Origin of the sequence: Enterobacter cloacae complex sp. P18RS, assembly GCF_014982105.1 — a bacterium.
In the GTDB taxonomy this organism is placed as follows: Bacteria; Pseudomonadota; Gammaproteobacteria; order Enterobacterales; family Enterobacteriaceae; genus Enterobacter; species Enterobacter hormaechei_C.
On sequence record NZ_JADCKV010000006.1, the window covers coordinates 114,304 to 171,574 of the forward strand.

A 57,271-nucleotide genomic window follows, 5' to 3' on the forward strand; every position below is an offset into this window, starting at 1 on the left:
TCCGCCGCACCAAAGCTGCCGCCAAATACCATCAACCCAAGGGCAAACATCAGCGGCGAGGCGAACCACAGCGCCACGCTCAGACCGAGCATTCCCACCACGGCGCAGCACATGGTGGTGCGGATCACCGCGCGCGTGCCAAAGCGCTTCACCAGCCAGGCCGAGCAGAGGATGCCGCTCATCGAGCCAATCGACAGGCCAAACAGCACGATCCCCATCTCCGCCGTCGAAACGGATAGCGTATCGCGGATTGCCGGGGTGCGCGTTGCCCAGGAAGCCATCAGCAGCCCGGGGATGAAGAAGAACATAAACAGCGCCCACATGCGCAGATGCAGGGCTTTGCGAGGAGAAGTTAGCGTCATTGGGATCAGCACCAGAAGTACAACAATAGCGACAACACTAGCAACTTTGTGTACATTTGTACATAAACCGGATGAGGATTTTATGAGCAGACCACCGAACGACCCTAACCGCCGCGAGAAGATACTCCAGGCGACGCTGGACACCATTGCTGAGCACGGTATTCATGCCGTCACGCACCGCAAAATTGCCACCTGCGCAGGCGTGCCGCTGGGGTCGATGACCTACTATTTCGACGGGATGGAGTCGCTTCTGGAGGAGGCATTCACGTGGTTTACGCAGCAGATGTCTCAGCAGTACCGGGATTTCTTCGCGGGGGTTACGGGGCGCGAGAGGGCGTGCGAGGCGATTACCACGCTGATCCACAGTTCAGCCGTGACCACGCCACACAATATGGCGCTGATGTATCAGCTGTACGCGTTTATGCACCGCAGCGCCGCGCTGAAAACGGTGATGCAGGACTGGATGAAGATGAGCCAGGCTACGCTGGAGCAGTGGTTTGATCCGGCCACCGCCCGCGCGCTGGATGCGTTTATCGAGGGGATGACGCTGCATTTTGTGACCGATCGGTCGCCGTTAACTCGGGAGGAGATCCGGGTGATGGTGGGGCGGATTGCCCGTGAGCAGATGCCACGCGATTAGCAGAAGGGCACCATGATGTTACCGGCCCAGAACTTTTGCCTGGAGTCGATTCGACTACCCTACTTGCCGGGTGACGGCTTCGCCTTACACGGCCTACAATCCTGAATCTTAAATTTGTATTTCTTCAGGCAACAAAAAACCCATCAACCTTGAACCAAAACGGCGGGGTTGATGGGCTCCACAAATTGGGGACATCAAAGAAAAGCAGTGGCACTAGTTATGACTGCACCCTGCGTAAAAAGTTCTGCGCGTAACGAAAATTTTTTCAGCCACACGCAAACTTGAGATTTATCCAAGTCCTGGCCAGATAATGATGATCAGCGTACCCGCCAGCGTCAGCAGCACGTTGGCGATTGCGTACGTGCCTGCATAGCCCAGCGCCGGGATATTGCTGCGCGCGGTGTCGCTGATGATCTCCATCGCCGGTGCGCAGGTGCGCGCGCCCATCATCGCGCCGAAGAGCAGGGCGCGGTTCATGCGCAGCACGTAGGCGCCGAACAGGAAACAGATCACCACCGGTACCAGGCTGACGATAAGTCCGGAAACCAACATTTGCCAGCCGACCGCGCCCAGGCCGTTGCCAATGCCGCTCCCGGCGCTTAATCCGACACCCGCCATAAAGACCATCAGACCGAACTCTTTCACCATGTTCAGCGCCCCCTGAGGGATATAGCCGAAGGTGGGATGGTTCGCTCGCAGGAAGCCCAGCATGATCCCGGCGAACAGCAGACCGGCTGCGTTACCAATGCCGAAGCTAAAGTTGCTGAACTGGAAGGTTATCATCCCGATCATCAGGCCGACAATGAAGAAGGCGCAGAAGGCTAACAGGTCCGTCACCTGGCTGTGGATCGAGATAAAGCCGATACGGTCGGCAACGGTTTTAACCCGTCGGGCATCGCCGCTGACCTGCAACACATCGCCTTTATTGAGCACCACGTTATCGTCGATAGGCATTTCAATCTGGCTGCGGATCACGCGGTTGAGGAAACAGCCGTGGTCGGTCAGCTTCAGCTGTGCCAGACGGCGGCCCACGGCGTTGTGGTTTTTCACCACAATCTCTTCGGTGACGATACGCATGTCCAGCAGGTCGCGGTCAAACACCTCTTTCCCGTTGCGGAAGCTCGGATCGAGACGCGCGTGGGCGTCCGGGTAGCCAACAAGGGCGATGTCATCGCCCATCTGGAGCACCGCGTCACCGTCCGGGTTTGCCAGAATGCCGTTACGACGGATACGTTCGATGTAGCAGCCGGTCTGACGGTAGATCCCCAGCTCGCGCAGGTTTTTCCCGTCGGTCCAGGCAACCAGCTCCGGCCCGACGCGGTAGGCGCGGATCACCGGCAGGTAAACTTTACGTTTGGAGTCCGTGTCCAGGCCGCGCTCGCGGGCGATGGTCTGGGCGCTGGTCTGAAGATCCTGATGCTGAAGTTTTGGCAGATAGCGCGCGCCAACAATCAGGCTCACCAGACCAATCAGATAGGTCAGGGCATAGCCCAGACTCAGGTTGTCCAGCGCGGAGGAAAGCTGCGTGCCTGCCATGCCAGAATGACGAAGCGTATCCCCCGCGCCAACAAGCACCGGCGTGGAGGTCATCGAGCCTGCCAGCATACCGGCCGTTAAGCCGATGTCCCAGCCAAACAGTTTGCCCAGCCCTAACGCAATCAGCAGGGCGCTGCCGACCATCACCAGCGCCAGCATCAGGTAATTTTTGCCGTCTCGGAAGAAAATGGAAAAAAAGTTCGGACCGGCTTCCACGCCTACGCAAAAAATAAACAGCATGAAACCTAAGTTAAGCGCGTCCGTGTTAATACTGAAATGTTGTTGACCTAATAACAGGGAGACGACTAAAACGCCAATGGAATTACCAAGTTGAACTGAACCCAGGCGTAATTTACCCAGACAAAGGCCCAGCGCCAGTACCACAAATAATAACAGGATGTAATTCCCATTTAACAAGTCTGCGACGTTTATATTCACGGAGGCTAACTTCTTGTTTACCAGTAAGTTGTTGAATGAAAGGACTATTTGGGCTACTGTTTTCAGAGTCAGGGAATCACTTTGCATCTCCCTGCTTCCTGATAAATACCCTAAACACTAGCAGTCGGTTAGTTTAATCGTAATAGCTACCGACAGCCACCTATTATCGCACGACTTCTGTGCGTGCTTTGGCAAGGATTGCCGCATTGCTTTATCTGACTGGGCGTCCACCGGACGATTTTTGTATTTGATAGAGATAAGTCAGGAGGATAGTTTGAACTTTAAACGAAACTGGGCTGGCGTAATCAGCTGTTTTTTGCTGTTTACGGTCGTTTGCATGTCGCTCGCTTTTAACGTGAAAGGCGCCTTCAGAGCGTCCGGTCATCCCGAGCTGGGCCTGTTGTTCTTCATCCTGCCGGGGGTAGTCGCCGGTTTTCTCTCGCGTAAAGGCGAGGTGGTGATGCCGCTTATTGGGGCAATGCTTGCGGCCCCGATCTGCCTGCTTCTGATGCGCATGCTGTTTCTCTCGTCGAGAAGCGTCTGGCAGGAAGTGGCGTGGCTACTGAGTGGCGTTTTCTGGTGTGCGCTGGGCGCGCTCTGTTTCTTATTTACGCGCAGCCTGCTGCAACAGCGGAAGCACCGTAAATAAAAACGCCCTCAGGGTGAGGGCGTCTTCGCATTACTGAGCCGCAAACAGGCCCAGGTGTTCTTTGGCGTAGGCCTCAAAATCGGTGCAGCCGCCGATGTGTTTCTGATCGAGGAAGATCTGCGGCACGGTTTCAACCGGTTTACCCACGGTTTTTTCCAGATCGGCTTTAGTGATGCCTTCCGCGTGGATATCCACGTAACGGAAGTTGAAATCATCACGTTCTTCAGTCAGTTTCTCTGCCAGCTCTTTCGCGCGTACACAGTAAGGGCATCCTGGACGACCAAAAATTACTGCAAACATTTCTCTCTCCTCAAAAAACAAGCCTGACGGCGAATGGCGCCTATAGTGCACGATAACCTGCCGTCATGGAAAGAAGGTTTCACCTGTCACTTTGATACAGTCAGGCTATGTTTCGCCAATTACATCAGGTGGATCATTGCCTATACTGGCTGCCATACGTTTTACGCAACACAAAGAGAGACAAAATGACGCCAACCATTGACCTGCTTCGTTCCCACCGTTCCATTCGCCATTTCACCGATGAGCCGATTACCCAGGCGCAGCGGGAAGCGATCATCGACAGCGCAAGAGGCACCTCCAGCTCCAGCTTTTTGCAGTGCAGCTCCATTATCCGCATCACCGATCCGGCGATGCGTGAGCAGCTGGTAACGCTGACGGGCGGACAAAAGCACGTTGCCCAGGCGGCTGAGTTCTGGGTGTTCTGCGCCGATTTTAACCGTCATCTGCAAATCTGCCCCGAGGCCGAGCTGGGGCTGGCGGAACAGCTGCTGCTGGGCGTGGTGGATACGGCGCTGATGGCGCAAAACGCGTTCACGGCGGCGGAATCGCTGGGGCTTGGCGGCGTCTATATTGGCGGGCTGCGTAACAACATCGAAAGCGTGACGGAACTGCTGAAGCTGCCGAAACACGTGCTGCCGCTGTTTGGTCTGTGCCTCGGCTGGCCGGCAGATAACCCGGATCTGAAGCCGCGCATTCCTGCTGCGATGCTGGTGCATGAAAACCACTACCAGCCGGTCGACCAGGACGTTCTGCATCAATACGATGAAGAGCTGGCGAACTACTATCTGACGCGCGACAGCAACAACCGCCGCGACACCTGGAGCGACCATATTCGTCGCACCATCATCAAGGAGAACCGCCCGTTCATTCTTGATTACCTGCACAAACAGGGCTGGGCAACGCGGTAGTCCATTCCTCCTGCGCCTCGTGTATGATAGGCAGGCTTTTACCATGTCTTTAGAGAGGTGCAGGGTGAAAATTGCCATATTGTCCCGGGATGGAACGCTCTATTCATGTAAACGCCTGCGAGAAGCGGCGGCGAAACGCGGACATCAGATTGAGATCCTCGATCCGATGTCCTGCTATATGAACATCGACCCTGCGGCATCGTCGATTCATTACAAAGGCCGCAAACTCCCGCATTTTGATGCGGTAATTCCCCGCATTGGCTCCCAGATCACCTATTACGGTACGGCTGCGCTGCGCCAGTTTGAAATGCTGGGAAGCTATCCGCTCAACGAGTCCGTGGCGATCTCCCGCGCCCGCGATAAGCTGCGCTCGCTGCAACTGCTGGCGCGCCAGGGGATCGATCTGCCCGTCACCGGGATTGCCCACTCCCCGGACGACACCAGCGATTTAATCGACATGGTGGGCGGTGCGCCGCTGGTTATTAAGCTGGTGGAAGGTACGCAGGGTATTGGGGTGGTACTGGCGGAGACGCGTCAGGCGGCGGAAAGCGTGATCGACGCGTTTCGCGGTCTGAATGCCCATATTCTGGTGCAGGAGTATATTAAAGAGGCCAACGGGTGCGACATCCGCTGCTTTGTGGTGGGCGATGAGGTGGTGGCCGCCATAGAGCGGCAGGCAAAAGAGGGCGACTTCCGCTCTAACCTGCACCGCGGCGGTATCGCGCGGGTGGCCCTTATTAGCGAGCGCGAGCGCGAGATTGCGGTGAAAGCGGCGCAGACGCTGGGCCTGGACGTGGCGGGGGTCGATCTGCTGCGTGCCGGGCGCGGGCCGCTGGTGATGGAAGTCAACGCCTCGCCGGGGCTGGAAGGGGTGGAAAAAACCACAGGCGTCGATATTGCAGGTAAAATGATCGCATGGATTGAACGCCATGCGACGCCGGGATTTTGCCTGAAAACGGGCGGTTAAATGGATCGGCGCGCACTTTTTGCGTAATCTGGACAACGTTTTTATTTAAGAGGCTGCACAGCGATGGATTTACAGGTCGTACCTACACTGGATACGTTACGTCAATGGCTCGATGATGCCGGTATTACTTTCTTCGAATGCGACTCCTGCCAGGCGCTGCATCTGCCTCACATGCAAAATTTCGATGGCATTTTCGATGCCAAAATCGATCTGATTAACGACGTGATCCTGTTCTCGGCGCTGGCTGAAGTAAAGCCTTCTGCGCTGCTGGCGCTGGCGTCTGATCTGTCAGCGATCAACGCCAGTTCTTTGACGGTGAAAGCGTTTCTCGACATACAGGATGATAATCTGCCAAAGCTGGTGGTTTGCCAGTCTTTATTCTCCGGCGCGGGGCTCTCCTTCAAGCAGTTCGCCTGGTTTATGCGCCTGAGCGAAGAGCAAATTTCCATGGTAATGATGGAAGCCAACGCACATCACCTGCTGTATAGCGCGGAAGATGATGCCGAGAATAATGATGCATCTCCCAATTTTCTCCACTAAGCCTGTCTGACTTTTGCGCAGTCGCTGCCAGAGCGGCTGCATAACACCATTTTTTCTGCTGCTTTTAACCTTTCTTTAAAGAGTTTTTCACCTCCTCTCCGGCCGTTTCGGCTTATCACGTAGACATAATCTGCATAAAAAATTGATAAAAGGCGTTTTTTCGTCTGGGCTATAGCCGGAGACACGGGCTACAGTTATTCTTGCGGTGCTTAAAAAAGCGAGCGGAACCTGCCGGGAAGAGGGGGTATTTTATTTCGGGCAGAGCGACAAACTATGCATGATTATTGCATATCTTCAGGCTGCACAGTTTTGGTTCGTTTGTTAACGAACTTTCAGAAGGAATAACAATATGATCGCCTTGAATAAAAAATGGTTATCGGGTCTGGTTGCGGGTGCTCTGATGGCCGTCTCTGCCGGCACGCTCGCTGCGGAACAAAAAACGCTGCACGTCTATAACTGGTCTGACTATATTGCGCCGGACACCGTCGCGAATTTTGAAAAAGAGACCGGCATTAAGGTTGTCTACGACGTATTCGATTCCAACGAAGTGCTGGAAGGCAAACTGATGGCGGGCAGCACCGGTTTCGATCTGGTGGTGCCGTCGGCAAGCTTCCTGGAGCGTCAGCTGACCGCCGGTGTCTTCCAGCCGCTGGACAAGAGCAAATTACCGAACTGGAAGAACCTCGATCCGGACGTGCTGAAGCTGGTGGCGAAGCACGATCCGGAGAATAAATACGCGATGCCTTACCTGTGGGCGACAACCGGTATTGGCTATAACGTGGATAAAGTCAAAGCGGCGCTGGGCCCGGACGTCAAGCTGGACAGCTGGGACGTGGTGCTGAAGCCGGAAAACCTCGAGAAGCTGAAAAGCTGCGGCGTCTCTTTCCTCGATGCGCCGGAAGAGATTTTCGCCACCGTGCTTAACTATCTCGGCAAAGATCCTAACAGCAGCAAGGCCGACGACTACACCGGTCCGGCAACCGACCTGCTCCTGAAGCTGCGTCCGAATATTCGCTACTTCCACTCCTCTCAGTACATCAACGACCTGGCTAACGGGGATATCTGCGTGGCCATCGGCTGGGCGGGCGATGTCTGGCAGGCGGCGAACCGCGCGAAAGAGGCCAAAAACGGCGTAAATGTTTCCTACTTCATTCCGAAGGAGGGGGCGCTGGCGTTCTTCGACGTCTTCGCGATGCCGGCTGATGCGAAAAATAAAGAGGAAGCGTATCAATTCCTCAACTACCTGATGCGTCCGGAGGTGATTGCCCACATCAGCGACCATGTCTACTACGCCAACGGTAACAAGGCCTCCGTGCCGCTGGTGAGCGAAGAAATCCGCAATAATCCGGCGATCTATCCGCCAGCCGATGTGTTTGCCAAGCTCTTCACCCTGAAAGTGCAGGAACCGAAAATTGACCGTGTGCGTACCCGCGCGTGGACCAAGGTGAAAAGCGGTAAGTAACGGCGTTTGATATCGTTGCCCGGTGGCGCTGTCGCTTACCGGGCCGACAGATCCCGTAGGCCGGGCAAGCGTTAGCGCCGCCCGGCGATGCGCACCCTGACGGTGCGTTTGCACCAGTGTTGATCTATGCCGGAGAACACCCCGTGAATGACGCGATCCCCCGCCCGCAGGCGAAAGTCCGTAAAGCGCTGACCCCGCTTCTTGAAATTCGTAACCTCACCAAATCCTTCGACGGCCAGCATGCCGTGGACGATGTCAGCCTGACGATCTACAAAGGTGAAATTTTTGCTTTGCTCGGCGCATCGGGCTGCGGCAAATCCACACTGCTGCGTATGCTGGCAGGCTTTGAACAGCCTACCGCCGGGCAGATCGTGCTGGATGGGGTAGACCTCTCCAGCGTGCCGCCGTACCTGCGGCCCATAAACATGATGTTCCAGTCCTATGCCCTGTTCCCGCACATGACCGTTGAGCAGAACATCGCCTTCGGCCTGAAGCAGGACAAACTGCCGAAAGCCGAAATCACCGCGCGCGTGGCAGAGATGCTGAGCCTGGTGCATATGCAGGAGTTTGCGAAGCGTAAGCCGCATCAGCTTTCCGGCGGCCAGCGTCAGCGCGTGGCGCTGGCAAGAAGTCTGGCGAAGCGTCCAAAATTATTACTGCTCGACGAGCCGATGGGCGCGCTGGATAAAAAGCTGCGCGACCGGATGCAGCTGGAAGTGGTGGATATCCTCGAGCGCGTGGGGGTGACCTGCGTGATGGTGACCCACGATCAGGAAGAGGCGATGACCATGGCCGGGCGCATTGCGATCATGAATCGCGGTAAGTTCGTGCAGATCGGCGAGCCGGAAGAGATCTATGAACACCCGACAACCCGCTACAGCGCGGAGTTCATCGGCTCGGTAAACGTCTTCGAAGGGCTACTGAAGGAACGCCAGGAAGACGGTCTGGTGATTGAATCGCCGGGGCTGGTGCACCCGCTGAAGGTTGATTCTAATAACTCCGTGGTGGACAACGTGCCGGTTTACGTTGCCCTGCGCCCGGAAAAAATCATGCTTTGCGATGAGCCGCCCGCCGATGGCTATAACTTTGCCGTGGGCGAAGTGGTACACATTGCCTATCTCGGCGATCTGTCGATTTACCATGTGCGCCTGAAAAGCGGCCAGATGCTCAGCGCCCAGTTACAGAACGAACACCGGTATCGCAAGGGACAGCCAACCTGGGGCGACGAAGTGAGCCTCTGCTGGGATGCGGACAGTTGCGTAGTCCTGACGGTATAAGGAGCGGTCATGAGCACACTTGAACCTCCAGCCCGCGTCAAAAAACCGGGCGGTTTCGCGCTCTGGCTGGCGCGCATGCAGATGGCGCATGGCCGCAAGCTGGTCATCGCCATGCCCTATATCTGGCTGATCCTGCTGTTTCTGCTGCCGTTCCTGATCGTCTTTAAGATCAGCCTGGCGGAGATGGCGCGGGCGATCCCACCGTATATCGATCTGTGGGAGTGGGCCGACGGGCAGCTGACGCTGACCTTAAACCTCGGTAATTTTCTGCAACTGACCGACGATCCGCTCTATTTCGAAGCCTATTTGCAGTCGTTACAGGTTGCGGCTATTTCTACGATTTGCTGCTTGTTGATGGGCTACCCGCTGGCGTGGGCAGTGGCGCACAGCAAGCCGTCGACGCGAAATATTTTACTGCTGTTGGTCATTTTACCGTCGTGGACGTCGTTCCTGATCCGCGTGTACGCGTGGATGGGGATCCTGAAGAATAACGGCATACTGAATAACTTCCTGCTGTGGCTTGGGGTCATCGACCAGCCGCTGACGATCCTGCACACCAACCTTGCGGTGTATATCGGGATTGTCTATGCCTATCTGCCGTTTATGGTGCTGCCAATCTATACGGCGCTGACGCGAATCGATTACTCGCTGGTGGAAGCCTCGCTGGATCTCGGCGCACGCCCGTTGAAGACTTTCTTCAGCGTCATTGTGCCGCTCACCAAAGGCGGGATCATCGCCGGGTCGATGCTGGTGTTTATCCCGGCGGTCGGGGAGTTTGTGATCCCGGAACTGCTCGGCGGCCCGGACAGCATCATGATTGGCCGCGTGCTGTGGCAGGAGTTCTTCAATAACCGCGACTGGCCGGTGGCCTCGGCGGTGGCGATCGTCATGTTACTGCTGCTGATCGTGCCGATCATGTGGTTCCACAAACATCAGCAGAAACAGATGGGAGACCACGGATGAACAACTTACCGGTAGTACGCTCCCCGTGGCGAATTGCGATCCTGATTATCGGCTTTACCTTCCTGTATGCGCCAATGCTGATGCTGGTGATCTACTCGTTCAACAGCTCTAAGCTGGTCACCGTCTGGGCGGGCTGGTCCACGCGCTGGTACAGCGAGCTGTTCCACGATGATGCGATGATGAGCGCGGTGGGGCTGAGCCTGACCATTGCGGCGCTGGCGGCGACGATGGCCTGCGTGCTGGGCACTATCGCCGCGCTGGTGATGGTGCGCTTTGGCCGTTTCCGCGGGGCGAATGGTTTCGCGTTTATGATCACCGCCCCGCTGGTGATGCCGGACGTCATCACCGGCCTGTCGCTACTGCTGCTGTTTGTCGCGCTGGCGCACGCCATCGGCTGGCCAGCGGATCGCGGGATGCTCACCATCTGGCTGGCACATGTCACCTTCTGTACGGCGTATGTGGCGGTGGTGATCTCCTCGCGGCTGCGCGAGCTGGATCGCTCCATTGAAGAGGCGGCGATGGATCTCGGCGCAACGCCGCTGAAGGTCTTTTTCATCATCACGCTGCCGATGATTATGCCGGCGGTGATCTCCGGCTGGCTGCTGGCGTTCACGCTCTCGCTCGACGATCTGGTTATCGCCAGCTTTGTGTCGGGGCCGGGCGCGACGACGCTGCCGATGCTGGTCTTCTCCAGCGTGCGGATGGGGGTGAATCCGGAGATCAACGCCCTGGCCTCCATCATCCTTGGCGTGGTCGGAATTGTCGGATTTATCGCCTGGTATTTGATGGCGCGCGCGGAAAAACAGCGTGTGCGCGATATCCAGCGTGCAAGACGCGGCTGAAGGAATTACTATTTCCAGTGATGTGCCGCGTATGACGCGGCACTGTTTTTCAGGGAAGTAAAAACATTGGGATTCTTACAAAAAACACGTCATTCGCACGCTCGTCCGAACGTCCCTGCACTGGTGCAGGTGGCGGCGCTCGCCATTATTATGATCCGCTGCCTGGATGTGCTGATGATAATGAACACTCTGGGTCCGCGCGGAATGGGGGAATTTATTCACCGCAGCGCGCAGACGTGGAATCTGACGCTGGTGTTTCTCAGCAGCCTGATGCTGGTGTTTATTGAGATCTACTGTGCGTTCTCGCTGGTGAAAGGACGTAACTGGGCGCGCTGGGTGTATCTGCTTACGCAGATCACCGCCGCAGGCTACCTGTGGGCCGCCTCGCTGGGCTATGGCTATCCGGAGCTGTTCAGCATACCCGGTGAGTCGCGACGCGAGATTTTCCATTCACTGGTGATGCAAAAACTGCCGGATATGCTGGTGCTCTGCCTGCTTTATCTCCCGGCTTCCAGTCGGCGGTTCTTCCGCCTGCAATAATGTGTATAATCGCAGCCCTCGTGTTTCTTAAGGTTTTCATATGCAGTGCGCACTCTATGACGCCGGACGCTGCCGCTCCTGTCAGTGGATAGAACAGCCGGTCTCTCAACAACTCACCGCCAAAATGGCCGACCTGCAACAGCTGCTGACAGCACATGCGGTGGGCGAGTGGTGCGCACCCGTCAGTGGCCCGGAACAGGGCTTTCGCAATAAAGCCAAAATGGTGGTCAGCGGCAGCGTTGAAAAGCCGCTGCTGGGGATGCTGCACCGCGACGGCACCCCGGAAGATTTAACCGACTGCCCGCTGTATCCCGCCTCGTTTGAGCCGGTGTTTAGCGCGCTGAAACCGTTTATCGCCCGGGCGGGGTTAACGCCCTATAACGTTGCCCGCAGGCGCGGCGAGCTGAAATACCTTTTGCTGACCGAAAGCCAGATCGACGGCGGGATGATGCTGCGCTTTGTGCTGCGTTCGGAAAACAAGCTGGAGCAGCTGCGCGCGGCGCTTCCGGGGTTGCAGGAACAGCTTCCGCAGCTCAAGGTTATCACCGCGAATATTCAGCCGGTGCATATGGCGATCATGGAAGGGGAGAAAGAGATTTTCTTCACCGAACAGCATGCGCTGGCGGAGAGCTTTAACGGCGTGCCGCTGTGGATCCGTCCGCAAAGCTTCTTTCAGACTAACCCCACCGTCGCCAGCGCGCTGTACGCCACCGCGCGCGACTGGGTGCGTGCGTTACAGGTTCATCACATGTGGGATCTGTTCTGCGGCGTCGGCGGCTTTGGCCTGCACTGTGCCACGCCAGACATGCAGCTCACCGGAATTGAGATCTCCGCCGAAGCGATTGCCTGCGCGAAGCAGTCCGCCGCAGAGCTGGGGCTGACGAATCTGCACTTCCAGGCGCTAGACTCGACCCGGTTCGCCACCGGACAGGGCAACGTGCCGGAGCTGGTGCTGGTGAACCCGCCGCGCCGGGGTATCGGCCAGGCGCTCTGCGACTACCTGAGCCAGATGGCGCCGGAGTACATTGTCTACTCCAGCTGTAACGCGCAGACCATGGCGAAGGATATCGCCAGCCTGCCGGGCTACCGCATTGCGCGCGTTCAGCTTTTCGATATGTTCCCCCATACCGCCCATTATGAAGTGTTGACGTTGTTAACCAAAGCGCAGGCCGGGTAAGGCGAAGCCGTCACCCGGCATAAACCCCGCACAATGTTCAACAAAATGTGAACTCTTCCCCCGCTCGAAATCAGGTAAGCTTACGTCATAACAAATGATTGAAGGCTTACCCATGAAGCAGATCCTGCTGGTAGAAGACGACCACGATATCGCGGCACTCCTGCGTCTTAATCTGGAAGATGAAGGCTACGCCATTACCCACGAGCCCGACGGGGGCAACGCCTTACAGCGTCTTGAAACACAGCCGTGGGACGCGGTGATCCTCGATCTGATGCTGCCGAATGTCGATGGTCTGGAGATTTGCCGCCGTATCCGCCAGATGACCCGCTACCTGCCCATTATCATCATTAGCGCCCGCAGCAGTGAAACTGACCGTATTACTGGCCTGGAAACAGGGGCGGATGATTATCTGGCAAAACCTTTCTCGGTGCAGGAGCTGATTGCCCGCATTAAGGCGCTGTTTCGCCGTCAGCAGGCGATGGGCCAGGCGCAGACGGACGGCATTATTCAGGCGCACGGACTGACTATCGATCCGCTGGCGCGCACCGTGCGCCTTAACGGTCAACACGTCGATCTCACCCCGCGCGAATTTGAACTGCTCTATTTCTTTGCCCGCCATCCCGGGGAGATTTTTTCGCGGCTGGCGCTACTGGAGCAGGTGTGGGGGTATCAGCACGAAGGCTACGAACACACCGTCAATACCCACATTAACCGCCTGCGCATCAAAATAGAGAAAGATGCCGCCGAGCCGGAGATCGTTCGCACCGTCTGGGGCAAAGGCTACAAATTTGCGGAGCAGAATCATGATGCGTCGCTTTAGCCTGAGCCAGCGCCTGACGCTGCTGTTTACGGCGTTACTGCTGCTCTGCGCCACCGTCGCCTGTGCGGTGCAGCTCTACAGTAGCATGCAGTACGGCAATGCGATGGTGCAGCGGCTCTCCGGCGGGCTGGCGCAGCAGATTGTGCAGCGGGAAGCGATTCTGGATGCGCAGGGCAGGGTGGATCGCAGCGCCTTAAAACCGCTGTTCGACCGGCTGATGACCTTTAATCCGAGCGTCGAGCTGTATGTTGTCTCGCCAGATGGCGATATCCTGGCCGATGCCGCCCCGCCGGGGCACATTCAGCGGCAAAAAATTGACCTCGTGCCGATACAGAATTTCCTCAGCGGGACGGTGATGCCGGTGTTTGGCGACGATCCCCGAAGCCAGAATAAGAAAGTCTTCAGCGCCACCCCGCTGCGGCAGGACGGTGAGCTGAAGGGGTATCTGTACATTATTTTGCAGGGGGAGGAGTCCAACGCGCTGGCGGAGATGGCCTGGCACAAAGCGCTCTGGAGTACGGCGCTGTGGTCGATGCTGCTGGTGGCGCTGTTTGGTCTGCTGGCGGGGTTGCTGCTCTGGTACTGGGTGACGCGCCCGGTTAAACAGCTCACGCTGGACGTGGCCGGGCTGGAGCAGGACAGCATCAGCGCGATTAAGCAGCTGGCGGCCCAGCCGCTTGAGCCTGCCGGCCAGGATGAAGTGGCGATCCTGCGCAATACCTTTATCGAGCTGGCGCGCAAAATCACCTCTCAGTGGGATCGGCTGGCCGACAGCGACCGCCAGCGCCGGGAGTTTATCGCCAACATTTCGCACGACTTACGCACCCCGCTGACGTCGCTGCTGGGTTATCTGGAAACGCTGTCGCTGAAATCCGCAACGCTGTCGCCGCAGGAGCATCAGCAGTACCTCGCTACCGCGCTGCGTCAGGGGCAAAAGGTACGCCATCTGTCGCAGCAGCTGTTCGAGCTGGCGCGTCTTGAGCACGGCGGCATCAAGCCCCAGCGCGAGCGTTTTGCCATGGCTGAACTGATTTCCGACGTGGCGCAAAAGTTTGAACTCGCTGCCCGCACGCGTGAGTTAAATCTGCACATTGACGTCCCGGGTCCGCTGCCGCAGGTGTTGGCCGATGTTTCCATGATTGAACGGGTGGTGACGAATCTGCTGGATAATGCGATACGCCATACCCCAGCAGGTGGAGACATTCGTCTGGCGGTGTGGCAGGAGAACGACCGGTTACAGGTTGAAGTGGCCGACAGCGGAACGGGTGTTGATGCCGCATTACGGGACGATCTGTTCCAGCGTCCGTCAGCGTTAAATCCACAGGCCTCGCGGGAGCACCGGGGCGGGTTAGGGCTGTTAATCGTGAAAAGAATGCTGGAGCTGCACGGCGGGGGGATCAGGCTGATGGAGTCCGTGAGCGGGGCACGGTTCAGGTTCTTTGTGCCGCTTTAAGAAATTGCCGGGTGGCGGCTTCGCCTTACCCGGCCTACAGACCACCCCCGTAGGCCAGGTCACCCGGCAAAAAAGGTTATTGCGGGAACCACTGCTCGCTGATTTTCTGGTATGTGCCGTCAGCTTTGATCGCTTTCAGCGCGCCGTTCAGTTTCTCAAGCAGAGCCTTGTTATCCGGACGCACGGCAATACCGAGGCCAGTGCCGAAATACTGCGGATCGGTCACTTTCTCCGTCGCTGTACCCAGCTGCGGGTTGGTTTTCAGCCACTCATTCACGACCGCGGTGTCGCCAAATACGCCATCAATACGGCCATTTTTCAGGTCGATAATGGCGTTCTGGTAGCTGTCGTAGGCCACGGTTTTCACTTCAGGATGCTTGTCCTGGAGGTATTTCTGGTGTGTGGTGCCGTTCTCCATGCCGATGCGCTTGCCTTTCAGCTCGTCGAAAGATTTATAAGCCCCTTTCTTCGCAATCACCACCGCAGAGTTCGCGTAGTACGGGTCGGTGAACGCGACCTGCTTGCTGCGCTCTGGCGTGATGTCCATGCCGGAGATCACCGCGTCGTACTTTTTAAATTTCAGGGACGGGATCAGGCTGTCAAATGCGTGGTTAGTAAAGGTGCAGTCGGCCTGCATCTGCTTGCACAGCGCTTTCGCCAGGTCGATGTCGAAGCCGACGATCTGGTTGCTGGCATCCAGCGATTCAAACGGCGGATAGGTGGCAGAAACGCCGAAATTGATTTTATCGGCGGCGGATGCGCCAGCGGCGAAGGTTGCGAGTAATGCGGCCAGAACTAACTTTTTCATTGTAATGCTCCCGTCTGTCAATCTTGTCATTATGCGCCGTGTCTGCGGCATGGATGTACAATGCCACTCAATGAATTTATATGCAATAAATATGATTAAATATTATTTAATGCATAAAAAAAAGCGGGTAACCCATCAGGTTACCCGCACTACGAAAACAGCTTTATGCATTAAGTCGATTAATTTCTGCGCTCAAACGCCAGCGCCTTACGCTCGATAAGACGCATCATCAGGGTCAGCAGACCGTTGACCACCAGATAGACCAGACCCGCCGCACCGAACACCATCACGTCGTAGGTGCGTCCGTACAGCAGCTGTCCGTGGCCCATCACTTCCATCAGGGTGATGGTGTAGGCCAGAGAGGTACTTTTGAACACCAGCACGACTTCGTTGGAATAGGAAGAGAGGGCGCGCTTAAAGGCATAAGGCAGCAGGATCGCCAGCGTATCCTTCTTGCTCATGCCCAGCGCCCCGCAGGACTGCCACTGGCCTTCCGGGATCGCGCGAATGGCGCCGTAGAACAGCTGCGTGGTATAGGCCGCGCTGTTCAGGGAGAGGGCAATCAGGGCGCAGAGCCATGGCTCAGAGAGCAGATGCCAGATAACCGGATATTCCTGTAACGACGGGAACTGGCCCGGGCCGTAGTAAATCAGGAAGATCTGCACCAGCAGCGGCGTTCCGGTGAAGAGCGTAATGTAGCCACGTACAATCCACACCAGCACCGGCGTTTTCAGCGTCAGGACGATGGTGAAGATCAGCGCCAGGATCAGCGCCACGATGATAGACGCGACGGTCAGCGTCAGGCTGGTGTGCAGCCCTTTCATCAGTTCGGGTAAATAATCCAGCATCAGCCTGGTCTCCGTTCAAAACGCGTTGCGCGCAGATCAATACGCTTCAGAACGTACTGGCTCAGCAACGTGATCACCAGGTAGATAGCCGCCGCGACGATGTACCAGGTAAACGGCTCCTGCGTACGGGTGGCGATACTTTTTGTTTGCAACATCAAATCGTTCACGCTGATCAGGCTCACCAGCGCGGTATCTTTCAGCAGTACCAGCCACTGGTTACCCAGCCCTGGCAGGGCATGACGCCACATCTGCGGCATCACCAGGCGGAAGAAGATCGCCGCTTTCGACAGACCCAGCGCCTGGCCGGATTCCCATTGACCCTGCGGTACCGCTTTCAGCGCGCCGCGCAGCGTTTGTGACGCATAGGCCGAATAGAGCAGGGAGAGCGCAATCACGCCGCACAGGAACGGGCTGACGTCGAAGTTCTCAATCTGCATCTGCACCGGGATCTGCGCAAAGCCGAGATTAATCGTGAAGCCGTCCGACAGTGTTAACAGCAGCTGTGAGGAGCCGAAATAGATAAACAGGACCACCAGAATTTCCGGCAGTCCACGCAGCACAGTCACCAGCGCTGAACCGAGCCATGCGACAGGGTGCCACTTAACGGACTCCCACACCGCAAAGAACATCGCCAGTACGAGGCCGATAATCAGTGCACAAACGGCAAGGCCGACGGTCATCCCGGCGGTGCTTGCTAAAGGAAAAATTTCATTCATCAGGAGTTACTTCTGGAACCATTTTTTGTAGATGGTTTCGTAGGTGCCGTCTTTCTTCACTTTTTCCAGCGCAGCGTTGAATTTCTGCTGCAACTCGGTATTGCCCTGACGTACGGCAATACCCAGACCTGTACCGAAGTAGTCTTTATCGGTCACCTTGTCACCCACGGCGGCCAGCTTGTCGTTCGCTTTCAGCCATTCAGTCACAACAGCCGTGTCCCCGAACACCGCATCGATACGACCGTTTTGCAGGTCCAGCTTCGCATTCTGGTAGCTGTCATACGGCACGGTGGTGATTTCCGGATGCTTATCCATGATGAATTTCTGGTGCGTGGTGCCGTTCTGCACGCCGACTTTCTTGCCTTTCAGCAGGTCAACGGAGGCGTATTTACCTTTCTGACCGATGAACAGGGCCGAGTTGTCATAGTAAGGGGTGGTGAACAGAACCTGCTTTTCTCGCTCCGGAGTGATGTCCATTCCGGCCATTACGGCGTCGATACGGCGGAACTTCAGGCTTGGGATCAGGCTGTCGAACGCCTGGTTGCTGAAGGTACAGGTCGCGTCGATCTCTTTACACAGGGCGTTTGCCAGGTCCACGTCGAAGCCAACAATCTTGTTGTTCGCATCAATGGATTCAAACGGAGGGTAGGACGCTTCAGTGGCGAAACGGATGGTCTGGGCTGCGGTAGCGGAAAGGCTGACGCTAGCAAGCAGCGCGGCAATCAATACTTTTTTCATTATAATTTCCCTAACACATTAGTGTGATAAGTAGTTTTTGAAGGCATCGGTTTGCGGGTTAGTGAAGCAGCTCGCGTCACCCTGCTCAACGATATACCCGTTTTCCATATAAACCACGCGGCTGGCGGTTTTGCGCGCCACTTCCACCTCGTGGGTCACGATGACCTGGGTAATGTTGGTTTCCGCCAGCTCACGAATAATGCTCACGATCTGGGCGGTAATTTCCGGGTCCAGCGCCGCGGTTGGCTCGTCAAACAGCAGCACCGCCGGCTCCATCATCAGCGCACGGGCGATCGCCACACGCTGTTGCTGACCACCAGAGAGGTGTAAAGGATACCGGTCGCTGTACGGTTTCAGACGCAGACGTTCCAGCAGCTTTTCCGCACGCGCCATCGCCTGGTCTTTGCTTAAGCCAAGCACGCGGCACGGGGCTTCAATCAGGTTTTGCACCACCGTCAGATGCGGCCAGAGATTGTATTGCTGGAAAACCATGCCCACGTTTTGACGCAGTTCACGAATCGCTTTATCAGACGGGGTTTTCGCGAAGTCAAAATGGTTACCGGCGATGGCCAGCGTCCCCGAACGGGGCATTTCAAGCAGATTAAGAACTCGCAGAAGGGAGCTTTTTCCCGCGCCGCTTGGGCCGAGCAAAACCAGCGTTTCGCCCTCCGGGCAACTCAGCGTAATGTCGAACAGCGCCTGGTGTGCGCCGTAGAAGCAGTTAATGCCGTTTAGTTTAATACTCATCGGGGCAGTCTTTACTCATCCAGGCAATCTATAGCAATTGAGGCCGCAGATAGTACCGTTGACAGAATAGTTATGCAATATTTCTGCGTTAAAAGTTAAATATAACCCGTGTTTCCTCTTAAACATAGCACAAAATAGCGACGGGAAAGGGGGGCGAGTATAAATGTCGGCATTCCGCAGGAAATGCCGGACATTTTACGGGGTTAACGTTTATTGAACGGAGGCGTTAGCGGTTCTCGATCGACTGGCGAAGGGTGCCCGCCGGCGCATGAACGCTGCCGCCAATGTAGCGCACATCGTCTATTGCCCAGCACTGGCCTTCACGGATCATCAGCACCTCATCCTGCCAGGTTTGCGTTCCCTGGGTGAGCTTCACGCGCAGGGGAATATTGCGTGCGTCGGTATTCGGTATGGTGGACGCGCTGGCGACGTCGGCGCTGTCCGGCAGCGTGGCGCGGCTGGAGAAAGGATCGGATGACAGCAGGGCGTTGTGCTGCGGATCGCGCGAAGCGTCGGTGAGCAGTTTCGCCAGATTATCGCTCAGGTACGGGCGCAGGGCGGTCAGGTCATTACCGCGATGCTGAATACGGTAATCATAAAATTGTTGAGCCACGGCATCCGGGCCACCCTCAATACAAGGGCCGCTGCGGGTTCCGATATCCTTAAAGGCTGGCGTGACCGGCGTTGTGCAGGCGCTGAGCACCAGCGCGCATGGCACTAAAAGCGTTAAAGCAGAGTAGCGCATGTTGATTTCCTTATTTATTAACTATCCTTTCAATCATAGCGTAACGAACCGATAATGCTGTCGCTAACGCATTGAACGCTAAACAAGGAGAGAAAGTATGCAATTTTCAACAACGCCAACCCTGGAAGGTCAACCGATTGCCGAGTACTGCGGCGTGGTCACTGGTGAGGCGATTCTGGGCGCAAACATTTTCCGCGATTTCTTTGCCGGCATTCGGGATATCGTCGGGGGTCGCTCCGGCGCGTACGAGAAAGAGCTGCGTAAAGCGCGCGAGATTGCGTTTGAGGAGCTGGGCGAGCAGGCCAAAGCGCTGGGCGCGGATGCGGTGGTGGGCATTGATATCGACTACGAAACGGTCGGGAAAGATGCCAGCATGCTGATGGTGAGCGTAAGCGGCACGGCGGTGAAGACCCGTCGATGAAGCGTTCGCTCTCAACCCTCCTGCTGGCGATGTTGCTGGCAGGATGCGCCTCGGAAGAGGGCATTGTTGATAAAGGCGCTTACGAGCTGGATACGCGCCATCAGGCGCAGGCGGCCTACCCGCGTATAAAGGTGCTGGTTATTCACTACACCGCCGATGATTTCGACACCTCGCTTGCGACCCTGACCGATAAAAACGTCAGCTCTCACTATCTCATCCCCGCAAAGCCGCCAGCTCCGCAGGGCAAACCGCGTATCTGGCAGCTGGTCCCGGAGAGCGAACTGGCCTGGCATGCGGGCATCAGCTTCTGGCGTGGCACCAACCGCATAAATGATACCTCCGTCGGCATTGAGCTGGAAAACCGCGGCTGGCGGAAAACCGGTGACGTGAAAACCTTTACCCCCTTCGAACCGGGGCAAATTGCGGCGCTGATCCCGCTTGCCAGAGACATCATCGCCCGCTACGACATTAAACCGCAGAACGTGGTGGCACACTCGGATATCGCCCCGCAGCGTAAAGACGATCCTGGGCCACTGTTTCCTTGGCGCGAACTGGCGCAGCAGGGTATCGGAGCCTGGCCCGATCCGGGGCGCGTGAATTTTTATATCAACGGGCGACCGCATTATCAGCAGGTTGATACCGCAGCACTGCTCGATTTGCTGGCGCGCTACGGTTACGAGGTGCCAGAAAACAGTACGCCCGAACAGCAAAAACGCATCATCATGGTTTTCCAGATGCATTTCCGTCCGCAGTTATGGAGTGGCGTTGCAGATGTTGAAACCATGGCGATTGCTGAAGCACTTTTAGAGAAATACGGACAGGGGTAAACCTTCGGATTACCCCCGAATGAGTATATTTTAGCAAGTTTCTATCAGATTAATCTTAAGTACAAACTCATTTCATTTTTAGTTAATTGACTTAAAATTATCCGGATTTAAGATGGACATATAGCACGCTAAGTAATTTGGCGAATAAAAAATCTTCACACTTTTATTTTTATTCTTGACGTTTTCATCAGGAAAAATATTTATGGCTCGGTATGAATGCCGTTGCCATGCTTTTTAAAAATCACATCTTAAATCGGGTATAACCATGTTAAGCATCTATGGAAAAAAATTACGTCCGCAACATGAAATGGAAAAGATCATTTCTGCAACCTCAGGCGTTGAAGAAAGAACATTAAAAAAATGGCAGAAAATTTCCACTTCTGATTCCGGCTATATTCATATTATCGTCAGCGGTGAAGTCGAATTTCGACGTGAATCTGACGAACTGTGCATGTTCACCGTCACCGGGCAATGCATTTTCGGCCTGTCGTCAATGTATTACAGCGCCACCCATATGTACGGCCTTGTTCGGACGAATACGGTTGTTCGCTCGATCAAGAAAGAGGTCTTCGCCCAGCTGATGACCGAAAAAAATCTGTGGCCAGAACTGACCAAAGTCCTTTCCTGGTACATCTGCATGCTGAGCAAACGTGATGATGTTCTGGTTGCCCGCAGTGCGTATTCCGTTGTCCGCGAATTTTTATATGAGATTAACGACCTGATTGTTCAACAACAGCGTGATATTAACGTTTATGATTACATTCAGGAATACACTAACCTGGCACGTAGCACTATTATTAAAATCCTCTCCGATCTGAAAAAGGGTCAATATATTGTGGTGGAAAAAGGTCGACTGCTTAACCTTACCGCACTGCCTGAAAAATATTAATACCTGCTCCCGCCGTCTCCTTTTTCACTGAAAGGAGAACGGCTATTACCACTGTTTTTTACACTGGCTTGTGAATTATCCTGCGTTTCGTCAACCGGCGGCGCGGGAATTTTTCCTTGAGAATAATCCTGCTCCTGCTCTTTTAGCGCCTGCTTAAATAATTCCGTTAATGATGACTCTTCACTGCCCGTGCTGGCGGGAGCGTTATCGTGCTCATGCGCTTCGGTCCCGGGTAAGGTATCCCGCGAGGCGTCGTGTGGCACCGCGCCGTCGGGCGCCTGCTGCCAGTCGCCATCATCACTGTTGATCGGCAGATCCTGCATCGATGGAACATCAACTGGCACTGGCGCAGCTTTAGGCTGCGGATGCGGGAACGGTTTACTCACGTACACGTAATGCATATCCGAAAGCTGCGTTTCCGGTTTCGCAACGCTGGCGTTGACCGGTTCAGGCGCCGGGTGGTGCAGGTTCCAGTAGACGTGCATATACAGGCCGACAACCAGCATGACGCAAAGCCCGACCAGCCATAACGCTGTTTTGCCGAATACGTTTTTCAGGCTGGGGAGACGGTACGAAAACCAGACCGCTTCCCCGGTTGTATAGCTGTGCTGGGCCGCAAGACAGATGGTCGACATTAGGCTTTCTTCTCCTGCATTTTCGCGTCCGGGGTGGTGCGGGTGGCCTGAATCAGTACGCCCGGCGTGCTGTTGGTCACACGCATCAGCTGCATCAGCGTATCTTCGCCGGGGATGCCATCCACGTGCAGATGCATTTTTTGCTGGAACTCGCGGGTGCGTTTCATCATCTCTGTGGTCCAGATCCGGGCATGCGTTTCGGGCTGGCTCAGCGCCAGGCTTAATTGCTGATCCAGCCAGGCCATATCTTTGCTGTCGCTGGCCGCGCCGATCGCGTCTTTACCTTCCGGTGTCAGGCGGTGCAGCTGGGTGAAGTTGCCGGTCGCGTGCCGGTTAAACCAGCTGCGGCTCACCTGCCAGGTCCGGTTATTCATTAACAGGTCAATGGACGTGTCCCCGACCCTGGCGACCACCGCATAGTTAAGATGGCCGCTGGTTTTCAGTTCACTGACCCACGGATACCCTTCCTGCGCCAGCGTCTCCGGCGACGCGTTCCCCTGTTTACACATCAGGTTCACTTTGGCGGCGTTCTGGCACAGCGCATCTTCGGCCGAGGCGTCATACCCCCACATGAGATACAACTGATGCATCGCATCCGGCTGATTAACTATTTCGTGGTCGATAACCTGCACTACGGGCGCTTCGACTTTTAGCGATTGCTGTTTCCAGCTGACGGGCACCGGCAGCTGGATCGGCAGGCGTGCGCCGATCGATGAGGTCAAATACCAGCCGCAGGCGGCAAACAGCACGGACGCAAACAGCCCCACAGTCGCCAGGCGCTTACCGTGTTTTTGGGCGGGCAGGATCTCTCCCGCCGCCAGACGTAAATGACGTGGGCTGACCTGGGCCGCGCGTTCCGTCCAGGCGGCGAGCATTGACAGCTGCGCCAGCGCGTTCAGTTTGCTGATGTTGCCTTTGGTTAGCGTGTGCATTTTGCGCACGCGGGCAGGCGGCAACGGCGAGTTTTCGCAGCCGTGTTCTTCGCACTGGGCCTGAACATAGCTCAGGTATTCGCGGCAGGTCAGGGGGCGCAGGGCATGATGCGTATGCGTATATTCGCGCAGTTCAGGTTGCTTTAGCAGGATCTCCTGATCCGCAGTGCCCGTCAGTACCACGGCTAGCCGGAAGTTCAGCTCCTGGGCGCGCGTGAGCAGCGTTCCCAGGGCTTCCCGGCAGCTCTCCTTCATGGCTTCGGCATGGGCGATCGTCAGCACTCTGGATTTCGCTTTCCCCTCCTGCCACTGGCGCAGGACGGCATCCACTGCCTGCATGCGATCTTTAATCGCTTTCGTTCCCGGGTTGAGTTTGTACAGCAGGCTACTGGCACTCAGTTTGGGAAACGCGTTGATGGCAAGAACGGTATGGTTGCTGGCTTTAAGCGCGTCGATGAACTGACCCAGAAGCGGAGCGTCGTCGCAAAAAAGCCCGATAATTCCCGCCAGCTGGGTTTTCTCTTTCAGCAGGTTGAACACGTCCTGATGATAAGGCACCAGAAAATCACCGGATAAACGAGTGATTGTCCTGAATGGCGGATTGTTAAAATTAAAGTGGCTCTGATACATAACGACTTACCGTCTCTGATTAGGAATAGCAACAGCAGCAGAAAGTAAGGTAATGCCCCTGAGCGGTCAATTTGCAGACAGAGTAAAAATATCCAGCCGGCTGCGCCTAACATCTGGAATTTATACGGTCAATATTTTTCTTTATGAAAGTTGGTGGCGAAGTCAGTGGTCGCGTTTGCAGCAGCTTATTACTATTTTCCTCCATATTGGCGCAGTATGACGCTGCTTATTTTTGCTTTGCTATAGGCCGGATAAAAAATGAGGTTCTCATTTCTGTCACGGTGGATAACGCCTTGTATTATGTTTTTGCTGCTCATTTTTTGCGGCCAGCAAGGCTATCTCACCTTTAAAGATTATAAAAAAGTTACGAATAAGTTTGCTAATTCTGACCTACAGCCGCTGAAAAAACCGCGCGAAGACAAACCCTTCACGCTTTTTACGGCTGCCGTCCGTCAGGAGAACTTATCGGCTGCGGCAAAATCCCCGCTGGCGGCGGAGATTGAAGGCATTGTGCGCAGTGATGACGCCTGGCTCTCCTTCGCTGTCATCAAAACCCCGGGCGGCCAGCGAAGCTACCGCGAGGGTGAACCGCTCGCCGGGTTTAACGACGCATTTATTCAGGAAATAAACAAAGATAATGTGGTGGTTAATTATGAAGGTGCTACGCAGGTACTGGCGTTAAATAAACCGGACTATTTTAAGGGGGGCGTGGAGAGCGGCCCGGTTACAAAAACGACGAAAGATGCTGGCGCAGAGAGTGTGCATCTTGATGATTATCTGGTGTTAAAACCCATCATTGAAAAAGGCCGGCTGGAAGGCTACTGGATAAACCCAAGGAATGCCTCCGCCTTTTACACTCAGTCAGGTCTGGAAAAAGGCGATGTGGCGATTCAGGTTAACTCTGTCGATATGACCGATGAAGCAAAAGCGAAAAGCATTATTGCCAACTGGTCGAAAATGAAAGAAGCGGAGGTCATCGTACGACGTCACGCTCACCTTGAAAATATTCGGGTTAATGTTCTAAATAATTAATAAGTGTGCAGACATGAAAAAATTTCCCTGGGCATGCGTGGCGCTGACCGCATTGTCGTTATATTCCAGTTCGCTGCTTGCAGCTAACTTTAGCGCAAGTTTTAAAAATACTGATATTCGCGAGTTTATCGATACGGTAGGTCGCAATCTCAACAAAACTATTCTGGTCGATCCGTCCGTCCAGGGAACCGTCTCGGTCAGAACCTACAACGTGCTGACGGAGGATGAGTATTACCAGTTCTTCCTGAGCGTGCTGGATCTCTACGGCCTGTCGGTGATCCCGATGGACAACGGAATGGTCAAAGTGGTGCGCTCAAGCGTAGCGCGTACCGCCGGTGCGCCGCTGGCAGACAGCAAAAACCCGGGCAAAGGTGACGAGATTATCACCCGCGTGGTGCGCATGGAAAACGTACCCGTTCGCGAGCTGGCCCCGCTGCTGCGTCAGCTCAACGATGCCACCGGCATCGGGAATGTGGTCCACTTTGAGCCGTCCAACGTCCTGCTGTTAACCGGTAAAGCCTCGGTGGTGAACCGACTGGTGGATCTGGTTCAGCGCGTCGATAAAGACGGTATTCAGCGCCGCGAAATCATCCCGCTGCGCTTTGCCTCTGCCAAAGAGCTTTCGGATATGTTGAATAACCTCAACAACGAAGAGCAGAAAGGGCAGAACGCGCCGCAGCTGGCGACCAAGGTGGTGGCCGATGACGAAACCAATAGCCTGGTGATCAGCGGCTCGGAAGATGCGCGCGCGCGTACCCGTTCCCTTATCCATCAGCTGGATCGCGAGCAGAATAACGAGGGGAACACCCGCGTCTTCTACCTCAAATATGCCAGCGCCACCAAAGTGGTACCGGTGCTGACGGGGATTGGCGAGCAGCTGAAAGACAAGCCGGGCGCGGCCAAAGCGAAAACCGCGAGCGCCTCAACCGACCTGAATATTACCGCCGACGAGTCGACCAACTCCCTGGTGATCACCGCGCAGCCTAACGTGATGAACTCCCTGGAGAAGGTGATCGACAAGCTGGATATTCGCCGTCCGCAGGTGCTGGTGGAAGCGATCATTGCCGAAGTGCAGGACGGCAACGGCCTGGATCTTGGCGTGCAGTGGACCAGCAAGCACGGCGGCGTGCAGTTTGGCGCTACCGGCCTGCCAATCAGCCAGATTAAAAATGGCACCATGAAAGGGGCGAGCTTCACGGGCCTTGCGACCGGCTTCTTTAACGGTGATTTCGGTGCGCTGGTGACCGCGCTCTCCACCGACGGTAAAAACGACATCCTCTCCACGCCAAGCGTGGTCACGCTGGATAATAAAGAAGCGTCGTTCAACGTCGGTCAGGATGTGCCGGTGCTTTCCGGTTCGCAAACCACCAGCGGCGACAACGTCTTTAACTCGGTTGAGCGTAAAACCGTGGGGACCAAGCTGAAGATTGTGCCGCAAATCAACGATGGCGACATGATCCACCTGAAGATTGAGCAGGAAGTATCCAGCGTCGACAACAGCGCAACGGAAGATTCCAGCCTCGGCCCAACCTTCAACACGCGCACGATCAATAACGAAGTGATGGTCCACAGTGGCCAGACGGTGGTGCTCGGCGGCCTGATGGAAAATGTGACCAAACAGTCGGTCTCCAAAGTGCCGCTGCTCGGCGATATCCCGCTGGTCGGGCAGCTGTTCCGCTACACCTCGCAGGATACTTCCAAACGCAACCTGATGGTGTTTATTCATACCACCGTCCTGCGTGACGACGACAACTACAGCGCAGCCTCGAAAGAGAAATATGATCAGATCCGGGTGCGCCAGATGCAGCGCGTGGAAGAGAAAAAGCTCGGTATCGTTGAGCCGAGCGACAACGCCGTACTGCCAGCGTTTCCTGCCGCCAGCACTGCACCCGTGAAAACCCACGCGGCACGCAATCCGTTTAAAGAGTAAGGCGGAGGGGAAACGTGGACGAACTGACTAAAACCCTGTGTAGCAGCAACTACGCAAAAGAAAACGGCGTTCTGCTTTACAACAATGACGTCTATATCCGTGAGGACACCCCGGCGTTAGCGCTGCTGGAGGTGCGTCGGGTGCTGGGACGCGCGTTTGTCCCGGTTACCCTGGCGCCGGAAGCGTTTGACGAGATGCTGGCCAAAATCTGGCAGCAGAGCAGCGGCGTGTCGCAGCAGCTGGTGGACGATATGGACGCGGATATCGATCTGATGGCGTTAACCGAGGAGATCCCGGATAACGAAGATCTGCTCGATAACGATGAAAACTCGCCGGTGATCCGCCTGATCAACGCCATTCTCGGCGAGGCGGTGAAGGACGGCGCGTCGGATATTCATATCGAAACCTTCGAGCGCACCCTGAGCATACGCTTTCGCGTTGACGGCATGCTGCGCCCGGTGCTGCAACCGGCGCGTAAGCTCGCCCCGCTGCTGGTGTCGCGTATCAAGGTGATGTCGAAACTCGACATCGCCGAGAAACGCCTCCCGCAGGATGGTCGTATCTCCCTGCGCATCGGTCGCAAGGCCATCGACGTGCGCGTCTCGACCATTCCGTCCCAGTACGGCGAGCGCGTGGTGATGCGCCTGCTCGATAAAAGCAATCTCAAGCCCGACATCAACAAGCTGGGGCTGATTGATGAAGAACTGGAGAAGCTGAAAGGGCTGATCGACCGCCCGCACGGGATCATCCTCGTTACCGGCCCGACGGGTTCCGGTAAAAGTACCACGCTGTACGCCATTCTTTCGGCGCTGAACGGCCACGAACGCAACATTCTGACCGTGGAAGATCCGATTGAGTACGAGCTGGAAGGGGTGGGGCAGACGCAGGTTAACCCGCGCGTGGACATGACCTTTGCCCGCGGGCTGCGCGCCATTCTGCGTCAGGACCCGGACGTGGTGATGATCGGGGAAATTCGCGACGGTGAGACCGCCCAGATTGCGGTGCAGGCGTCGCTGACCGGTCACCTGGTGATGTCGACGCTGCACACCAACAGTGCCGCAGGGGCGATAACCCGTCTGCGGGATATGGGGCTGGAGTCCTTCTTAATCGGTTCATCGCTGCTCGGTGTCATTGCCCAGCGTCTGGTGCGTCGGCTGTGTACGCACTGCCGGACCACCAGTCCGCTGGACGCCAATGAAAAAGCGCTGTTCAGCTTTATGGCCGCGCCGCCAGACGCGATTTACCGCGCGGTGGGGTGCGAACACTGCCGTCAGAGCGGCTATCAGGGCCGCGCCGGTATCCATGAATTCCTGGTGGTGGACAGCGCCATGCGTCGCGCCATCCATGAAGATAAGGACGAAATGTCCCTCGAAACGCAGCTTTTTAAGCATGCCTACAGCCTGCGTGAAAACGGGCTGCTGAAGGTGATCGGCGGCGTGACGTCTCTGGAAGAGGTCATGCGCGTCACCGCCGAACGTGGGGGGGATGCGTAATGGCTTTCTACGCCTGGACGGCAACGGATGCCGCGGGGAAAACACAGCGCGGGACGTTACAGACCGAGGGGCAGAAGCAGGTTCGCCAGTGGCTTCGCGAGCAAAAGCTGATGCCCGTCAGCATCACCGAAACCCGCGAAACGGCGGCTGGCGGGAAAGCGAAAACCGGGGTGAAGCTCTCTACTCCGGTGCTGTCGATGTTTACCCGTCAGCTTTCGACGCTGGTCAACGCCGCGCTGCCGCTGGAGAGCGCGCTGAAAGCGATCTCGAAGCAGACGGAAGACAAAAAGCTGGCGGCGATGGTGGTGGAGATCCGCGAGAAGGTGGTGGAAGGCCACACCCTGTTCGATGCCTTCAGCCAGTTTCCGCGCACCTTCGACAAGCTTTACTGCACGCTGGTGATGGCCGGGGAGAAAACCGGTCACCTGGGCGACGTGCTGGAAAAGCTGGCGGAGTACAACGAGCAGCGCCAGAAGATGAAAAGCAAGCTGACGCAGGCAATGGTCTACCCGATAACCCTCACCGTGGTCGCCATCGCGGTCATCAGCATCCTGCTGGTGGCGGTGGTGCCGCAGGTGATCGAGCAGTTTACCCACATGAAGCAGCAGCTGCCGATCACCACCCGGACGCTGATTGCGGTAAGTGACTTCCTGCAAGCCTGGGGCATTTATATTGTGGGCATTCTGGGGGGCGGCTTTATCGGCTTCAAAACCTGGCTGAGGAATGCCAAAAACCGTTTTCGCTGGCACAGCTGGCTGGTGAACGGCTCGCCGATTAAAAAGCTGGTCTGCGCCATCAACAGCGCCCGCTATATCCGTACCCTGAGCATTTTGCAGGCCAGTAGCGTGCCGCTGCTGGAGGGAATGTATATCGCGATGGACGGTATTGAAAACCGCTATGCCCGGCAGGTGCTGGAGCAGGCCGCCGACACCGTGCGCCAGGGGGCGTCGCTGTATGCGGCGCTGGAACAGGCGAAATTATTCCCGCCCACCATGCTGTATATGATTGCCTCCGGTGAAGAGAGCGGGGAATTAGGTAATTTAATGGATCGCGCGGCGGAAAATCAGGAATCGGCCTTACAACATCGAATTACATTAACGCTGTCGGTCTTTGAACCGGCGCTGGTGGTATCCATGGCGACGATTGTTTTATTCATCGTGCTGTCAATATTACAACCGCTTCTGCAACTTAATAATATGGTAGGTTAAATCATGGCTTTAAAACGTAAAAACCTGGCTCGCCAGGCGGGCTTTACATTGCTCGAATTAATGGTGGTCATTGTTATTCTCGGCGTACTGGCGAGTATGGTGGTGCCAAATTTAATGGGCAATAAGGAAAAAGCCGATACGCAAAAAGCAACCAGCGATATTGTCGCGCTCGAAGGCTCGCTGGATATGTACAAGCTGGATAACCACCGCTACCCGACCACAGAGCAGGGTTTGCAGGCGCTGGTGACCAAACCTGAAATCGCGCCAATCCCGAACGGCTACCGCACGGACGGCTATATCCGTCGCCTGCCGCAGGACCCCTGGGGCAACGATTATCTTCTGGTGAGCCCGGGTGAACACGGCGCGGTGGACGTCTTCTCAACCGGTCCGGACGGCGAAGCCAATACCGCCGATGACATTACAAACTGGTCTCTGGATAAGAAAGAGAAATAATGAAAAATCAACGCGGCTTTACGTTGCTGGAAATTATTCTGGCGCTGGTGATATTTGCCAGTTGCGCCATGATGGTGGTTTCCACCATTCCTTCGCGCAGCGGCGCGGATATATTTGGCCAGCAACTCAAAGCGCTCGTTGATTATGGTTCAGACCGTGCGGTGATGGACGGAAATATTGTCGGGCTGGTGATCGCCACCGATAAATATCAGCTGGTGACGATCGCCGATAAAAAAGGCGAACGTCACTGGGTGCCATTATCTGCCGGACGTATTACCACCAAAGGTGATTTTCCGGAAGAGATGCACGTGTCGCTTTCGCCGCAGCGCCTGGCCGCGACGGTGGCGTCCGAGCCGCAGGTGATCTTTCTACCGGACGGTGAAATCAGCCGCTTTACGCTGACGCTGCAAAGTTACGACAAACAGCACCATTTCCGCGTGGTGTCGCACGGTGCGGCGCCGGTATCGGTAGAAAACGATGGCTAACGGCAACAAAAAGCAAAAGGGGATGACGCTGCTGGAGGTGATGGTCGCTCTGGTGATTTTCTCCACCGCCGCGCTGGCACTGATGAACTCGGTCTCCCTGAACGTGCGTTTTACCCATGGCCTGGCCGATACCTTGCAGGCCAGTTGGGTGGCGGAAAATCAGCTGGCGGAAGCACAGCTCACCCGAACCGACTTCCCGGATGCTGAACAGCAGGGGACGGAAATCATGGGCGGGCGCAGCTGGAACTGGCGTAAGCAGCGGGTGAAAACCGCCGACAACGTCTGGGCGAATACCCTACGCGTATATGCGGAAAGCGATGAGAGCCAGCCGGTTATTTCCCTGCGCATCATTCCGCCGGGAGAGAGCAAGTGAAGAAAACGCGACGCCAGCGCGGATTTACCCTGCTGGAGATCATGATTGCGCTGACTATCTTCGCGGTGATCAGCACCCTGGCCTGGCAAATTCTGGACGGCGCGATGCGTACCAGCTCGGCCACCGATGCCAGCGCCGCAAAGCTCAACCAGCTTCAGCGCGCCTGGAGTCTGATGGAGCGTGATTTTTTCCAGCTTCAGGCGCGCGCCCCGCGTAATGAGCCGGAGCTGTTTCGTCAGGAGGGCGATGCTCTTGAACTGACCACCCTGAATGGCGTGAGCGGAACGGTCCAGCTGGAGCGCGTGCGCTGGCGGCTGGAAGAGGGGCGTTTGTATCGCGACGTCTGGCCGGTCATTGACGGCCCGGCGGACGTTAAGCCTGACGAGGTGCCGATTGTCAGCGGCGTAAAATCATTGCAGTGGCGGTTTTATCGTCAGGGCTGGCTGACCGCCTGGCACGACGCCGCCCATCTGCCGGACGGCGTGGAGATTACGTTGACGATGGAAAACGGGGATACCTGGCGCTGGGTGTTCACTACACCGGGTGATATGCCGGAGGTGGCCGCTGCCCCTGCGCCAGCGCCTTCGCCGGAGACCAGACCATGAACCGAATCCGTCAACAACAGGGCGTCGCCCTGCTGGTGGTGCTGATTTTGCTGGTGATGATGTCGGCGCTGGCCGCCAAAATCAGCCAGCAGTTCTGCCGTAATTTGCAAAAAACGCATTATCAGGTAAGCCAGCAGCAGCTGCGCTGGGCGATGCAGACCCAGGAAAAAGTGGTGAAGGACCGGTTACAGACCGACGCCAGCGGCGAGAGCAAGCCGCTGGCCCTGGAGGGCGACTGGCATCAGCCGCTGGAGACGCAGGGTGAGGACTATACGGTCGTGAGCCAGGTGGAAGATGCGCAGGACTGCTTTAACGTCAATAACCTGTTGACCGCCGACATCGCACCCCAGGGGCAAAGCGCTCCCGCGGTGGCGGAAACACCGCGTAAAGCGCGGATTGTAGAACAACTTCTGACGGAAAGCGGCCTCAGCCCGGGCACGGCGGAGGCGGTCTATTTCCAGCTGGTGGATTATCTCGATGGTGACAGCACCACGGCGAAGGAGGGGGCCGAAAGCGATGCGTGGGCTGGCGTCGTGCCCGCGCGGCAACCGGCAAATCAGATGATGCGCAGCATCGCGGAAATCAAACTGCTGCCGGCGTTCCCTGTTACGGCGTATCCGAAGGTGAGCAAGCTGTTATGCGCGCTGCCGGACGCTGCCAGCAAGGTCGATGTCAACACCCTGCAACCGGAACAGGCCGCCGTGCTGGCGGCCATGTTCCCCGGAAAACTGACGCGGGATGACGCCGTTCGCCTGCTGGATGCGCGTCCGGAATCGGGCTGGGAAAATATGGAAGCGTTCAGCAAAGCGCTGGAGCAGGCCTTCCCGCAGTTAAAAGACGATCTCCCGCAGGTGGCGGATCAATTTTCTATAAACAGCCGGTACTTCCGCGTGAATTACACCGGCAATACCGATGAATTAACGCTTCGCGTGGTCAGCCAGCTTCAGGTGAATAACGAAGCCGGTGAGATCGTGACGTGGCAGCGTCGTTACCGAATGATTGAATAAGAAAAGCAGAACGTTATGAAACAGGTACTTTTTGTTCGTCCCGACAGCCGCGAGGGCGGGAAAATAATGTGGTGTGAGTCCGGCAGCGAGCGCGACGAGGTGGTCGACAGCCTGGAGATGCTGGCCGAACACCCCCTGGCTACGCGCGTTTGTCTCCTGTTGCCCGCCAGCGACATGATTTTCCGCCATTTTACGCTGCCGAAAAAGATGGCTTCTCAGGCGATGGCCTTCTCGTGGATGGCGGAAGAGACGCTGATTGGCGACGTGGACAACCTCCACTGGACGGTACTCCACAAAAAAGGCGCCGACGTCGACGCCGTGGCCATTGACGCCGACCGCCTGCGCGCGGCATTAACCCGCTGTCAGGAGGCCGGATTAAACGTGATTCAGGCCCTGCCTGATGCCTGGCTGCTGCCCGTGACGACAGGGGGCAGCACGCTGGTCGCACAGGATGATAGCTACTGGCTGCGTTTATCGCCCCATGTGGCGGGTGAAATGGAGGCAACCCTGTTGCCGCTGTTAATGCAGAAAGCCGGGGTCGGGGAAGTATGGTGTTACGGCGATGCGCCTGCGAAGGTGCACGTTGACGTGCAGCATGCCTGGCAGCATCCGTTGGCACTGATTCAGCCGCAGTGGCAAACCTGCCGCGTTAACCTGCTTCACGGTGAATTCAGCCTTAAGGCCGGTAATGGGCGGGCGGCGAAAAGTATGAAAGCCGCGATGGTGGCGGCGGGCGTGCTGTCTGTTGCTCTGCTGCTGGGGCCACGCATTGCAATGGCCTGGATGCTTGTGCAGCAGGAAAATCGGGTGCAGGAGGAGATCGTCCAGGTTTATCAGCACCATTTCCCCAGCATGCGCCAGCAGACCAATATCAAATATCACTTTGGTCAAAGCCTGAAAAAACAGAGCAAGGGATTCTTTCTTCAGCTTGATGAGCTGGAGAACGCCCGGCAGTCAGTTCCTGCGATGGAGATCGATCTGCTGGAGTACGATGCGCAGCAAAACACCCTGACGCTGAGCGTCAGCGCGCAAAACCAGCCCGCGTTGCAGGCGTTTGTTAACCAGACCAGTGAGAATTTTGATTTTACCTTACAGCCTGTTTCAACAACCGAACCGTATACCGCCATGATCGCAGGGAAACATAAATGAAAGAGCGAATCGCGCAGCTGAAGTCACGCTATCAGAATTACAGCACCCGGGAAAAAATTATTTTAAAAATATGTGCCGTTGCTATTGTGGGGGCAGCGGTGTATTACACAGGAGTGATCCCCCTGGATAATATGATTCAAAATAGTAAATCGACGCTTAAAAGACAAAAAGAGACCCTTAACTGGATGCGCAGTGAAATTGATAAAAATCATCTTCAGGTCCAGATAGTCAAAACGAATAATCCGCGTACGGTGGTCGAGAATAGCGCCCATGAAATTAACCTTTCACTGACGGATATGCGCCAGGAGGGGCAAACTTTATCGTTCGTGGTGAATCGGGTGAATGTTTATGAATTAAAAAGCTGGCTGCGCGAAATTAATCAGACCACCGGCGTGAGACTGCAAAAAATAAACCTCACGCCGGTGGACCACCTCAGCGACGTGAAAGCGCAGGTGCAGCTCACCTGGTCAAGAAACGCATGAATACCTTTTCGCTGATGCGGGACGCCTGCCCGGTAGGGTTCCCGATAATGAGTGCGATCCTGGGCGGCATTGTGGGCAGTTTTCTTGGCGTTGTCGCCGAGCGCGTACCGGGGATGGTGATGGATGAGGAGGGGAGTGGCAATCTGCTCTTTCCGGCCTCGCACTGTCCTGTGTGCCAGCACGCGCTTGCCGCGTGGGAAAACATCCCGCTGCTCAGCTGGCTGTTATTACGGGGGCGCTGCCACCAGTGCGGCAGCGCGATCCCGCTGCGACTCCTTTTGGTCGAACTGATCTCCGCCTTGTTTTTTGGCATCACGGCCTGGTGCATGCCGGACGTTCAGGCGCTGTTCTCTTTGTGGTTACTGGCGGCTTTTTTACTGCCGCTGGCCATGATCGACTGGCAGCACCAGCTGCTTCCGGACTGCCTGACCCAGCCGCTGCTGTGGGCGGGGTTAGTGCTCCATGCGTTTGACCACACGTTGCCGCTACGCGATGCGCTGTTCGGCGCGGTGGCGGGCTATCTGTCGCTCTGGCTGCTCTACTGGGCTTTTCGTCTGATCACGGGACGAGAAGGTCTGGGTTACGGGGATTTTAAGCTCCTGGCGGCGCTGGGCGCCTGGTGCGGCTGGCAGGCGTTGCCCTCCATTGAACTGGCGGCAGCGTTAAGCGGTATTGTCGGTTATTTCGCCGTAAATAATTTAAATAAAAATAACCTCACTATTTCTTTTGGTCCTTATCTCGCCTTTGCTGGAATAGGGGTGTTTATGAGCCAGCAATTTGCTTTCACATTTTAAATATACAGGTCAAGATTTTTTATAAATCTTTTTGATGGAGGAAGGGAAGGACGACCCTTTACGCTCAGTGTATCGTAAGAGATATAAGCTACAAGGAATTTCAGCTTGTATCTTTTAATGGAGGAATACAACGCAGCAACAATTTTTTGTTCACGGCTCTCACGTTGGTTAAATACGCATTACGCGAAACGCATCCATGATCTCACGGAAGACATGGGTTATTACGTTACGAATAAATTTATCAGGAAATAAAAATGAAATTTATGAAGCCAAAATATCTGGCGCTCTTTATTGCGGCGGCAACCAGCTCCGCATTTGCAGCAGCGCCAGGGGCACCGACGATCGGCTATGGCAATGACAAATTTGCCCTGGTGGAAGTGGATCAGGCTGCACAGGATTATAACAATCTTGTCAAAGTGCATAACGATGGCGTGGATGTAAAAGTTGAGTGGAACGTCTGGAGTGGTGATGCGCCAACTTCAGCGAAAGTTCTGCTGGACGGACAGACCGTATGGACCGGCGCAGCCGGCGCGACGGGCTCTGCAACATTTAAAGTGAAAAAAGGCGGGCGTTATCAGGAGCAGGTTGAAGTCTGTAACGCCAGTGGCTGTGCGAAAAGCGCCAGCAAGCTGATTATTGTGGCAGACACCGACGGTAGTCACCTGCTGCCGCTGAATACGTCTCTCAAAGAGAATAACAAAGCGTTTGCGAAGCATACCGATAAAGTGGTTGCGGCCTACTTCCCGGAGTGGGGCGTTTATGACCGTAACTTCCCGGTTGATAAGATCCCTGCGGCAAACCTCAACCACATTCTGTACGGCTTCATTCCAATCTGTGGTGGTGACGGGATCAACGACGGCCTGAAAACCATTGAAGGCGGCAACAGCTTCCGCGTGCTCCAGAACGACTGTAAGGGCCGACCTGACTATACCGTGGCGATCCACGACCCATGGGCTGCGCTGCAAAAACCACAGGCTGGCGTCTCCGGCTGGGACGACCCGTATAAAGGTAACTTTGGCCAGCTGATGGCGCTGAAAAAAGCGCATCCGGACCTGAAAGTGCTGCCATCTATCGGCGGCTGGACGCTCTCCGATCCCTTCTTCCACATGGGTGACCCGGCTATCCGCGCACGCTTTGTCTCTTCTGTGAAAGAGTTCCTCCAGACCTGGAAATTCTTTGACGGCGTGGATATCGACTGGGAATTCCCTGGCGGCGGCGGTGTGAGCGAAAACCTGGGCAATCCGCAGCAGGATAAAGCGACCTATACCGCGCTGATGCACGACCTGCGCACCATGCTGAACGAGCTGTCTGCACAGACGGGCCGTACCTATGAACTGACCAGCGCCATCGGTGCAGGCCGCGATAAGATCGAAGACGTGGATTACACTGCCGCTCAGCAGTACCTCGACCACATCTTCCTGATGAGCTATGACTTCTACGGCGGCTGGAGCAACACCGTTCTCGGCCACCAGGCGGCGCTGCGCGCGCCAGCATGGCGTCCGGACACTGACTACACCACTGAAAATGGCGTTAACGCGCTGCTTTCCCAGGGCGTACAACCAGGCAAGATCGTGGTGGGTGCGGGAATGTATGGCCGCGGCTGGACCGGCGTGCATGGCTACACCGGTAACAATCCATTCACCGGCACCGCTACAGGTATGGTGAAAGGGACCTGGGAACCCGGCGTGGTTGACTATCGTCAGATCGTTAACGAATACAAAGGCAAACCAGGCTGGGAATACGGCTACGACGCTGATGCGGAAGCCCCTTACGTCTTCAACAAAACTACCGGCGACCTGATCACGTATGAAGATGCGCGTTCAACTACGGCGAAAGGTAAGTATGTTCTGGCGAATAAACTGGGTGGCCTGTTCGCATGGTCTATCGACTCTGACACCGGTGACATCCTGAACGCGATGAACGAAAGCCTGCTGGGCGGCGACGCTACGCCGGTTGATCCGGAGGTCACCAACCACGCGCCAATCGCGTCCTCTGCCGATCAGAACGTGTCTGGCCCGGTAACCGTCACGCTCGATGGCTCTGCTTCAAGCGATCCTGATGGCGATGCGATTACCTACAAATGGACTTAGGTCTCTGGTCCGTCGGTCACCATCACCAACAGCACCAAAGCGAAAGCGACCTTTAACGTTGCCGCCGCGACGTCCGACCAGACCATGGTGTTCCGCCTGACGGTGACCGATGCAAAAGGCCTGAGCAACGCGATTGATGTCCAGGTGGTGAACAAGGCGCCGAAAGCTAACCAGGCACCGGTTTTAAACCCAATGGAAGCGATCACGCTTGAATCAGGTGAAACCTATGCGCTGCATGCCCAGGCCGCGGATCCAGACGGAGATGCGTTGACCTACGCCTGGAGTGTACCAGCAGATATGCACGCTACCGGGACTGACTCCGCGAACGTGAACATCACTGCGCCGGAAGTGAGCTCGACGTCTACCTACACCCTGAGCGTGGTGGTGAGCGACGGTAAGACCAGCGTGCAGTCTAACGTCCAGGTCACCGTGAATCCGAAAGCGGCGCCTGCACCTGTGCCAGATGACGAAGACACTAACCCGGCGGATGACGTTACCCCTCCGGCTGATGATGTGACTCCACCGTCTGACAAAGGGAGCTGCGATGCACCTGTGGATGCTAACGCCAGCAAATATGCGGCGTGGGAATCCAGCAAAATCTACAACGGTGGCGATACCGTAAGCTTCGACCATCTGGTGTGGAAAGCGAAGTACTGGACTCAGGGCAATCAGCCTGGCTTCGGTGTGGATGCATGGGAGCTGGTGAGCAACGTGAAGATGAACTGGCGTTCTGACCTGGTCTACAACGGCGGCGACACCACCACCTATGAAGGAAACGTTTACCGTGCGAAATGGTGGACCCGTGGTGATAATCCAGCCAACAGCGACGTATGGGTAAAAGAAGGCGCATCAACAGACTGCAAATAATCTAACCCATTAATGGCTCCCCCTTTTAGAGGGGGAGTGATTCAAAATTCATTTTACAGGATGTTGGTAAGGAGAAATAACCGAAACTGTCAGCAGGTAAAAATGAAAAAGTTGATTTTGTTGTTATTGATAATAAGCCAAAGCGCCCTGGCAAATTGTTGGGATAAAGCGGCGCATTATTATCATGTCGATCCTTATTTACTGTACGCGATAGCGAATGTGGAATCCGGTATGAATCCGTATGCGGTTGGGCAAAACCGCGATGGCACGCGGGATGTCGGGCTGATGCAAATCAACAGTTCGCATTTTACCGCGCTGGAAAGCAGAGGAATCGACGAATACCGGTTAATCACGGAGCCGTGTACCTCGATCATGGTCGGGGCTTCTATCCTTGCCGGGATGATCAGGGTGTATGGCTATAACTGGGAAGCCGTTGGCGCGTATAACGCCGGACTGAAAAAAGAAAATTATCCGCAGAGGATGAAATATGCCCATAAGGTCTGGGCCAAATATCAGCAACTGAAATTAGCAGCACGTTATTAACGTTTTTTATTTTTGAAGAATTCCTGAAGGTGTTCTTCGAAAAGTGAAAACAGCTGAATGTGGTTTATGTATTAACGGAGTAATACCTAAGCCGGGATTTTAACATTTAATTTTAAACGAACAGGAAAACTGAAATGAACAAAAGGACGTTACTGAGTGTACTCATTGCGGGAGCCTGCGTGGCGCCACTCATGGCTCAGGCTGCTAACCTGAAGGAGACCAGCAGTGAGCCGTACACCATCAAAGCCAGCGATCTGGCGAAGAAAGAGAAGGAACTGACGGACTTCCCGCTGATGGCTTCGGTTAAAGAGACCATCCAGACGCTGGATAACGCGCAGGTCGAACTGATTGAGCCAGGCCGGGCGGCGAACCCGGACAACGTTAAGCGCGTTGAAGGGATTGTGAAAGCCAGCGACTGGGAATATCTCTTCCCGCTGCGCGCGCAGGCCTATACCTACAGCAACTTCCTGAAAGCCGTGGGTAAATTCCCGGCGCTGTGTAAGACCTACAATGACGGTCGTGACAGCGACGCCATCTGCCGCAAAGAGCTGGCCACCATGTTTGCCCACTTTGCCCAGGAGACCGGCGGCCACGAAAGCTGGCGTCCGGAAGCCGAATGGCGTCAGGCGCTGGTCCACGTACGTGAAATGGGCTGGAGCGAAGGGCAGAAGGGCGGTTATAACGGCGAATGTAACCCGGACGTCTGGCAGGGGCAGACCTGGCCTTGCGGTAAAGATAAAGACGGCGATTTCCTGAGCTACTTCGGTCGTGGTGCGAAACAGTTGTCCTACAATTACAACTACGGTCCATTCTCTGAAGCGATGTACGGCGACGTGCGTACGCTGCTCGACAAACCTGAGCTGGTGGCGGACACCTGGCTGAACCTGGCGAGTGCGATCTTCTTCTTCGCCTATCCGCAGCCGCCAAAACCAAGCATGTTGCAGGTGATCGACGGTACATGGCAGCCGAACGATCACGATAAAGCCAACGGTCTGGTTCCGGGCTTTGGTGTGACCACCCAGATCATCAACGGCGGCGTTGAGTGCGGCGGCCCGACTGAAATTGCGCAGTCTCAAAACCGTATCAAGTACTACAAAGAGTTCGCGAACTACCTGAAAGTGCCTGTTCCGGCGAACGAAGTGTTGGGTTGCGCCAACATGAAGCAGTTCGACGAAGGTGGCGCAGGCGCCCTGAAGATTTACTGGGAACAGGACTGGGGATGGAGCGCGGATACTCCGGACGGCAAAACCTACTCTTGCCAGCTGGTGGGTTACCAGACCCCGTTCAGCGCATTTAAAGACGGTGACTACAGCAAGTGCGTGCAGCACTTCTTTAACGTGAAAATTGTTAACGACGAGGGTTCTTCCGAGACCCCGGACGAAACGCCGGTCACGCCAACACCGACGCCATCCGACGATGAAACGCCGGTTGTGGTGAACCACGCGCCGGTTGCGCAGATTGCCGGTCCGATCGGTGCAGTGGAAGCGGGTGCGCAGGTTTCTCTGAGCGCCGAAGGCTCTACCGATCCAGATGGTAACACGCTGACGTATACCTGGCGTTCCCAGGATGGTCAGACTGTTACCGGTCAGGACAAAGCGGTTGTGACCTTTACAGCGCCAGAGTCTGCGACGGCGCAGCAGTATGAAGTGAGCCTGACCGTCAGCGATGGCGAACTGAGCAGCACCACGTCTTACCTGCTGAACGTGAAAGCGAAAGCGGCAACGCCATCCGGAGAAGATACGTCTTACCCGGCATGGAGCGCGAACAGCAAGTACAACGCCGGTGATATCGTGAACAACCACGGTAAACTGTTCCAGTGCAAACCGTTCCCGTACAGCGGCTGGTGTAACAATGCGCCGACGTACTATGAACCTGGCGCAGGTCTGGCATGGGCTGAAGCCTGGACGGCATTATAAACAGCAAACGGCAACCCCCAGGGTTGCCGTTTTAGTGTCTGCTCTTTCCCCTCACCCTAACCCTCTCCCCAGGGGGGCGAGGAGACAGTACGGTGCAGTTGTAGGCCCGGTAAGGCGCAGCCGCCACCGGGCAAAAGGCTAACGATGAAGTTTCCCGTGATCCCGTAACCACGCCGCCGTACGCACTATCCCTTCATCCAGCGATACAATCGGTTTATATCCCAGCTCGTTCTCCGCCCGCGAAATATCCAGCGTAAAATCAAAGTTGAGCTTCGACACACCGTAATGCGTCAGCGCAGGCTCTTTCGCCGATTTACTGCCAAAGCGTTCCATGCTGCGGGCGATCATGTCCAGCATCGGGTAGGGAACGGAACGGATCCGGCAGTCGATCTTTAACTCGTCAATCAGCCTTTGCACAATGCTGCGCAAGGTACAGGGTTCGCCGTTGGTGATGTTGTACGCGCGGCCCGACACCAGCTTATCGCATTCCGGCTGGCTCGCCAGCCACATGGCGTGAACGGCATTTTCGTAATAGGTCATGTCCACCAGCGCATCGCCGCCGCGCGGTAACAGCACGCTGCCGTAGTGGTGCATCATCTGGGCCAGTCGCGGGATAAAGACTTTGTCGTGCGGCCCAAACAGGCTCTGCGGACGCAGCACGGTAAAGCGGGTGTGCGGGTTTGACTGGGCCAGCAGGTCGATCACCTCTTCGCCCGCCGCTTTACTGCGGGCAAACTCACAGGCGAAGCGCGCCGGGCGGAAATCTTCCTGAATATCACGATGGTGGTGATAGTCGAAATAGAGCGACGGGGAGGAGATATGAATAAAGTTACGCACGCCCCAGGCGACGGCCCATTCGCCCAGACGACGCGTGGCGCGCACGTTGGCGAGATCAAAGGCTTCCTGGGTACCCCACGGAGAGGTAAAACTGGAGCAGTGCCACAGCGTATCGATACCGGCGAGCATCACCTTGGCCTGAGAGGAGACCAGCTCCGTCAGATCGGCATGGACAAATTCAGCGCCCATTTTTTGCAGGAGCTTACCCATCGCCTCGTTGCGACCGGTGGCCCTCACGCTGATGCCTTTGTTGCGCAGAAACTCGACCGCATTTCGGCCTAAGCCGCTGGTCGCCCCGGTAACCAGTACCTTCATAACAATCCACTGTGTTGAAAAGAATTTCGTGCGCATTCTTTCGTGAATTACGATGTGTTGCAATGGGAAAGGTGAAAGATTAAGAGTTTTATTTAGTTATTTTCCCGCTTTTCTTCTGCCAGTTGCGCAATCCGTTTCGCCATTCCGCGGAAGATAAACAGGTGTGCCGGGATCATCAGCAACCAGTAAAACAGACCCGGCATTCCGTGCGGATGCCACCATGCCCGAACGTCCAGTTCACGATGGTCGCCGTTGTCCTTGAGGGTGAAGCAGAGCCGCCCCAGCCCCGGCGCCTTCATGCCAAACAGCAGCGCCAGCTGTTTTTCCGGCTCAACAATAATCACTTTCCAGCTGTCGACGGTATCGCCCACCTTCAGCCAGGGATGGGCAGGGCGGCCTTTTGCCAGCCGGTGACCGACCAGCAGATCCAGCGCGCCGCGCGTTTGCCACAGAATATTGCCGAAGAAATAGCGCTCTTTGCCGCCGATCTGGTTCACAACTTCCCACAGCGCTGCCAGGCTGGCCGTGGTTTTTACCGTACAGCCCGCCTGTTTCGGATAATAGCCGTACTCGGGCCGCCAGCGGGCAAACGCCTGCGCGTCATAACCCCAGTCGCTGGAGTTCACCAGCTTCTCTTCCTCTTTCAGCGTGTTGCGCACCGCGTCGTCAAAGCGGATGAGTTCCTGGGGAATTAAGGCGCGCAGCGCGCGATCGTCCGCCAGCAGATCGTGCTTCAACCCCTGGATAAGCGCTTTGGCGGTCGTCGGCGGCACGGAGGTGATCACATTCAAAAACCACACCGATATCCAGCGGGTCGGGAAGGGGATGGGGATCAGCCAGCGGTGGCGGCCACTCACCCGCATAAAATGTTCGAACTGCGCCTGATAGCTCAGCACTTCCGGACCTGCCGCCTCCAGCACGCGATGCTGCTCCGCCGGGTGAGCCAGCAATGCCACCAGATAATGGAGTAAATTCTCCAGCGCAATGGGCGTGGTGCGCGAGCGTACCCAGCGCGGCGGCGTCAGCACAGGCAGGTTGTAGACCATATCGCGCATCACTTCGAACGCGGCGGAACCCGCGCCGACGATGATCCCTGCCCGCAGTTCGGTAACGGGGATACGGGCGCTCCGCAGCATTTCTGCCGTCAGCTGTCGGGCGCGCAGATGGTCTGACTGCTCGTGCTCAGGCGCCTGGAGCGAGCTTAAAAAAATCACCTGCTTCACCGGCGTTTGCAGCAGCGCATCACGAACGTTCATCGCCACCTGACGCTCGTGGGCGATAAAATCGCCGCCTTCGCCCATGCTGTGGACAAGGTAGTAAAGCGTATCGACCCCTTCCAGCAGCGCAGGAAGCGCTTTCGGCCAGCTAAGGTCAACGTTGTGACACGTCACGCCAGGCAAATGTAGCTTTTGCAGACGTTCCGTGTTGCGTGCCGCTGCCAGCACCTGGTGCCCCTGCTGGCTTAACGCAGTGGTCAGATGCTGACCGATATACCCGCTGGCGCCGAGCACCAGAATACGTTGCGGCACGGTATGCTCCTTAACGCTGTAAAAACGCCTGCCAGTGTTTCACCACCTCGGTCAGCTGCTCGCGGTTAACGTCAAGGTGCATCACCAGCCGTACGACCGGGGAGGCGTTAATCAGCACGCCTCGGGCTTTCATAAAGTCGCCCAGCGCGGCAGCATGCTCATCGCCGACGCGGACAAACAGCATGTTAGTGTCGTGACGCATGACATCAGCGCCGATTTCACGCAGCTGCGCTGCCATCCACGCCGCATTGTCGTGATCGTCTTTCAGGCGTGACACGTTATTTTTCAGGGCGTACAGTCCGGCAGCCGCCAGAATACCCGCCTGACGCATCCCGCCGCCGGTCATTTTGCGCCAGCGGTTGGCGCGCCTGATGTAGTCCGCGCTGCCAACCAGCAGAGAACCTACCGGCGTACCCAGCCCTTTAGAGAGGCAAATGGTGAACGAGTCGCAATATTGGGTGATCGCTTTCAGCTCGCAGCCGTACTCCACCACGGCGTTGAAGATACGTGCGCCGTCAACGTGCAGGCCGAGCTTACGCTCGCGGGTAAAGTCCCATGCCGCTTTCAGGTATTCGCGCGGCAGGACTTTACCGTTATGGGTGTTTTCGAGGCTCAGCAGTTTAGTGCGGGCGAAGTGAATATCGTCGGCTTTGATTTTGGCCGCGACTTTGTCCAGCGGCAGCGTACCGTCCGGCGCGGCATCGATCGGCTGCGGCTGGATGCTGCCAAGCACCGCCGCACCGCCGGCTTCGTACAGGTAGTTATGCGCCCCCTGGCCGACGATATACTCTTCGCCGCGCTCGCAGTGGCTGAGCAGCGCCACCAGGTTAGCCTGCGTGCCGGTGGGCAGGAACAGGGCAGCCTCTTTACCGCTCAGCTCTGCCGCATAGCGCTGGAGTTCGTTGACCGTCGGGTCATCGCCGTAGACGTCGTCCCCGACCGGGGCGGCCATCATCTCTTCGAGCATGGCGCGGCCCGGACGGGTAACGGTATCACTACGTAAATCAATCATTTCACATCCCTTTAATTTAAGAGGTCTTGTGAAATGTTTTACCTGAGCCAGTTGGTTTTTGCCAGTTCGATCACTTCGTCACCGCGCCCGCTGATGATGGCGCGCAGCATGTAGAGGCTAAAACCTTTGGCCTGTTCCAGCTTGATTTGAGGCGGGATCGCCAGCTCTTCTTTGGCGACCACCACATCCACCAGCACCGGGCCGTCGATGGCGAAGGCGCGTTGCAGGGCGTCGTCCACCTCTGAGGCTTTCTCCACCCTAATACCGGTGATACCGCAGGCTTCGGCGATGCGGGCGAAGTTGGTGTCGTGCAGTTCGGTGCCGTCCGTGAGGTAGCCTCCGGCCTTCATCTCCATCGCCACGAAGCCCAGAACGCTGTTGTTAAAGACCACGATTTTGAGCGGAAGCTTCATCTGCGCCACCGACAGGAAATCCCCCATCAGCATACTGAACCCGCCGTCGCCGCACATCGCCACCACCTGACGTTCCGGTGCCGTCGCCTTTGCACCCAGCGCCTGCGGCATGGCGTTGGCCATTGAGCCATGGTTGAACGACCCAAGCAGGCGACGTTTGCCGTTCATTTTCAGATAGCGCGCGGCCCAGACGGTGGGCGTTCCTACGTCGCAGGTGAAGATGGCATCGTCGTCGGCGAAGTGGCTGATCTGCTGCGCCAGATACTGCGGGTGGATCGCTTTTTCGCTCGGTTTGGCGAGATCGTCCAGCCCCTTGCGCGCATCGCGATAATCGCTCAGGGCTTTATCGAGGAATTTGCGGTCCGTTTTTTCTTCCAGCAGCGGCAGCAGGGCGGCGAGGGTGGATTTGATATCGCCGATAAGCGCCATATCCACCTTGCTGTGCGCGCCGATGCTGCCGGGATTAATGTCGATCTGGATAATTTTGGCATCCGTCGGGTAGAACGCGCGGTACGGGAACTGGGTGCCGAGCAGGATCAGCGTGTCGGCGTTCATCATGGTGTGGAAGCCGCTGGAAAAACCGATCAGCCCGGTCATGCCGACATCGTACGGGTTATCGTATTCAACGTGCTCTTTCCCGCGCAGGGCGTGCACAACTGGCGCCTTCAGCTTACCGGCAAATTCCACCAGCTCTTTATGCGCGCCGGCGCAGCCGCTGCCGCACATCAGGGCGATATTGCTGGAGTATCGCAGCAGCTGTGCCAGCTTTTTCAGCTCTTCTTCGGCAGGGGTAATGGTTGGCTGGGGCGCAGAGTACCAGTGGGTGGTGGCGGTTTCAGGTGCGGCCTTCAGCGCCACGTCCCCCGGCAGCACAACCACCGAAACCCCGCGATTCAGGATCGCCTTACGCATGGCTATTGCCAGCACCTGTGGGATCTGCTCCGGCGATGAGACCAGCTCGCAATAGTGGCTGCATTCACGGAACAGCTCCTGCGGATGCGTCTCCTGAAAATAGCCGCTACCGATTTCAGATGACGGAATGTGAGCCGCAATCGCCAGCACCGGAACATGGTTGCGGTGACAGTCGAACAGACCGTTGATGAGGTGCAGGTTTCCCGGTCCGCAGGAACCTGCACAGACGGCGAGTTCACCCGTAAGCTGCGCTTCGGCACCGGCGGCAAAGGCGGCGACTTCTTCATGGCGGGTGGGCATCCACTCAATAGTTTTCATCTTGTTAAGGCTATCGCTGAGTCCGTTCAGAGAATCGCCAGTGACGCCCCAGATACGCTTTACGCCAGCCTGCTCAAGGGTTTTCGCTATGTATGCAGCCACAGTTTGTTTCATGGTTGTCCGTCTCCTTTTTGTGATATCGCTTACAAGCTTAGAAGAAAGTCGCTGTATTGCCTGCTCAGTATTCCTTAAGTACAGGTGGTTTTTCTGCGCGACGCGCCTGGCAAAGTCAAAAAATAACGGGCTGCCGTACAGGCAGTAGGCACAATGTAGGCCGGGTAAACGTAGTGCCACCCGGCAAAAAGCCCGGTGGCGCTGACGCTTACCGGGCCTACAGGTGAACCACGACAGATTATGCGAGGACAAGATCGCCCTGCGGATGGCACGAACATGCCAGCACATAGCCCTCCGCGATTTCCGCGTCGGTCAGCGTCATGGTGCTGGTGACCGTGTACTCACCGGAAACCACTTTGGTCTTACAGCAACCGCACACCCCGGCGCGACAGGCCGCTGCCACCGGTACGTTGTTGCTTTCCAGCGCTTCAAGCAGCGTGGTGCCCACGCGGCCAAAGAAGGTCTGCGCCGGTTGCAGCTTCGTGAACTTCATCCCGCTGGTCGCCGCTTCCGCTACAGGCGTGAAGAACTGCTCTTTGAAGAAGCGGGTCACGCCGAGCGCTTTCACTTCTTTCTCCACGATCTCCATGTACGGCGCCGGGCCGCAGGTCATCACGATGCGGTTCGCAATATCCGGCACGCTTTGCAGCAGCTCGCGGCTCAGGCGCCCCGCGACAAAACCGTGCGTCGCGTTGTGCTCGGCCACCAGCGTCACCGGATAGTTGCGCCATTCTTCGGCAAAAATCACATCTTCCGGGGAACGAACGCTGAAAATCACCTGCACGTCGGCCTGAGGTCGGTATTTCGCCAGCCAGCGACGCATCGACATAATCGGCGTCACGCCACAACCCGCCGCCAGCAGCAGGAATTTATCTTCCGTCTTGTCGTCACAGGTAAACTCGCCCTGCGCGTCAGACAGCCAGATGTAATCCCCGCGCTTCACGTCCCGGGTCAGCCACTCGGATCCTGCGCCGTCATCAATACGACGAACGGTGAGCGTAATGTACTCGCTCACGCCCGGCGTGGAGGAGATCGTGTAGGCGCGCAGAGTATCCGCCGAATTACGCACGCTCACCAGCGCATACTGGCCCGCGCGGTACGGATAATAGTCATGGCACAGCAGCGACAGCGTCCACACATCCGGCGTCTCCTGATGGATGTGATGAACCTGCATCCGCCACGGACATTGTGAGGTTGGCATGGTCATGAGTTACTCCTTACGCGCTCAGCAGTTGCTTCATATCATCTTCAACGTTGGTCACAGAACGCAGACCAAATTTCTCGTTCAGGATGGCCAGCAGGTCCGGCGTCAGGAAGCCTGGCGCGGTCGGCCCGGTGACGATGTTGGTCACGCCGAGAGAGAGCAGGGTCAACAGGATAACGATCGCTTTCTGCTCGAACCAGGAGAGCACCAGCGACAGCGGCAGATCGTTCACGCCGCAGCCCAGTTTCTCTGCCAGCGTGACCGCCAGAATGATGGCTGAATATGCATCGTTACACTGACCCGCATCCACCAGGCGCGGCAGACCTTCGATGTTGCCGAAGTCCAGCTTGTTGAAACGGTACTTACCGCAGGCCAGGGTCAGGATCAGACAGTCTTCCGGTACGCGGGTGGCGAAATCGGTGAAGTAGTTACGTTCCCCGCGCGCGCCGTCACAGCCGCCGATCAGGAAGATGTGACGCAGTTTTTCACGGCTGACGAGGTCAATCAGGGAATCCGCCGCACCCAGCAGGGTTTCACGACCAAAACCGACGGTGATGAGGTGCGGAATTTCGCTGTACGGGAAGCCTGCCATCTGCTGCGCCTGAGCGATAACCGGACCGAAATCGTCGCCTTCAAGGTGGCTCACGCCCGGCCAGCCGACGATGCTGCGGGTCCAGATACGGTCGTCATACGCGCCGACGGTCGGGTCGATGATGCAGTTAGAGGTCATGACGATTGGGCCAGGGAAGCGGGCGAACTCCACCTGCTGGTTCTGCCAGCCGCTGCCGTAGTTACCGATCAGATGCTTAAATTTACGCAGCTCTGGGTAACCGTGCGCGGGCAGCATTTCGCCGTGGGTATAAACGTTAACGCCGGTGCCTTCGGTCTGCTTCAGCAGGTTGTAGAGATCTTTCAGGTCATGACCGGAGATCAGGATGCATTTGCCTTCGGTCGCTTTGACGTTGACCTGCGTTGGCGTTGGGTGGCCGTAGGTGCTGGTTTCACCGGCATCCAGAATGCTCATCACTTTGAAGTTCATCTGGCCGATTTCCATCGAGCATTCCAGCAGGGCGTTCATATCGGAAGGCCAGGTGCCCAGCCAGGCCATGATTTTGTGGTACTGGGCGTAAATAGCGTTGTCGTACTGGCCGAGTACGTGCGCGTGTTCCATATAGGCCGCAGCACCTTTCAGACCGTACAGGCACAGCAGGCGCAGGCCGAGGATGTTTTCGCCAATCGCCGCTTTGTCTTTATTGGGAGTAAATTCTGCGGCCTGACGCTGTAGCTCGCCCAGGTCGTCGCTCACCAGCTGTAGCTCCGCCATCGGGTTGTCCACGCGGGCGCTGGCGTCGGCATTCAGGCACTGCGCTTTCAGGGCTTCACGCAGGGCAATCGCTTCGCGGGCATAGCCCACAATGCGTGGAGAATCGAAGTTAACGTTGGTCAGCGTGGAGAAAAATGCGCGCGGCGCAAAGCTGTCGACATAGTGATCAACAATGCCATATTCACGGGCTTTGAAGGCCCAGGCGGACAAGCCTTGCAGCGCCGCAATCAGCAGATCCTGGAGATCGGACGTTTCTGCGGTTTTGCCGCACATACCCTGCGCGTAAGAGCAGCCGTTGCCTGCTGGGGTACGGATGGTTTGTTCACATTGCACACAAAACATAATCACACCTGTTAAAGTTATATTTGAGATACATGTTTAAGGTTATGCCTGTGCCACAACGGAGAAAAGTGCTTTCTTATACTAAGTGGAGGGTTATTGATTTAGCGCAATTTTGGCGGCAGGTTCACTACCGCCAAAGCAGTATCAGGCTGAGAAGAACGCCATCAGAATGGGGACCAGCAGGCTCAGAATAAAGCCGTGTACGATGGCGGCAGGAACCATCTCCAGCCCTCCCGAGCGCTGTAACACCGGCAGGGTAAAGTCCATTGAGGTGGCCCCGCACAGGCCCAGCGCGGTAGAGCGGCTGCGGCGTACCAGGCCGGGGATCAGCATGATGGCTATCAGCTCGCGCGCCAGATCGTTAAAGAAGGCGGCGCTGCCGATCACCGGACCAAACGATTCGGTCAGCAGAATACCGGAGAGCGAATACCAGCCGAAACCGGACGCCATCGCCAGGCTGGTTTTCAGCGGCAGATCGAGAATAAAGGCGTTAATCACTCCCCCCGCCAGTGAGCTGGCCACAACGATAACGGCAACCATCATGCCCCGGCGGTTAAGGACAATCTGTTTCAGCGTCATGCCATTATTTCGCAGCTGAATACCAATCAGGAAGAGCAGGAAAATAAGCGTATATTCGCTGGCTTCCGTTGCGTGCTGTAAAAATGCCCAGCCGGTCAGCCCCAGTAAAAAACCGAGAACCACCACGCCGCACAGTTTTAATGATTCCAGCGCCATCGCAATACGGGAGGGAAGCTTTTCCTGATGGTGGTGATTTTTCCAGGGAATAGTGCGTTCCAGCCAGAACAGCGCAGCAATATTGCACAGCAGAATAACCACTACCGTAACCGCAGAATAATGCAGGATGGAAAGCAAGTTCGTCGCCAGATTATCCAGGAAGGCCAGGCTGATCCCCATAAAGAACAGAATGACGTAAACAATCCAGCTGAGAAAGCGATTAATAAGCTTTAAGGCCGATTCATGACGCAGCGGAATAAGGTAGCCCACAATCAGGGGCAGAAGAATGATGAGGAGTCCTGAGAACATGAACAGCCGGTCCTTTTGAGTTTTCGTTAAGCGCCAGAGACACTACCCAATAAAGGCTGTGAGGTAAAGCTACAAAAAAAGCCGGGTGGCGGCTACGCCTTACCCGGCTTGTCTATTTGGGGTGGTGCGGCCTGATGCCCTCACCCCGGCCCTCTCCCACAGGGAGAGGGGGAAAACCATTAATCGTGTTTTTCCAGCAGGGTGCGATACAGCACGCCGCCCAGAATACCGCCGATAATAGGCATCACCCAGAACAGCCACAGCTGTTCAAGCGCCCAGCCGCCCTGGAAAATAGCCACCGCGGTGCTGCGCGCCGGGTTAACGGAGGTGTTGGTCACCGGAATGGAGATGAGGTGGATCAGCGTCAACGCCAGACCAATAGCGATGGGGGCAAAGCCCGCAGGCGCGTATTTGTCCGTTGCGCCGTGGATCACCAACAGGAAGCCTGCGGTGAGCACAATTTCAATCACGATGGCAGACAGCATCGAGTAGCCGCCTGGAGAGTGTTCGCCGAAGCCGTTCGACGCAAATCCGCTGGCCGCGGCGTCAAACCCGGCTTTTCCGCTGGCAATTACGTACAGCACCGCCGCGGCAATAATACCGCCAATAACCTGGGCAATAATATAGCCAATAATATCTTTCGCCGGGAAACGTCCGCCCGCCCATAATCCTAATGTGACGGCCGGGTTGAAATGACCGCCGGAAATATGCCCCACGGCGAATGCCATGGTTAATACAGTTAAACCGAATGCCAGCGCGACGCCGACAAAGCCAATACCTAATTCCGGAAATGCGGCTGCCAGTACTGCGCTACCGCAACCACCAAACACCAGCCAGAATGTACCAAAGCATTCTGCCGCTAATTTTCTGAACATAACCACCTCAATAATAAACGTCCGCGCCCATTCCTGCGCGCGGGTTATATCGCCATAAAGGGATGACGACTCAAAGAGCCAGTATTTTGAAACCATCAACATCCCTTCGCCACTCAAATAAATTCACTAAATTTGATTTAAGGCAATGTGATGTCAATCCTTGTTCAGATCGGAGGTAATAAGAGCATAGCCCAATAATTATGGGGCGTATATTCTGCTGTCGTGACCCACAGCCTGCCGCTATACTGCTGATAACTTGAAGGAAAAAGTGGCCGAATTGCGGGGGATGTATGCTACTCGAACGTGTGGAGATTGTCGGGTTTCGCGGGATTAACCGCCTGTCGCTGCAACTGGAACAGAACAACGTCCTGATAGGCGAAAACGCCTGGGGTAAATCCAGCCTGCTGGATGCCCTGACGCTGCTGCTTTCGCCCGAAGAGAACTTGTACCACTTCGTTCATGATGACTTCTGGTTTCCGCCAGGGGATGTCAACGGACGCGAGAAACACCTGCATATCATTCTGACCTTCCGCGAATCCGAGCCCGGTCGCCATCGCGTGCGTCGTTTTCGCCCTATGTCGCCCTGCTGGGTGCCCTGTGAAGATGGTTTCCAGCGTATTTTCTATCGCCTTGAGGGCGAAATGGCGCAAAACGACGGGGTATTAACCCTGCGTGAATTTCTTGATGAGAAGGGAAATCCGATCCCGCTCGATAATATTGACGAGCTTGCCCGCCATCTTATCCGCCTCTCCCCCGTGCTGCGCTTACGAGACGCGCGCTTTATGCGGCGGATCCGTAACGGCACCGTGCCGAATATGCCCGAGGTGGAGGTGACCGCCCGCGAACTGGATTTCCTCGCCCGTGAACTGGTCTCACGGCCGCAGAACCTCACCGACGGCCAGATCCGTCAGGGACTGTCTGCCATGGTGCAACTGCTGGAGCACTATTTCTCCGAGCAGGGAACGGGGCAGGCGCGCCACCGTCTGATGCGTCGCCGCTCGCACGATGAACAACGAAGCTGGCGCTATCTCGATATTATCAACCGCATGATCGACCGCCCCGGCGGGCGCACGCATCGGGTGATCCTGCTGGGATTATTCTCCACGCTTTTACAGGCGAAAGGGACGGTGCGCCTGGATCGGGACGCGCGCCCGCTGCTGCTGGTGGAAGATCCGGAAACGCGGCTGCACCCGATTATGCTTTCCGTGGCGTGGCATCTTCTTAATTTGCTGCCGTTGCAGCGAGTCACCACCACGAATTCCGGAGAGCTGCTCTCTCTGACGCCGGTGGAGTATGTCTGCCGCCTGGTGCGTGAATCGTCGCGGGTCACCGCTTACCGGCTCGGGCCCGGCGGGTTAAATGCCGAAGATGGCCGACGAATTGCGTTTCATATCCGTTTTAACCGTGCCTCTTCCCTGTTTGCCCGCTGCTGGTTGCTGGTGGAAGGGGAAACGGAAACCTGGGTGATAAACGAGCTGGCTCGCCAGTGCGGACACCACTTTGACGCCGAAGGGATCAAAGTGATCGAATTTGCTCAGTCTGGCTTAAAACCGCTGATCAAATTTGCGCGCCGGATGGGGATAGAGTGGCACGTACTGGTGGATGGCGATGAGGCGGGTAAAAAATATGCGGCGACCGTGCGCAGCCTGCTCAATAACGATCGTGAAGAGGAGCGGGAACATCTGACCGCGCTGCCTGCGATGGACATGGAGCACTTTATGTACCGCCAGGGATTTGACGACGTCTTTCACCGCGTGGCGATGATCCCGGTAGATGTGCCCATGAATATGCGCCGGGTGATTGCCAAAGCTATCCATCGGTCGTCAAAACCGGATTTGGCCATTGAAGTTGCGACGGAAGCGGGCAGGCGAGGCGTGGAGTCGGTGCCCACGCTGCTGCGTAAAATGTTCTCCCGCGTCCTCTGGCTGGCTCGCGGGAGGGCCGATTAACGGGCAGTCGCCTGCGAAACCTGTTGGATCAGGCTATCAAGCAGGGCATAGCGGCGGCGGTATTCGGACCGTTTTTTACTCGCAATCTCTTCCATCGGTTTGCGTGGCATGGTCAGCGGCAGGGCAAAGTTGCCGTTATCCTGCTGCTGTCCGCCAAGGGAGCGCCAGAAGCTGTCATAGTCAGCCAGCAATTTTCCCTCTTTTTTCTTGCGATAGCGCCAGCTGCGGTAGATGTGGGTGGCGTTACTCACCGCGAGGATCTGCTCGACCGGGAAGGCGCCTGCCAGCGTCATGACCGCTTCAACCAGCAGACGTTTTGGGAACAGTCCGTGACAGGCTTTGGTCGCCAACTGAATGTGCTCGTGCGGGACATGCGCTTTCGCCCCCTGCATTCCGCCGATGAAGAGCGTTGGCTTGCCCTGGTATGTGCACAGCGTAAAGGTCAGCTCGGCCAGCACCGTGTTCTGGTGGTCGCAAAAAGTGAGGGTCGCTTCCCCTTCTTTGTCCAGAAACGCATCCGCGCTCAGGCGAACGCTAAACTGCTGCTCCTCTTTGCCCGTTAACGTCACCAGCATAATGCCCTGGCTGGAGAGGTAACCGTTCAGCAGCGACGCCGGAAGATGGCGGCTCATCATCTCATAGTGATCGTTCAATGCGTCCAGCGTAGTCTGACGGCCCATATTGACGGTCAGCCACGGCCGGTGCAGGCGGCACGGCAGGCCGGGCTGCACGCGCAGGATCTGCATCAGACGGGGCTGTTTTGCAAGGTTTCCGAGCAGGCGCGCAGTGGTGAACGGCGTTGCCAGCGAGCGCAACATAAACTTACGTCGATAGGCCGGATTTTGCCACGCCAGCCCCGGCGTGAGGGAACCCGATGCCAGGCTTTTAAACAGTTGCCAGCCCGATTTAGGCTGGGGCAGCGTTGAATAAGGTGTATCGACGATGGAAGACATGTTAGATCCTGCTTCTGGTGGAATATCGCTATTTCAGCAGGCGCTTTATCAACATCGGGTAAACAATTCCCGACGATTACGGGGATCGGGGGTTTCGTTGAGGAGTGGTTTAGATAAAATCAACGGTGATGATAGCCAGAACAATTATTTGGAATATTTATGAACCTGAAGGGAAAACGCAGAAAGCTGTTTCTGCTGCTGGCGGTAGTGGTGTTAGCGGGCGGATTCTGGTTATGGAAGGTACTGAACGCGCCGGTACCACAGTATCAAACGCTGATTGTTCGTCCGGGCGAGCTGCAACAAAACGTGCTGGCGACGGGGAAACTGGATGCCCTGCGTAAGGTTGACGTGGGCGCGCAGGTCAGCGGTCAGCTTAAAACCCTGTCAGTTGAGATTGGCGATAAGGTTAAAAAAGGCCAGCTGCTGGGCGTGATCGATCCTGAGCAGGCGCAAAACCAGATCCGCGAAGTGGAAGCGACGCTGATGGAGCTGCGCGCGCAGCGCGCGCAGGCTCAGGCGGAGCGTAATCTCGCTCAGGTCACCCTGACGCGCCAGCAGGCGCTGGCGAAAACGCAGGCTATCTCGAAACAGGATCTGGACACAGCCGCCACGGAGCTGGCGGTGAAGCAGGCGCAGATTGGCACCATCGATGCGCAAATCAAACGGAATCAGGCCTCGCTGGATACGGCGAAAACCAACCTCGATTACACGCAAATCGTTGCGCCAATGGCCGGGGAAGTGACGCAGATAACCACCCTGCAAGGCCAGACGGTCATCGCCGCGCAGCAGGCGCCGAACATCCTGACCCTGGCGGATATGAGCACCATGCTGGTGAAAGCCCAGGTATCCGAAGCGGACGTCATTCACCTTAAGCCGGGGCAGAAAGCCTGGTTTACGGTGCTGGGCGATCCGCAAACCCGCTATGAAGGGGTGCTGAAAGATATCCTGCCGACGCCGGAGAAGGTCAACGACGCCATCTTCTACTATGCGCGTTTTGAGGTGCCAAACCCGCAGGGCGTGCTGCGTCTGGAGATGACCGCCCAAGTGCATATCCAGCTGACCGGCGTGAAAAACGTGCTGACGGTTCCGCTCTCCGCGCTGGGTGAATCCGCCGGGGACAATCGCTACAAGGTGAAAGTGCTGCGCAACGGCGAAACCCGCGAGCGGGAAGTGGTGATTGGCGCACGTAACGACACCGATGTGGTGGTGGTAAAAGGGCTGGAAGAGGGTGAGGAAGTGGTCACCAGCGAAACCCTGCCCGGAGCCGCGCAATGACGGCGCTGCTTGAGCTGAATGACATTCGTCGCAGCTATCCGTCCGGCGACGGGCCGGTGGAGGTGCTGAAGGGCATCTCCCTGCGCGTTGAAGCCGGTGAAATGGTGGCGATTGTCGGGGCGTCGGGCTCGGGTAAATCAACGCTGATGAACATTCTCGGCTGTCTGGATAAGCCCACCAGCGGCACCTATCGCGTGGCCGGGACGGATGTTTCCACCCTGGACGGCGACGCGCTGGCGAAGCTGCGTCGCGAGCATTTTGGCTTTATTTTTCAGCGTTACCATCTGCTTTCACACCTGAGCGCGGCGCAGAACGTGGAGGTGCCGGCGGTGTATGCGGGCGTCGAGCGCAAAAAACGCCTTGAACGCGCGAAGGCGCTGTTAACGCGTCTTGGGCTGGCGGAGCGTGTTGATTATCAGCCTTCGCAGCTTTCAGGCGGTCAGCAGCAGCGCGTGAGTATTGCCCGCGCGCTGATGAACGGCGGACAGGTGATCCTCGCCGATGAGCCAACCGGTGCGCTCGACAGCCATTCCGGTGAAGAGGTGATGGCGATCCTGCATCAGCTGCGCGATCAGGGGCATACGGTGATTATTGTCACCCACGATCCGCAGGTGGCAGCGCAGGCGGAACGCATCATTGAGATCCACGACGGCGAGCTGGTCAGCAACCCGCCGCCACGTCAGTCCAGAGCGGCGGCGCCGAAAGAAGCCTTACCTGCGTCCACCGGCTGGGGACAGTTCTCCAGCGGCTTTCGTGAAGCGCTGACCATGGCCTGGCTGGCGATGGCGGCCAACAAAATGCGCACTCTGCTGACCATGCTCGGCATCATTATCGGTATTGCCTCGGTTGTGTCGATTGTGGTGGTGGGCGATGCGGCGAAACAGCTGGTGCTGGCGGATATTCGCGCCATCGGGACTAACACCATCGACGTTTACCCCGGCAAAGATTTTGGCGATGACGAGCCGCAGTATCAGCAGGCGCTGAAATATGACGATCTGGCGGCTATTCAGAAGCAGCCGTGGGTGAACTCCGCCACGCCTGCCGTGTCGCAAAACCTGCGTCTGCGCTACGGCAACATCGACGTGGCGGCCAGCGCTAACGGCGTCAGCGGAGATTACTTCAACGTTTACGGCATGACCTTCAGCGAAGGGGCGACCTCCAACGCGGAACAGCTGGCGGGCAGGGCGCAGGTGGTGGTGTTAGACGCTAACTCGCGCAGACAGCTTTTCCCCAATAAAACCCGTGTGGTGGGGGAAGTGATCCTGGTGGGTAACATGCCCGCCACGGTGATTGGTGTGGCGGAAGAGAAACAGTCCATGTTTGGCAGCAGCAAGATCCTGCGCGTCTGGCTGCCGTACAGCACCATTTCCGGGCGCATTATGGGACAGTCCTGGCTCAACTCCATTACCGTGCGAGTGAAAGAGGGCTACGACAGCGCGCTGGCGGAACAGCAGCTCGAGCGGCTGTTAACGTTGCGCCACGGGAAAAAGGATTTCTTCACCTGGAATATGGACGGCCTCTTGAAAACGGCCGAAAAGACCACACGTACTCTTCAGCTGTTCCTGACGCTGGTGGCGGTGATTTCGCTGGTCGTCGGCGGGATAGGGGTGATGAACATTATGCTGGTGTCGGTGACCGAACGTACGCGGGAGATCGGCATTCGCATGGCGGTCGGGGCCAGAGCCAGCGATGTGCTCCAGCAATTTTTGATTGAAGCGGTGCTGGTGTGTCTGGTGGGAGGCGCAATGGGGATTGCGCTCTCGATGATGATCGCCTTCGCGCTCCAGCTCTTCTTACCCGGCTGGGAGATTGGCTTTTCGCCAGTGGCAATATTGACCGCTTTTCTCTGTTCAACGTTTACCGGTATTTTGTTTGGCTGGTTGCCCGCCCGCAACGCGGCGCGGCTGGATCCGGTGGATGCGCTGGCGCGGGAATAACCCGAAAATAAAAATGCCAGCCGATCGGGCTGGCATTTTGACTGCGTGATGTACACAATAAAACAGAGAGCTATGCAACCGTTTCTGCTTCAACGGGTACGATTAGGCTTGCATGATTGCCTTTTGGCCCCTAGTGTACATCGAACCGGACGGACTGCCCGGCTTTGAGCGTCCTGTAACCATCCATCTGAATGGTGGAATAGTGAGCGAAGATATCTTCGCCGCCGCCTTCGGGGCAAATGAAGCCAAACCCCTTGGCGTTGTTGAACCACTTAACAGTACCCATTTCCATGCTTCGACATCCTTCGTAAATCTTATAAATTAAGATGGAATGAACCGGTGGTGGAGTGGGGGCTGTTCAAAACCTCGCCAACTCACGCTTGTACAATTTAGAGAAACGGAAGAAGCCGTCAAGCGTTTGGCGCTGGAGTTGGGACAATAATCAACCAAAATTTGAGGCAGTTAACGCTATTGCAACAGTTTGTGACAGACATCGCGGATGACAGTAATAGATGATTGTTATCTAACATCTGAGGTAGATTCAAAGTGGTTATGCATAATGGGTAAGACCAACGATTGGCTGGATTTTGACCAGCTGGCGGAAGATAAAGTGCGCGACGCGCTAAAACCGCCATCTATGTATAAAGTTATGTTAATGAACGATGATTACACGCCGATGGA

54 protein-coding genes and 2 pseudogenes (2 of these 56 running past the window's edge) are annotated in these 57,271 nt (G+C 56.3%); 35 read left to right on the forward strand and 21 right to left on the reverse strand.

Annotated features, from left to right (window positions below; genetic code table 11):
• Positions 1-362: the beginning of an MFS transporter gene (locus tag INF61_RS02910; protein WP_149500234.1), read on the reverse strand. 853 nt of this gene lie to the left of the window's left edge; 362 of the gene's 1,215 nt are visible here — the first part of the coding sequence; the start codon lies at positions 360-362; its stop codon lies off the left edge, out of view.
• An 82-nt stretch (positions 363-444) separates the two neighbouring features.
• On the opposite strand from INF61_RS02910, the gene INF61_RS02915 reads away from it, so the two are divergent.
• Positions 445-1,002 carry a TetR/AcrR family transcriptional regulator gene (locus INF61_RS02915; RefSeq protein WP_032647831.1) on the forward strand — a complete coding sequence of 186 codons (558 nt, stop codon included), beginning with the start codon at positions 445-447 and terminating at the stop codon, positions 1,000-1,002.
• 288 nt (positions 1,003-1,290) lie between these two features.
• On the opposite strand, the gene INF61_RS02920 is transcribed toward INF61_RS02915, so the two are convergent.
• A complete protein-coding gene (locus INF61_RS02920; RefSeq protein WP_026080732.1) occupies positions 1,291-2,976 on the reverse strand; it encodes an aspartate:alanine antiporter in 1,686 nt (561 codons plus the stop codon).
• Positions 2,977-3,250: 274 nt separating this feature from the next.
• Here INF61_RS02920 and INF61_RS02925 point away from each other — a divergent pair, with 274 nt between their 5' ends.
• The gene (locus tag INF61_RS02925; protein WP_048973298.1) at positions 3,251-3,625 is read left to right on the forward strand and encodes an inner membrane protein YbjM; all 375 of its coding nucleotides are present in this window, start codon (positions 3,251-3,253) and stop codon (positions 3,623-3,625) included.
• Between the two features lie 30 nt (positions 3,626-3,655).
• Here the strand turns inward: INF61_RS02925 and INF61_RS02930 are convergent, their stop codons facing one another.
• On the reverse strand, positions 3,656-3,925 hold the full coding sequence (locus INF61_RS02930) for a GrxA family glutaredoxin (protein WP_006809455.1): 270 nt from the start codon (positions 3,923-3,925) through the stop codon (positions 3,656-3,658).
• Positions 3,926-4,110: 185 nt separating this feature from the next.
• Here INF61_RS02930 and nfsA point away from each other — a divergent pair, with 185 nt between their 5' ends.
• The 11 genes from nfsA to INF61_RS02985 all read left to right on the forward strand — a co-directional run bounded on the left by nfsA (position 4,111) and on the right by INF61_RS02985 (position 14,874).
• Positions 4,111-4,833 carry a nitroreductase NfsA gene (gene nfsA, locus INF61_RS02935; RefSeq protein ID WP_015571015.1) on the forward strand — a complete coding sequence of 241 codons (723 nt, stop codon included), beginning with the start codon at positions 4,111-4,113 and terminating at the stop codon, positions 4,831-4,833.
• Positions 4,834-4,897: 64 nt separating this feature from the next.
• Complete coding sequence (gene rimK / locus INF61_RS02940) at positions 4,898-5,800, forward strand: 30S ribosomal protein S6--L-glutamate ligase (protein ID WP_017693733.1); 903 nt, start codon at positions 4,898-4,900, stop codon at positions 5,798-5,800.
• Between the two features lie 63 nt (positions 5,801-5,863).
• Positions 5,864-6,340 (forward strand): YbjN domain-containing protein, encoded by a 477-nt coding sequence (locus tag INF61_RS02945; protein ID WP_003858385.1) that lies wholly within the window; start codon positions 5,864-5,866, stop codon positions 6,338-6,340.
• A gap of 349 nt (positions 6,341-6,689) precedes the next feature.
• The gene (potF, locus tag INF61_RS02950) at positions 6,690-7,802 is read left to right on the forward strand and encodes a spermidine/putrescine ABC transporter substrate-binding protein PotF (protein WP_015571013.1); all 1,113 of its coding nucleotides are present in this window, start codon (positions 6,690-6,692) and stop codon (positions 7,800-7,802) included.
• Between the two features lie 143 nt (positions 7,803-7,945).
• Positions 7,946-9,079, forward strand: a complete 1,134-nt coding sequence (gene potG, locus INF61_RS02955; protein ID WP_193547509.1) for a putrescine ABC transporter ATP-binding subunit PotG — start codon at positions 7,946-7,948, stop codon at positions 9,077-9,079.
• 9 nt (positions 9,080-9,088) lie between these two features.
• Entirely contained in the window at positions 9,089-10,042 is a 954-nt protein-coding gene (gene potH, locus INF61_RS02960; RefSeq protein WP_193547510.1) for a putrescine ABC transporter permease PotH, read from the forward strand.
• Positions 10,039-10,884 (forward strand): putrescine ABC transporter permease PotI, encoded by an 846-nt coding sequence (potI, locus tag INF61_RS02965; protein ID WP_003858378.1) that lies wholly within the window; start codon positions 10,039-10,041, stop codon positions 10,882-10,884. Before potH ends, potI begins: the two co-directional genes overlap by 4 nt.
• 42 nt (positions 10,885-10,926) lie before the next feature.
• A complete protein-coding gene (locus tag INF61_RS02970) occupies positions 10,927-11,424 on the forward strand; it encodes a YbjO family protein (RefSeq protein WP_085929694.1) in 498 nt (165 codons plus the stop codon).
• Between the two features lie 40 nt (positions 11,425-11,464).
• Positions 11,465-12,601, forward strand: a complete 1,137-nt coding sequence (gene rlmC, locus INF61_RS02975) for a 23S rRNA (uracil(747)-C(5))-methyltransferase RlmC (RefSeq protein ID WP_032671250.1) — start codon at positions 11,465-11,467, stop codon at positions 12,599-12,601.
• 112 nt (positions 12,602-12,713) lie between these two features.
• Positions 12,714-13,421 (forward strand): response regulator transcription factor, encoded by a 708-nt coding sequence (locus tag INF61_RS02980; protein WP_047734402.1) that lies wholly within the window; start codon positions 12,714-12,716, stop codon positions 13,419-13,421.
• Positions 13,405-14,874: a sensor histidine kinase KdpD gene (locus tag INF61_RS02985; RefSeq protein ID WP_048973295.1), complete on the forward strand. Its 1,470-nt coding sequence runs from the start codon at positions 13,405-13,407 to the stop codon at positions 14,872-14,874. Before INF61_RS02980 ends, INF61_RS02985 begins: the two co-directional genes overlap by 17 nt.
• 76 nt (positions 14,875-14,950) lie before the next feature.
• On the opposite strand, the gene artJ is transcribed toward INF61_RS02985, so the two are convergent.
• The 6 genes from artJ to INF61_RS03015 all read right to left on the reverse strand — a co-directional run bounded on the left by artJ (position 14,951) and on the right by INF61_RS03015 (position 19,476).
• The gene (gene artJ / locus INF61_RS02990; protein WP_015571008.1) at positions 14,951-15,682 is read right to left on the reverse strand and encodes an arginine ABC transporter substrate-binding protein ArtJ; all 732 of its coding nucleotides are present in this window, start codon (positions 15,680-15,682) and stop codon (positions 14,951-14,953) included.
• 179 nt (positions 15,683-15,861) lie between these two features.
• Positions 15,862-16,530 (reverse strand): arginine ABC transporter permease ArtM, encoded by a 669-nt coding sequence (artM, locus tag INF61_RS02995; RefSeq protein WP_003858369.1) that lies wholly within the window; start codon positions 16,528-16,530, stop codon positions 15,862-15,864.
• Positions 16,530-17,246 (reverse strand): arginine ABC transporter permease ArtQ, encoded by a 717-nt coding sequence (gene artQ / locus INF61_RS03000; protein ID WP_193547511.1) that lies wholly within the window; start codon positions 17,244-17,246, stop codon positions 16,530-16,532. The genes artM and artQ overlap by 1 nt, the downstream gene beginning before the upstream one ends.
• Positions 17,247-17,252: 6 nt before the next feature.
• A complete protein-coding gene (gene artI / locus INF61_RS03005) occupies positions 17,253-17,984 on the reverse strand; it encodes an arginine ABC transporter substrate-binding protein ArtI (protein ID WP_006174322.1) in 732 nt (243 codons plus the stop codon).
• Between the two features lie 18 nt (positions 17,985-18,002).
• Positions 18,003-18,731, reverse strand: a complete 729-nt coding sequence (artP, locus tag INF61_RS03010) for an arginine ABC transporter ATP-binding protein ArtP (RefSeq protein ID WP_006809439.1) — start codon at positions 18,729-18,731, stop codon at positions 18,003-18,005.
• Between the two features lie 226 nt (positions 18,732-18,957).
• Complete coding sequence (locus tag INF61_RS03015) at positions 18,958-19,476, reverse strand: lipoprotein (RefSeq protein ID WP_015571007.1); 519 nt, start codon at positions 19,474-19,476, stop codon at positions 18,958-18,960.
• 97 nt (positions 19,477-19,573) lie between these two features.
• On the opposite strand from INF61_RS03015, the gene INF61_RS03020 reads away from it, so the two are divergent.
• From INF61_RS03020 to INF61_RS03030, 3 genes are all read left to right on the forward strand, one after another.
• Positions 19,574-19,897, forward strand: a complete 324-nt coding sequence (locus INF61_RS03020; protein WP_032670243.1) for a heavy metal-binding domain-containing protein — start codon at positions 19,574-19,576, stop codon at positions 19,895-19,897.
• Positions 19,894-20,724 (forward strand): N-acetylmuramoyl-L-alanine amidase, encoded by an 831-nt coding sequence (locus INF61_RS03025; protein ID WP_015571006.1) that lies wholly within the window; start codon positions 19,894-19,896, stop codon positions 20,722-20,724. The genes INF61_RS03020 and INF61_RS03025 overlap by 4 nt, the downstream gene beginning before the upstream one ends.
• A gap of 265 nt (positions 20,725-20,989) precedes the next feature.
• Entirely contained in the window at positions 20,990-21,613 is a 624-nt protein-coding gene (locus INF61_RS03030) for a helix-turn-helix domain-containing protein (RefSeq protein WP_023303371.1), read from the forward strand.
• On the opposite strand, the gene INF61_RS03035 is transcribed toward INF61_RS03030, so the two are convergent.
• Together INF61_RS03035 and INF61_RS03040 are read right to left on the reverse strand one after the other, a co-directional pair.
• Positions 21,610-22,248 carry a hypothetical protein gene (locus INF61_RS03035; RefSeq protein ID WP_063413061.1) on the reverse strand — a complete coding sequence of 213 codons (639 nt, stop codon included), beginning with the start codon at positions 22,246-22,248 and terminating at the stop codon, positions 21,610-21,612. The genes INF61_RS03030 and INF61_RS03035 overlap by 4 nt on opposite strands.
• A complete protein-coding gene (locus INF61_RS03040; RefSeq protein WP_193547512.1) occupies positions 22,248-23,810 on the reverse strand; it encodes an ExeA family protein in 1,563 nt (520 codons plus the stop codon). Before INF61_RS03040 ends, INF61_RS03035 begins: the two co-directional genes overlap by 1 nt.
• A gap of 300 nt (positions 23,811-24,110) precedes the next feature.
• On the opposite strand from INF61_RS03040, the gene gspC reads away from it, so the two are divergent.
• The 15 genes and pseudogenes from gspC to INF61_RS03115 all read left to right on the forward strand — a co-directional run bounded on the left by gspC (position 24,111) and on the right by INF61_RS03115 (position 40,237).
• Positions 24,111-24,842 (forward strand): type II secretion system protein GspC, encoded by a 732-nt coding sequence (gspC, locus tag INF61_RS03045; RefSeq protein WP_193547513.1) that lies wholly within the window; start codon positions 24,111-24,113, stop codon positions 24,840-24,842.
• Between the two features lie 13 nt (positions 24,843-24,855).
• Positions 24,856-26,772, forward strand: a complete 1,917-nt coding sequence (gene gspD / locus INF61_RS03050; RefSeq protein ID WP_015571003.1) for a type II secretion system secretin GspD — start codon at positions 24,856-24,858, stop codon at positions 26,770-26,772.
• A 14-nt stretch (positions 26,773-26,786) separates the two neighbouring features.
• A complete protein-coding gene (gene gspE, locus INF61_RS03055; RefSeq protein WP_032670235.1) occupies positions 26,787-28,265 on the forward strand; it encodes a type II secretion system ATPase GspE in 1,479 nt (492 codons plus the stop codon).
• Positions 28,265-29,473: a type II secretion system inner membrane protein GspF gene (gspF, locus tag INF61_RS03060; protein WP_032653100.1), complete on the forward strand. Its 1,209-nt coding sequence runs from the start codon at positions 28,265-28,267 to the stop codon at positions 29,471-29,473. Before gspE ends, gspF begins: the two co-directional genes overlap by 1 nt.
• A gap of 3 nt (positions 29,474-29,476) precedes the next feature.
• A complete protein-coding gene (gene gspG / locus INF61_RS03065; protein ID WP_032670234.1) occupies positions 29,477-29,926 on the forward strand; it encodes a type II secretion system major pseudopilin GspG in 450 nt (149 codons plus the stop codon).
• Positions 29,926-30,411, forward strand: coding sequence for a type II secretion system minor pseudopilin GspH (gspH, locus tag INF61_RS03070; protein ID WP_032670233.1), 486 nt, complete (start codon positions 29,926-29,928; stop codon positions 30,409-30,411). The genes gspG and gspH overlap by 1 nt, the downstream gene beginning before the upstream one ends.
• A complete protein-coding gene (gene gspI / locus INF61_RS03075; RefSeq protein ID WP_015571001.1) occupies positions 30,404-30,784 on the forward strand; it encodes a type II secretion system minor pseudopilin GspI in 381 nt (126 codons plus the stop codon). Before gspH ends, gspI begins: the two co-directional genes overlap by 8 nt.
• On the forward strand, positions 30,781-31,389 hold the full coding sequence (gspJ, locus tag INF61_RS03080; protein WP_063413058.1) for a type II secretion system minor pseudopilin GspJ: 609 nt from the start codon (positions 30,781-30,783) through the stop codon (positions 31,387-31,389). Before gspI ends, gspJ begins: the two co-directional genes overlap by 4 nt.
• Positions 31,386-32,396, forward strand: coding sequence for a type II secretion system minor pseudopilin GspK (gene gspK / locus INF61_RS03085; RefSeq protein WP_048973289.1), 1,011 nt, complete (start codon positions 31,386-31,388; stop codon positions 32,394-32,396). Before gspJ ends, gspK begins: the two co-directional genes overlap by 4 nt.
• Before the next feature lie 15 nt (positions 32,397-32,411).
• The gene (gene gspL, locus INF61_RS03090; RefSeq protein ID WP_033486322.1) at positions 32,412-33,545 is read left to right on the forward strand and encodes a type II secretion system protein GspL; all 1,134 of its coding nucleotides are present in this window, start codon (positions 32,412-32,414) and stop codon (positions 33,543-33,545) included.
• Complete coding sequence (gene gspM / locus INF61_RS03095; protein ID WP_045341351.1) at positions 33,542-34,027, forward strand: type II secretion system protein GspM; 486 nt, start codon at positions 33,542-33,544, stop codon at positions 34,025-34,027. The genes gspL and gspM overlap by 4 nt, the downstream gene beginning before the upstream one ends.
• On the forward strand, positions 34,024-34,821 hold the full coding sequence (locus tag INF61_RS03100) for an A24 family peptidase (protein ID WP_047740563.1): 798 nt from the start codon (positions 34,024-34,026) through the stop codon (positions 34,819-34,821). The genes gspM and INF61_RS03100 overlap by 4 nt, the downstream gene beginning before the upstream one ends.
• A gap of 254 nt (positions 34,822-35,075) precedes the next feature.
• Positions 35,076-37,778, forward strand: a pseudogene (locus INF61_RS03105) (glycosyl hydrolase family 18 protein).
• Positions 37,779-37,880: 102 nt separating this feature from the next.
• The gene (gene iagB / locus INF61_RS03110) at positions 37,881-38,321 is read left to right on the forward strand and encodes a type III secretion system invasion protein IagB (RefSeq protein ID WP_040117441.1); all 441 of its coding nucleotides are present in this window, start codon (positions 37,881-37,883) and stop codon (positions 38,319-38,321) included.
• 134 nt (positions 38,322-38,455) lie between these two features.
• Positions 38,456-40,237 (forward strand): chitinase, encoded by a 1,782-nt coding sequence (locus tag INF61_RS03115; RefSeq protein WP_128771737.1) that lies wholly within the window; start codon positions 38,456-38,458, stop codon positions 40,235-40,237.
• Positions 40,238-40,375: 138 nt separating this feature from the next.
• Here the strand turns inward: INF61_RS03115 and INF61_RS03120 are convergent, their stop codons facing one another.
• From INF61_RS03120 to aqpZ, 8 genes are all read right to left on the reverse strand, one after another.
• Entirely contained in the window at positions 40,376-41,389 is a 1,014-nt protein-coding gene (locus INF61_RS03120; protein WP_017384852.1) for an NAD(P)-dependent oxidoreductase, read from the reverse strand.
• 92 nt (positions 41,390-41,481) lie between these two features.
• Positions 41,482-42,918 carry an SDR family oxidoreductase gene (locus tag INF61_RS03125; protein ID WP_032653116.1) on the reverse strand — a complete coding sequence of 479 codons (1,437 nt, stop codon included), beginning with the start codon at positions 42,916-42,918 and terminating at the stop codon, positions 41,482-41,484.
• A gap of 10 nt (positions 42,919-42,928) precedes the next feature.
• On the reverse strand, positions 42,929-43,930 hold the full coding sequence (gene ltaE, locus INF61_RS03130; protein WP_015570991.1) for a low-specificity L-threonine aldolase: 1,002 nt from the start codon (positions 43,928-43,930) through the stop codon (positions 42,929-42,931).
• A gap of 38 nt (positions 43,931-43,968) precedes the next feature.
• A complete protein-coding gene (poxB, locus tag INF61_RS03135) occupies positions 43,969-45,687 on the reverse strand; it encodes a ubiquinone-dependent pyruvate dehydrogenase (RefSeq protein ID WP_017693711.1) in 1,719 nt (572 codons plus the stop codon).
• A 238-nt stretch (positions 45,688-45,925) separates the two neighbouring features.
• On the reverse strand, positions 45,926-46,894 hold the full coding sequence (gene hcr / locus INF61_RS03140) for an NADH oxidoreductase (protein ID WP_017384848.1): 969 nt from the start codon (positions 46,892-46,894) through the stop codon (positions 45,926-45,928).
• 10 nt (positions 46,895-46,904) lie between these two features.
• A complete protein-coding gene (hcp, locus tag INF61_RS03145; protein WP_017384847.1) occupies positions 46,905-48,557 on the reverse strand; it encodes a hydroxylamine reductase in 1,653 nt (550 codons plus the stop codon).
• A gap of 144 nt (positions 48,558-48,701) precedes the next feature.
• Positions 48,702-49,601: a lysine exporter LysO family protein gene (locus INF61_RS03150; protein WP_015570988.1), complete on the reverse strand. Its 900-nt coding sequence runs from the start codon at positions 49,599-49,601 to the stop codon at positions 48,702-48,704.
• Between the two features lie 179 nt (positions 49,602-49,780).
• Entirely contained in the window at positions 49,781-50,476 is a 696-nt protein-coding gene (gene aqpZ / locus INF61_RS03155; protein WP_032103428.1) for an aquaporin Z, read from the reverse strand.
• A 290-nt stretch (positions 50,477-50,766) separates the two neighbouring features.
• Here aqpZ and INF61_RS03160 point away from each other — a divergent pair, with 290 nt between their 5' ends.
• On the forward strand, positions 50,767-52,425 hold the full coding sequence (locus INF61_RS03160; protein WP_017693708.1) for an ATP-dependent endonuclease: 1,659 nt from the start codon (positions 50,767-50,769) through the stop codon (positions 52,423-52,425).
• Here the strand turns inward: INF61_RS03160 and INF61_RS03165 are convergent.
• The gene (locus tag INF61_RS03165) at positions 52,422-53,378 is read right to left on the reverse strand and encodes a VirK/YbjX family protein (RefSeq protein WP_033486314.1); all 957 of its coding nucleotides are present in this window, start codon (positions 53,376-53,378) and stop codon (positions 52,422-52,424) included. The two genes, INF61_RS03160 and INF61_RS03165, sit on opposite strands and share 4 nt — an antisense overlap.
• A 159-nt stretch (positions 53,379-53,537) precedes the next feature.
• Between INF61_RS03165 and macA the strand changes: the two genes are divergently transcribed.
• On the forward strand, positions 53,538-54,653 hold the full coding sequence (macA, locus tag INF61_RS03170) for a macrolide transporter subunit MacA (protein WP_033486313.1): 1,116 nt from the start codon (positions 53,538-53,540) through the stop codon (positions 54,651-54,653).
• A complete protein-coding gene (macB, locus tag INF61_RS03175) occupies positions 54,650-56,590 on the forward strand; it encodes a macrolide ABC transporter ATP-binding protein/permease MacB (RefSeq protein ID WP_193547514.1) in 1,941 nt (646 codons plus the stop codon). Before macA ends, macB begins: the two co-directional genes overlap by 4 nt.
• Positions 56,591-56,723: 133 nt before the next feature.
• Here the strand turns inward: macB and cspD are convergent.
• Positions 56,724-56,882: pseudogene (cspD, locus tag INF61_RS03180) on the reverse strand (cold shock domain-containing protein CspD); the annotation flags it as partial.
• Positions 56,883-57,149: 267 nt separating this feature from the next.
• Here cspD and clpS point away from each other — a divergent pair.
• On the forward strand, positions 57,150-57,271 hold the 5' portion of the coding sequence (gene clpS, locus INF61_RS03185; protein ID WP_006174393.1) for an ATP-dependent Clp protease adapter ClpS. 199 nt of this gene lie beyond the right edge of the window; the window shows 122 of its 321 coding nt (coding positions 1-122); it begins with the start codon at positions 57,150-57,152; its stop codon lies off the right edge, out of view.

What these genes read in the sequence shown, in the direction of transcription:
- INF61_RS02915 (WP_032647831.1), top strand. Translation starts at nt 445, where the DNA reads ATGAGCAGACCACCGAACGACCCTAACCGCCGCGAGAAGATACTCCAG.
- INF61_RS02930 (WP_006809455.1), bottom strand. Translation starts at nt 3,925, where the DNA reads ATGTTTGCAGTAATTTTTGGTCGTCCAGGATGCCCTTACTGTGTACGC.
- nfsA (WP_015571015.1), top strand. Translation starts at nt 4,111, where the DNA reads ATGACGCCAACCATTGACCTGCTTCGTTCCCACCGTTCCATTCGCCAT.
- INF61_RS02945 (WP_003858385.1), top strand. Translation starts at nt 5,864, where the DNA reads ATGGATTTACAGGTCGTACCTACACTGGATACGTTACGTCAATGGCTC.
- potF (WP_015571013.1), top strand. Translation starts at nt 6,690, where the DNA reads ATGATCGCCTTGAATAAAAAATGGTTATCGGGTCTGGTTGCGGGTGCT.
- potH (WP_193547510.1), top strand. Translation starts at nt 9,089, where the DNA reads ATGAGCACACTTGAACCTCCAGCCCGCGTCAAAAAACCGGGCGGTTTC.
- potI (WP_003858378.1), top strand. Translation starts at nt 10,039, where the DNA reads ATGAACAACTTACCGGTAGTACGCTCCCCGTGGCGAATTGCGATCCTG.
- rlmC (WP_032671250.1), top strand. Translation starts at nt 11,465, where the DNA reads ATGCAGTGCGCACTCTATGACGCCGGACGCTGCCGCTCCTGTCAGTGG.
- INF61_RS02980 (WP_047734402.1), top strand. Translation starts at nt 12,714, where the DNA reads ATGAAGCAGATCCTGCTGGTAGAAGACGACCACGATATCGCGGCACTC.
- INF61_RS02985 (WP_048973295.1), top strand. Translation starts at nt 13,405, where the DNA reads ATGATGCGTCGCTTTAGCCTGAGCCAGCGCCTGACGCTGCTGTTTACG.
- artJ (WP_015571008.1), bottom strand. Translation starts at nt 15,682, where the DNA reads ATGAAAAAGTTAGTTCTGGCCGCATTACTCGCAACCTTCGCCGCTGGC.
- artM (WP_003858369.1), bottom strand. Translation starts at nt 16,530, where the DNA reads ATGCTGGATTATTTACCCGAACTGATGAAAGGGCTGCACACCAGCCTG.
- artQ (WP_193547511.1), bottom strand. Translation starts at nt 17,246, where the DNA reads ATGAATGAAATTTTTCCTTTAGCAAGCACCGCCGGGATGACCGTCGGC.
- artI (WP_006174322.1), bottom strand. Translation starts at nt 17,984, where the DNA reads ATGAAAAAAGTATTGATTGCCGCGCTGCTTGCTAGCGTCAGCCTTTCC.
- artP (WP_006809439.1), bottom strand. Translation starts at nt 18,731, where the DNA reads ATGAGTATTAAACTAAACGGCATTAACTGCTTCTACGGCGCACACCAG.
- INF61_RS03015 (WP_015571007.1), bottom strand. Translation starts at nt 19,476, where the DNA reads ATGCGCTACTCTGCTTTAACGCTTTTAGTGCCATGCGCGCTGGTGCTC.
- INF61_RS03020 (WP_032670243.1), top strand. Translation starts at nt 19,574, where the DNA reads ATGCAATTTTCAACAACGCCAACCCTGGAAGGTCAACCGATTGCCGAG.
- INF61_RS03025 (WP_015571006.1), top strand. Translation starts at nt 19,894, where the DNA reads ATGAAGCGTTCGCTCTCAACCCTCCTGCTGGCGATGTTGCTGGCAGGA.
- INF61_RS03030 (WP_023303371.1), top strand. Translation starts at nt 20,990, where the DNA reads ATGTTAAGCATCTATGGAAAAAAATTACGTCCGCAACATGAAATGGAA.
- INF61_RS03035 (WP_063413061.1), bottom strand. Translation starts at nt 22,248, where the DNA reads ATGTCGACCATCTGTCTTGCGGCCCAGCACAGCTATACAACCGGGGAA.
- INF61_RS03040 (WP_193547512.1), bottom strand. Translation starts at nt 23,810, where the DNA reads ATGTATCAGAGCCACTTTAATTTTAACAATCCGCCATTCAGGACAATC.
- gspC (WP_193547513.1), top strand. Translation starts at nt 24,111, where the DNA reads ATGTTTTTGCTGCTCATTTTTTGCGGCCAGCAAGGCTATCTCACCTTT.
- gspD (WP_015571003.1), top strand. Translation starts at nt 24,856, where the DNA reads ATGAAAAAATTTCCCTGGGCATGCGTGGCGCTGACCGCATTGTCGTTA.
- gspF (WP_032653100.1), top strand. Translation starts at nt 28,265, where the DNA reads ATGGCTTTCTACGCCTGGACGGCAACGGATGCCGCGGGGAAAACACAG.
- gspG (WP_032670234.1), top strand. Translation starts at nt 29,477, where the DNA reads ATGGCTTTAAAACGTAAAAACCTGGCTCGCCAGGCGGGCTTTACATTG.
- gspH (WP_032670233.1), top strand. Translation starts at nt 29,926, where the DNA reads ATGAAAAATCAACGCGGCTTTACGTTGCTGGAAATTATTCTGGCGCTG.
- gspI (WP_015571001.1), top strand. Translation starts at nt 30,404, where the DNA reads ATGGCTAACGGCAACAAAAAGCAAAAGGGGATGACGCTGCTGGAGGTG.
- gspK (WP_048973289.1), top strand. Translation starts at nt 31,386, where the DNA reads ATGAACCGAATCCGTCAACAACAGGGCGTCGCCCTGCTGGTGGTGCTG.
- gspL (WP_033486322.1), top strand. Translation starts at nt 32,412, where the DNA reads ATGAAACAGGTACTTTTTGTTCGTCCCGACAGCCGCGAGGGCGGGAAA.
- gspM (WP_045341351.1), top strand. Translation starts at nt 33,542, where the DNA reads ATGAAAGAGCGAATCGCGCAGCTGAAGTCACGCTATCAGAATTACAGC.
- INF61_RS03100 (WP_047740563.1), top strand. Translation starts at nt 34,024, where the DNA reads ATGAATACCTTTTCGCTGATGCGGGACGCCTGCCCGGTAGGGTTCCCG.
- iagB (WP_040117441.1), top strand. Translation starts at nt 37,881, where the DNA reads ATGAAAAAGTTGATTTTGTTGTTATTGATAATAAGCCAAAGCGCCCTG.
- INF61_RS03115 (WP_128771737.1), top strand. Translation starts at nt 38,456, where the DNA reads ATGAACAAAAGGACGTTACTGAGTGTACTCATTGCGGGAGCCTGCGTG.
- INF61_RS03120 (WP_017384852.1), bottom strand. Translation starts at nt 41,389, where the DNA reads ATGAAGGTACTGGTTACCGGGGCGACCAGCGGCTTAGGCCGAAATGCG.
- ltaE (WP_015570991.1), bottom strand. Translation starts at nt 43,930, where the DNA reads ATGATTGATTTACGTAGTGATACCGTTACCCGTCCGGGCCGCGCCATG.
- poxB (WP_017693711.1), bottom strand. Translation starts at nt 45,687, where the DNA reads ATGAAACAAACTGTGGCTGCATACATAGCGAAAACCCTTGAGCAGGCT.
- hcr (WP_017384848.1), bottom strand. Translation starts at nt 46,894, where the DNA reads ATGACCATGCCAACCTCACAATGTCCGTGGCGGATGCAGGTTCATCAC.
- hcp (WP_017384847.1), bottom strand. Translation starts at nt 48,557, where the DNA reads ATGTTTTGTGTGCAATGTGAACAAACCATCCGTACCCCAGCAGGCAAC.
- INF61_RS03150 (WP_015570988.1), bottom strand. Translation starts at nt 49,601, where the DNA reads ATGTTCTCAGGACTCCTCATCATTCTTCTGCCCCTGATTGTGGGCTAC.
- aqpZ (WP_032103428.1), bottom strand. Translation starts at nt 50,476, where the DNA reads ATGTTCAGAAAATTAGCGGCAGAATGCTTTGGTACATTCTGGCTGGTG.
- INF61_RS03160 (WP_017693708.1), top strand. Translation starts at nt 50,767, where the DNA reads ATGCTACTCGAACGTGTGGAGATTGTCGGGTTTCGCGGGATTAACCGC.
- INF61_RS03165 (WP_033486314.1), bottom strand. Translation starts at nt 53,378, where the DNA reads ATGTCTTCCATCGTCGATACACCTTATTCAACGCTGCCCCAGCCTAAA.
- macA (WP_033486313.1), top strand. Translation starts at nt 53,538, where the DNA reads ATGAACCTGAAGGGAAAACGCAGAAAGCTGTTTCTGCTGCTGGCGGTA.
- macB (WP_193547514.1), top strand. Translation starts at nt 54,650, where the DNA reads ATGACGGCGCTGCTTGAGCTGAATGACATTCGTCGCAGCTATCCGTCC.